This window comes from Mesorhizobium sp. Root102 (assembly GCF_001425625.1).
GTDB lineage: Bacteria > Pseudomonadota > Alphaproteobacteria > Rhizobiales > Rhizobiaceae > Mesorhizobium.
The window spans coordinates 112,409-165,697 of record NZ_LMCP01000034.1; the positions used below are offsets into that span (position 1 = coordinate 112,409).

At 63.6% G+C, this 53,289-nt stretch carries 61 protein-coding genes and 5 pseudogenes (2 of these 66 only partly in view); 25 read left to right on the forward strand and 41 right to left on the reverse strand.

All coding sequences use genetic code 11. The features are described 5' to 3' along the window. Positions 1-348: the 3' portion of an arsenite efflux MFS transporter ArsK gene (arsK, locus tag ASD12_RS22670; protein ID WP_056591386.1), read on the forward strand. Its footprint begins 894 nt before the window's first position; 348 of the gene's 1,242 nt are visible here — the last part of the coding sequence; its start codon lies beyond the left edge, outside the window; the stop codon is at positions 346-348. A gap of 9 nt (positions 349-357) precedes the next feature. Here arsK and ASD12_RS22675 read toward each other — a convergent pair whose 3' ends face one another. From ASD12_RS22675 to ASD12_RS22705, 7 genes are all read right to left on the reverse strand, one after another. Continuing rightward, on the reverse strand, positions 358-1,086 hold the full coding sequence (locus ASD12_RS22675) for an amino acid ABC transporter ATP-binding protein (RefSeq protein ID WP_056592165.1): 729 nt from the start codon (positions 1,084-1,086) through the stop codon (positions 358-360). Positions 1,087-1,142: 56 nt separating this feature from the next. Further along, positions 1,143-1,817: an amino acid ABC transporter permease gene (locus tag ASD12_RS22680; RefSeq protein ID WP_056591389.1), complete on the reverse strand. Its 675-nt coding sequence runs from the start codon at positions 1,815-1,817 to the stop codon at positions 1,143-1,145. Continuing rightward, positions 1,814-2,485: an amino acid ABC transporter permease gene (locus tag ASD12_RS22685; protein WP_056591392.1), complete on the reverse strand. Its 672-nt coding sequence runs from the start codon at positions 2,483-2,485 to the stop codon at positions 1,814-1,816. The genes ASD12_RS22680 and ASD12_RS22685 overlap by 4 nt, the downstream gene beginning before the upstream one ends. 106 nt (positions 2,486-2,591) lie before the next feature. Then, positions 2,592-3,380 carry an ABC transporter substrate-binding protein gene (locus ASD12_RS22690; protein WP_056591395.1) on the reverse strand — a complete coding sequence of 263 codons (789 nt, stop codon included), beginning with the start codon at positions 3,378-3,380 and terminating at the stop codon, positions 2,592-2,594. Positions 3,381-3,490: 110 nt separating this feature from the next. Further along, entirely contained in the window at positions 3,491-4,654 is a 1,164-nt protein-coding gene (locus ASD12_RS22695) for a saccharopine dehydrogenase family protein (protein ID WP_056591400.1), read from the reverse strand. Next, positions 4,651-5,151, reverse strand: coding sequence for an Lrp/AsnC family transcriptional regulator (locus ASD12_RS22700; RefSeq protein WP_027035297.1), 501 nt, complete (start codon positions 5,149-5,151; stop codon positions 4,651-4,653). The genes ASD12_RS22695 and ASD12_RS22700 overlap by 4 nt, the downstream gene beginning before the upstream one ends. 155 nt (positions 5,152-5,306) lie before the next feature. Continuing rightward, positions 5,307-6,179 (reverse strand): LysR substrate-binding domain-containing protein, encoded by an 873-nt coding sequence (locus ASD12_RS22705; protein WP_056591402.1) that lies wholly within the window; start codon positions 6,177-6,179, stop codon positions 5,307-5,309. Positions 6,180-6,315: 136 nt separating this feature from the next. Here ASD12_RS22705 and ASD12_RS22710 point away from each other — a divergent pair, with 136 nt between their 5' ends. Together ASD12_RS22710 and ASD12_RS22715 are read left to right on the forward strand one after the other, a co-directional pair. Further along, entirely contained in the window at positions 6,316-6,534 is a 219-nt protein-coding gene (locus ASD12_RS22710) for a hypothetical protein (protein ID WP_156389039.1), read from the forward strand. Between the two features lie 21 nt (positions 6,535-6,555). Beyond that, a pseudogene (locus ASD12_RS22715) lies at positions 6,556-7,299 on the forward strand (sulfite exporter TauE/SafE family protein); the annotation flags it as partial. A gap of 24 nt (positions 7,300-7,323) precedes the next feature. On the opposite strand, the gene ASD12_RS33445 reads toward ASD12_RS22715, so the two are convergent. Next, the gene (locus ASD12_RS33445) at positions 7,324-7,773 is read right to left on the reverse strand and encodes a universal stress protein (protein ID WP_082525641.1); all 450 of its coding nucleotides are present in this window, start codon (positions 7,771-7,773) and stop codon (positions 7,324-7,326) included. 205 nt (positions 7,774-7,978) lie between these two features. Between ASD12_RS33445 and ASD12_RS22720 the strand changes: the two genes are divergently transcribed. Then, entirely contained in the window at positions 7,979-8,560 is a 582-nt protein-coding gene (locus tag ASD12_RS22720; protein ID WP_056591408.1) for a histidine phosphatase family protein, read from the forward strand. Positions 8,561-8,591: 31 nt separating this feature from the next. Here ASD12_RS22720 and ASD12_RS22725 read toward each other — a convergent pair whose 3' ends face one another. The 3 genes from ASD12_RS22725 to ASD12_RS22735 all read right to left on the reverse strand — a co-directional run bounded on the left by ASD12_RS22725 (position 8,592) and on the right by ASD12_RS22735 (position 11,078). Next, on the reverse strand, positions 8,592-8,993 hold the full coding sequence (locus ASD12_RS22725) for a VOC family protein (RefSeq protein WP_056591412.1): 402 nt from the start codon (positions 8,991-8,993) through the stop codon (positions 8,592-8,594). A gap of 319 nt (positions 8,994-9,312) precedes the next feature. After that, positions 9,313-10,059 (reverse strand): pseudouridine synthase, encoded by a 747-nt coding sequence (locus ASD12_RS22730; protein WP_056591415.1) that lies wholly within the window; start codon positions 10,057-10,059, stop codon positions 9,313-9,315. 152 nt (positions 10,060-10,211) lie between these two features. Next, on the reverse strand, positions 10,212-11,078 hold the full coding sequence (locus tag ASD12_RS22735) for a methyltransferase domain-containing protein (protein ID WP_056591418.1): 867 nt from the start codon (positions 11,076-11,078) through the stop codon (positions 10,212-10,214). A 117-nt stretch (positions 11,079-11,195) separates the two neighbouring features. Between ASD12_RS22735 and ASD12_RS22740 the strand changes: the two genes are divergently transcribed. Both ASD12_RS22740 and ASD12_RS22745 read left to right on the forward strand, forming a co-directional pair. Then, the gene (locus tag ASD12_RS22740; protein WP_056591421.1) at positions 11,196-12,107 is read left to right on the forward strand and encodes a LysR family transcriptional regulator; all 912 of its coding nucleotides are present in this window, start codon (positions 11,196-11,198) and stop codon (positions 12,105-12,107) included. After that, entirely contained in the window at positions 12,100-12,546 is a 447-nt protein-coding gene (locus tag ASD12_RS22745; RefSeq protein WP_056591423.1) for an SRPBCC domain-containing protein, read from the forward strand. Before ASD12_RS22740 ends, ASD12_RS22745 begins: the two co-directional genes overlap by 8 nt. A 33-nt stretch (positions 12,547-12,579) precedes the next feature. Here ASD12_RS22745 and ASD12_RS22750 read toward each other — a convergent pair whose 3' ends face one another. Continuing rightward, on the reverse strand, positions 12,580-13,413 hold the full coding sequence (locus tag ASD12_RS22750; protein WP_056591425.1) for a helix-turn-helix transcriptional regulator: 834 nt from the start codon (positions 13,411-13,413) through the stop codon (positions 12,580-12,582). Between the two features lie 89 nt (positions 13,414-13,502). Here ASD12_RS22750 and ASD12_RS22755 point away from each other — a divergent pair. After that, positions 13,503-14,385 (forward strand): annotated as a pseudogene (locus tag ASD12_RS22755) (SDR family oxidoreductase). 82 nt (positions 14,386-14,467) lie between these two features. On the opposite strand, the gene ASD12_RS22760 reads toward ASD12_RS22755, so the two are convergent. Then, a complete protein-coding gene (locus ASD12_RS22760; protein WP_056591427.1) occupies positions 14,468-15,166 on the reverse strand; it encodes a RibD family protein in 699 nt (232 codons plus the stop codon). Positions 15,167-15,495: 329 nt separating this feature from the next. On the opposite strand from ASD12_RS22760, the gene ASD12_RS22765 reads away from it, so the two are divergent. From ASD12_RS22765 to ASD12_RS22780, 4 genes are all read left to right on the forward strand, one after another. Then, the gene (locus ASD12_RS22765) at positions 15,496-16,443 is read left to right on the forward strand and encodes a substrate-binding domain-containing protein (protein ID WP_056591429.1); all 948 of its coding nucleotides are present in this window, start codon (positions 15,496-15,498) and stop codon (positions 16,441-16,443) included. Between the two features lie 118 nt (positions 16,444-16,561). Then, complete coding sequence (locus tag ASD12_RS22770; RefSeq protein WP_056591431.1) at positions 16,562-18,136, forward strand: sugar ABC transporter ATP-binding protein; 1,575 nt, start codon at positions 16,562-16,564, stop codon at positions 18,134-18,136. Further along, positions 18,133-19,149 (forward strand): ABC transporter permease, encoded by a 1,017-nt coding sequence (locus ASD12_RS22775; RefSeq protein WP_056591433.1) that lies wholly within the window; start codon positions 18,133-18,135, stop codon positions 19,147-19,149. The genes ASD12_RS22770 and ASD12_RS22775 overlap by 4 nt, the downstream gene beginning before the upstream one ends. Before the next feature lie 67 nt (positions 19,150-19,216). Further along, complete coding sequence (locus ASD12_RS22780; protein WP_156398640.1) at positions 19,217-19,522, forward strand: hypothetical protein; 306 nt, start codon at positions 19,217-19,219, stop codon at positions 19,520-19,522. A gap of 42 nt (positions 19,523-19,564) precedes the next feature. On the opposite strand, the gene ASD12_RS22785 is transcribed toward ASD12_RS22780, so the two are convergent. Then, positions 19,565-19,927 carry a hypothetical protein gene (locus ASD12_RS22785; protein WP_082525620.1) on the reverse strand — a complete coding sequence of 121 codons (363 nt, stop codon included), beginning with the start codon at positions 19,925-19,927 and terminating at the stop codon, positions 19,565-19,567. Positions 19,928-20,113: 186 nt separating this feature from the next. Between ASD12_RS22785 and ASD12_RS22790 the strand changes: the two genes are divergently transcribed. Beyond that, positions 20,114-20,416 (forward strand): hypothetical protein, encoded by a 303-nt coding sequence (locus ASD12_RS22790; RefSeq protein WP_056591441.1) that lies wholly within the window; start codon positions 20,114-20,116, stop codon positions 20,414-20,416. 432 nt (positions 20,417-20,848) lie between these two features. Here the strand turns inward: ASD12_RS22790 and ASD12_RS22795 are convergent, their stop codons facing one another. Then, on the reverse strand, positions 20,849-21,553 hold the full coding sequence (locus ASD12_RS22795; RefSeq protein ID WP_056591443.1) for a helix-turn-helix transcriptional regulator: 705 nt from the start codon (positions 21,551-21,553) through the stop codon (positions 20,849-20,851). Between the two features lie 314 nt (positions 21,554-21,867). Here ASD12_RS22795 and ASD12_RS35490 point away from each other — a divergent pair, with 314 nt between their 5' ends. Together ASD12_RS35490 and ASD12_RS22805 are read left to right on the forward strand one after the other, a co-directional pair. Then, a complete protein-coding gene (locus ASD12_RS35490) occupies positions 21,868-22,023 on the forward strand; it encodes a hypothetical protein (RefSeq protein ID WP_244482946.1) in 156 nt (51 codons plus the stop codon). Positions 22,024-22,137: 114 nt separating this feature from the next. After that, positions 22,138-22,875 (forward strand): GcrA family cell cycle regulator, encoded by a 738-nt coding sequence (locus ASD12_RS22805; RefSeq protein ID WP_156389038.1) that lies wholly within the window; start codon positions 22,138-22,140, stop codon positions 22,873-22,875. A gap of 98 nt (positions 22,876-22,973) precedes the next feature. Here ASD12_RS22805 and ASD12_RS22810 read toward each other — a convergent pair whose 3' ends face one another. Continuing rightward, the gene (locus tag ASD12_RS22810; protein WP_164482310.1) at positions 22,974-23,282 is read right to left on the reverse strand and encodes a DUF982 domain-containing protein; all 309 of its coding nucleotides are present in this window, start codon (positions 23,280-23,282) and stop codon (positions 22,974-22,976) included. Positions 23,283-23,390: 108 nt separating this feature from the next. Beyond that, on the reverse strand, positions 23,391-23,672 hold the full coding sequence (locus ASD12_RS22815) for a DUF982 domain-containing protein (protein ID WP_056591451.1): 282 nt from the start codon (positions 23,670-23,672) through the stop codon (positions 23,391-23,393). A gap of 404 nt (positions 23,673-24,076) precedes the next feature. Here ASD12_RS22815 and ASD12_RS22820 point away from each other — a divergent pair, with 404 nt between their 5' ends. Then, positions 24,077-24,670: a DUF6456 domain-containing protein gene (locus ASD12_RS22820; RefSeq protein WP_056591454.1), complete on the forward strand. Its 594-nt coding sequence runs from the start codon at positions 24,077-24,079 to the stop codon at positions 24,668-24,670. 51 nt (positions 24,671-24,721) lie between these two features. Here the strand turns inward: ASD12_RS22820 and ASD12_RS22825 are convergent, their stop codons facing one another. From ASD12_RS22825 to ASD12_RS22885, 13 genes and pseudogenes are all read right to left on the reverse strand, one after another. Further along, positions 24,722-25,486 carry a GIY-YIG nuclease family protein gene (locus tag ASD12_RS22825; RefSeq protein WP_056591457.1) on the reverse strand — a complete coding sequence of 255 codons (765 nt, stop codon included), beginning with the start codon at positions 25,484-25,486 and terminating at the stop codon, positions 24,722-24,724. Beyond that, positions 25,483-26,664, reverse strand: coding sequence for a DNA cytosine methyltransferase (locus ASD12_RS22830; protein ID WP_056591460.1), 1,182 nt, complete (start codon positions 26,662-26,664; stop codon positions 25,483-25,485). The genes ASD12_RS22825 and ASD12_RS22830 overlap by 4 nt, the downstream gene beginning before the upstream one ends. A gap of 1 nt (position 26,665) precedes the next feature. Next, positions 26,666-27,079 carry a DNA mismatch endonuclease Vsr gene (gene vsr / locus ASD12_RS22835; RefSeq protein WP_056591463.1) on the reverse strand — a complete coding sequence of 138 codons (414 nt, stop codon included), beginning with the start codon at positions 27,077-27,079 and terminating at the stop codon, positions 26,666-26,668. 72 nt (positions 27,080-27,151) lie between these two features. Further along, complete coding sequence (locus ASD12_RS22840; protein ID WP_056591466.1) at positions 27,152-29,173, reverse strand: acyltransferase family protein; 2,022 nt, start codon at positions 29,171-29,173, stop codon at positions 27,152-27,154. 194 nt (positions 29,174-29,367) lie between these two features. Next, positions 29,368-29,673 (reverse strand): hypothetical protein, encoded by a 306-nt coding sequence (locus tag ASD12_RS22845; protein ID WP_056591470.1) that lies wholly within the window; start codon positions 29,671-29,673, stop codon positions 29,368-29,370. Positions 29,674-29,945: 272 nt separating this feature from the next. Further along, positions 29,946-31,022, reverse strand: a complete 1,077-nt coding sequence (locus tag ASD12_RS22850) for an ABC transporter ATP-binding protein (protein WP_056591474.1) — start codon at positions 31,020-31,022, stop codon at positions 29,946-29,948. Further along, positions 31,019-31,819, reverse strand: a complete 801-nt coding sequence (locus ASD12_RS22855) for an ABC transporter permease (protein ID WP_056591478.1) — start codon at positions 31,817-31,819, stop codon at positions 31,019-31,021. Before ASD12_RS22855 ends, ASD12_RS22850 begins: the two co-directional genes overlap by 4 nt. A 1-nt stretch (position 31,820) precedes the next feature. Beyond that, positions 31,821-32,681 (reverse strand): ABC transporter permease, encoded by an 861-nt coding sequence (locus tag ASD12_RS22860; RefSeq protein WP_056591480.1) that lies wholly within the window; start codon positions 32,679-32,681, stop codon positions 31,821-31,823. A gap of 67 nt (positions 32,682-32,748) precedes the next feature. After that, positions 32,749-33,686 (reverse strand): annotated as a pseudogene (locus ASD12_RS22865) (ABC transporter substrate-binding protein). 178 nt (positions 33,687-33,864) lie between these two features. Next, positions 33,865-35,343 (reverse strand): aldehyde dehydrogenase, encoded by a 1,479-nt coding sequence (locus ASD12_RS22870; RefSeq protein ID WP_056591483.1) that lies wholly within the window; start codon positions 35,341-35,343, stop codon positions 33,865-33,867. After that, positions 35,340-36,398: an LLM class flavin-dependent oxidoreductase gene (locus tag ASD12_RS22875; RefSeq protein WP_056591486.1), complete on the reverse strand. Its 1,059-nt coding sequence runs from the start codon at positions 36,396-36,398 to the stop codon at positions 35,340-35,342. Before ASD12_RS22875 ends, ASD12_RS22870 begins: the two co-directional genes overlap by 4 nt. Positions 36,399-36,403: 5 nt before the next feature. Then, entirely contained in the window at positions 36,404-38,194 is a 1,791-nt protein-coding gene (locus ASD12_RS22880; RefSeq protein WP_056591489.1) for an alpha/beta fold hydrolase, read from the reverse strand. Beyond that, entirely contained in the window at positions 38,187-38,774 is a 588-nt protein-coding gene (locus tag ASD12_RS22885; protein ID WP_056592168.1) for an amino acid synthesis family protein, read from the reverse strand. The genes ASD12_RS22880 and ASD12_RS22885 overlap by 8 nt, the downstream gene beginning before the upstream one ends. 139 nt (positions 38,775-38,913) lie before the next feature. Here ASD12_RS22885 and ASD12_RS22890 point away from each other — a divergent pair, with 139 nt between their 5' ends. Further along, entirely contained in the window at positions 38,914-39,585 is a 672-nt protein-coding gene (locus ASD12_RS22890; protein WP_056591492.1) for a GntR family transcriptional regulator, read from the forward strand. A 25-nt stretch (positions 39,586-39,610) separates the two neighbouring features. Here the strand turns inward: ASD12_RS22890 and ASD12_RS22895 are convergent. Beyond that, a pseudogene (locus tag ASD12_RS22895) lies at positions 39,611-40,352 on the reverse strand (helix-turn-helix transcriptional regulator). A gap of 234 nt (positions 40,353-40,586) precedes the next feature. On the opposite strand from ASD12_RS22895, the gene ASD12_RS22900 reads away from it, so the two are divergent. Further along, a complete protein-coding gene (locus ASD12_RS22900) occupies positions 40,587-40,871 on the forward strand; it encodes a hypothetical protein (protein WP_082525643.1) in 285 nt (94 codons plus the stop codon). On the opposite strand, the gene ASD12_RS22905 is transcribed toward ASD12_RS22900, so the two are convergent. Then, positions 40,858-41,583, reverse strand: a complete 726-nt coding sequence (locus tag ASD12_RS22905; RefSeq protein WP_056592172.1) for a Crp/Fnr family transcriptional regulator — start codon at positions 41,581-41,583, stop codon at positions 40,858-40,860. The genes ASD12_RS22900 and ASD12_RS22905 overlap by 14 nt on opposite strands. A 517-nt stretch (positions 41,584-42,100) precedes the next feature. Continuing rightward, positions 42,101-42,331: a hypothetical protein gene (locus tag ASD12_RS22910; RefSeq protein WP_056591497.1), complete on the reverse strand. Its 231-nt coding sequence runs from the start codon at positions 42,329-42,331 to the stop codon at positions 42,101-42,103. A gap of 169 nt (positions 42,332-42,500) precedes the next feature. On the opposite strand from ASD12_RS22910, the gene ASD12_RS34320 reads away from it, so the two are divergent. Together ASD12_RS34320 and ASD12_RS22915 are read left to right on the forward strand one after the other, a co-directional pair. Next, positions 42,501-42,671 (forward strand): hypothetical protein, encoded by a 171-nt coding sequence (locus ASD12_RS34320; protein ID WP_156389037.1) that lies wholly within the window; start codon positions 42,501-42,503, stop codon positions 42,669-42,671. A gap of 147 nt (positions 42,672-42,818) precedes the next feature. Continuing rightward, a complete protein-coding gene (locus ASD12_RS22915; protein WP_056591500.1) occupies positions 42,819-43,013 on the forward strand; it encodes a hypothetical protein in 195 nt (64 codons plus the stop codon). A 37-nt stretch (positions 43,014-43,050) separates the two neighbouring features. Here ASD12_RS22915 and ASD12_RS22920 read toward each other — a convergent pair whose 3' ends face one another. Further along, entirely contained in the window at positions 43,051-43,266 is a 216-nt protein-coding gene (locus ASD12_RS22920) for a hypothetical protein (RefSeq protein ID WP_056591501.1), read from the reverse strand. A gap of 217 nt (positions 43,267-43,483) precedes the next feature. Between ASD12_RS22920 and ASD12_RS22925 the strand changes: the two genes are divergently transcribed. The 4 genes from ASD12_RS22925 to ASD12_RS22945 all read left to right on the forward strand — a co-directional run bounded on the left by ASD12_RS22925 (position 43,484) and on the right by ASD12_RS22945 (position 45,850). Further along, positions 43,484-43,681 (forward strand): hypothetical protein, encoded by a 198-nt coding sequence (locus tag ASD12_RS22925; protein WP_056591503.1) that lies wholly within the window; start codon positions 43,484-43,486, stop codon positions 43,679-43,681. Beyond that, positions 43,678-43,857, forward strand: a complete 180-nt coding sequence (locus ASD12_RS22930; RefSeq protein WP_056591504.1) for a hypothetical protein — start codon at positions 43,678-43,680, stop codon at positions 43,855-43,857. The genes ASD12_RS22925 and ASD12_RS22930 overlap by 4 nt, the downstream gene beginning before the upstream one ends. 621 nt (positions 43,858-44,478) lie before the next feature. Then, positions 44,479-45,234 carry a DUF4142 domain-containing protein gene (locus ASD12_RS22940; RefSeq protein WP_056591509.1) on the forward strand — a complete coding sequence of 252 codons (756 nt, stop codon included), beginning with the start codon at positions 44,479-44,481 and terminating at the stop codon, positions 45,232-45,234. Positions 45,235-45,259: 25 nt separating this feature from the next. After that, entirely contained in the window at positions 45,260-45,850 is a 591-nt protein-coding gene (locus ASD12_RS22945; protein ID WP_056591510.1) for a general stress protein, read from the forward strand. Positions 45,851-45,940: 90 nt separating this feature from the next. On the opposite strand, the gene ASD12_RS34325 is transcribed toward ASD12_RS22945, so the two are convergent. From ASD12_RS34325 to ASD12_RS22975, 5 genes are all read right to left on the reverse strand, one after another. Continuing rightward, positions 45,941-46,366 (reverse strand): hypothetical protein, encoded by a 426-nt coding sequence (locus ASD12_RS34325; RefSeq protein ID WP_156398641.1) that lies wholly within the window; start codon positions 46,364-46,366, stop codon positions 45,941-45,943. Positions 46,367-46,938: 572 nt separating this feature from the next. After that, positions 46,939-47,616, reverse strand: a complete 678-nt coding sequence (locus tag ASD12_RS22955) for a Crp/Fnr family transcriptional regulator (protein ID WP_056592175.1) — start codon at positions 47,614-47,616, stop codon at positions 46,939-46,941. A 212-nt stretch (positions 47,617-47,828) separates the two neighbouring features. After that, positions 47,829-48,227, reverse strand: coding sequence for a hypothetical protein (locus ASD12_RS34925; protein WP_056591516.1), 399 nt, complete (start codon positions 48,225-48,227; stop codon positions 47,829-47,831). 598 nt (positions 48,228-48,825) lie between these two features. Continuing rightward, on the reverse strand, positions 48,826-50,934 hold the full coding sequence (locus ASD12_RS22970; RefSeq protein WP_056591522.1) for a catalase: 2,109 nt from the start codon (positions 50,932-50,934) through the stop codon (positions 48,826-48,828). A 149-nt stretch (positions 50,935-51,083) separates the two neighbouring features. Next, positions 51,084-51,299: a CsbD family protein gene (locus ASD12_RS22975; protein ID WP_019859538.1), complete on the reverse strand. Its 216-nt coding sequence runs from the start codon at positions 51,297-51,299 to the stop codon at positions 51,084-51,086. A 180-nt stretch (positions 51,300-51,479) separates the two neighbouring features. Between ASD12_RS22975 and ASD12_RS35495 the strand changes: the two are divergent. After that, positions 51,480-51,610: pseudogene (locus ASD12_RS35495) on the forward strand (IS1 family transposase); the annotation flags it as partial. Positions 51,611-51,686: 76 nt separating this feature from the next. Further along, complete coding sequence (locus ASD12_RS22980) at positions 51,687-52,088, forward strand: hypothetical protein (RefSeq protein ID WP_056591525.1); 402 nt, start codon at positions 51,687-51,689, stop codon at positions 52,086-52,088. 189 nt (positions 52,089-52,277) lie between these two features. Here ASD12_RS22980 and ASD12_RS33455 read toward each other — a convergent pair whose 3' ends face one another. Both ASD12_RS33455 and ASD12_RS22985 read right to left on the reverse strand, forming a co-directional pair. Beyond that, positions 52,278-52,382 (reverse strand): hypothetical protein, encoded by a 105-nt coding sequence (locus ASD12_RS33455; RefSeq protein WP_082525621.1) that lies wholly within the window; start codon positions 52,380-52,382, stop codon positions 52,278-52,280. Between the two features lie 107 nt (positions 52,383-52,489). Then, positions 52,490-53,289, reverse strand: the 3' portion of a protein-coding gene (locus ASD12_RS22985) for a hydroxyacid dehydrogenase (RefSeq protein WP_056591527.1). 232 nt of this gene lie beyond the right edge of the window; 800 of the gene's 1,032 nt are visible here — the last part of the coding sequence; its start codon lies beyond the right edge, outside the window; its stop codon occupies positions 52,490-52,492.

Sequence of the window (53,289 nt, forward strand, 5' to 3'; positions counted from 1 at the left end):
CCGCTGACCACGCCCTGGCTGCCCGGCGCCTTCCTGTCCGTGTTCCTGCTCGGCCTCGGTTCCGGCCTCACCAGCATCGTCGGCGGCACCTTGCCGCTCGAACTCTTCGGTCGCGAAGGCTATGGCGCGCGGCTGGGATGGGCGAGCGCTGCCCGCCAGTTCACCTCGGCCTTCGCGCCGTTCGCGCTCGCCTTCATGATGGCGCGGACATCCGTCGCCAATTCGCTGTGGGTGCTGGTGGTCGCCGCCGCGAGTGGTGTGATCGCCTTCCTCGCCATCGCGCTGCTGAGGCGACGCGGCGGCCGGGTGGCGTACGCGATTGGCGGCAATCCGGAAGAGGCGACCTGACCGCCGGGCTCAGTGCCGCAGAATCTTGCTCAGGAAAGCGCGGCTGCGGTCGGTCTTGGGGTGTGAGAAGAATTCGTCGGGTGTGCCGCTTTCGACGATGGCGCCGGCGTCCATGAACACCACGCGCTGGGCGACCTTGCGGGCAAACCCCATCTCATGCGTCACCACCATCATGGTCATGCCTTCCTCGGCGACCGCCACCATGACGTCGAGCACTTCGGAAATCATCTCGGGATCGAGTGCCGAGGTCGGCTCGTCGAACAGCATGATCTTGGGCCGCATGCCGAGGCAACGCGCGATCGCCACGCGCTGCTGCTGGCCGCCGGAGAGCTGCGCGGGATAGGCATTGACCTTGTCGGCAAGCCCGACCTTGGCCAGCAATTCGCGCCCGGCCTTTTCGGCTTCGGCGCGCGGGATCTTGCGGACATGGATAGGGGCCAGCGTGACGTTCTCGAGCGCGGTCTTGTGCGGGTAGAGGTTGAACGCCTGGAAGACGAAGCCGATCTCGGTGCGCAGCTGCGTCATGTTGGTGGCGGGGTCGCCGAGGCGCTGGCCGTCGACGACAAGATCGCCATCCTTGATCGTCTCCAGGCCGTTGACGCAGCGGATCAGCGTGCTCTTGCCCGAGCCGCTCGGGCCGCAGACGACAACCACTTCGCGCGGTTCGACGCTGAGCGTGATGTCCTTCAGCACGTTGAGCGAGCCGAACCATTTGTTGACGCCGCGAAAGTCGATCATGCCGGTTTTGGTGAGGCCCGTTTTGGTCATGTTTTCTGGACCTTTGGGGTTTGATGTCACAACTGCACCTCGCCATGCGCCGCGCCCATGCGGCGTTCGAGCCGGCGGGCCAGCATGATCAGGGGATAGCAGACGATGAAGTAACCGACGCCGACGAGGAAGAAGACCAGGAGGCCGTTGGGCACGCGCTGTACAACCAGCCAGCCGACGCGGGTGAGGTCGGTGAGGCCGATGGCCGAAACGACCGAGGAATCCTTGATCAGCAGCACATATTGCCCGACCAGCGGCGGCAGCACGATACGCATCGCCTGCGGCAGCACCACCTGGCGCATGCGCTGCCAGCGCGACAGGCCGGATGCGAGTGCCGCCTCGACCTGGCCTGTCGGCACCGAGCGGATGCCGGCGACGACGATCTCGCAGATGAAGCAGGCGGCCAGATTGGTCAGCGCGATGATGCCGGCGGTGAAGGCGTCGAGTTCTATGCCGAACTCCGGCAGGATGAAGAAGATCAGGAAGATCTGCACCAGGAACGGCGTACCGCGGATCAGATCGACCCAGGCCCCGATCAAGCCCGAGATCAGCCGGTTGCCGCCGGTGCGCAGGATGCCGAGGCCAAAGCCGAGCAGGGTGCCGAGCACCAGGCTGATCAGCGACAGCACCACAGTCATGCCGAGGCCGCGCAGGGCCAGCGGATAGGAGCCGGCGAGGCTTTGCAGCTGTTGCCAGATCATGTCCGCGCCCCCGCTGTGCCGAGCCAACGGCTGGAGAGGCCAGCCAAGCCTTTGAGGCAGTAATAAAGCAGCAGGTAGAAAGCGGCGATGGTGAGGAAACCTTCCGCCGGCATGAAGCGGTCGGAGGCGAGCAGTTGGCCGGCGCGCGTCAGTTCGGAAACCGAGATCAGTGACAGAAGGGCTGAATCCTTGACCAGCACGATCGCCTGGCCGAGCAGCGGAGGGATCGTCACCTTGAAGGCCTGCGGCAGGACGACCAGGCGCATGCGCTGGACATAGGTCATGCCCGAGGCGACGCTGGCTTCGACCTGGCCACGCGGGATCGACAGGATGCCGGCGCGAATGATTTCAGCGACATAGGCGCCGCTGTTGAGCGACAGCGCGAGGATGCCGACGACCAGCTCGGGCAGGACGAAGCCGAGCCGGGGCAGGCCGAAATAGAGGAAATAGAGCTGCGCCAGCAGGGGCGTGGCGCGCACGGCATCGATATAGGCCTTGGCCGGGGCGCGAAACAGCCAGCCGCGCTGCAGGTTCATGGCGCACAGCACGATGCCGACGATGAGCGCGCCGACAAAGGACAGCGCCGATAGCCAGACGGTCGTGATCAGGCCTTGCCCGAACAGCGGCAGGTATTCGACGATGGTGCGGAAGCTGAAATTTTCGAGCATCGTTGGGTGAAATCCCCAGAGTGCAGGAAACGACGGATGAAGCGAAATTCCGGGCGGTATCGCGGCGCTTGAGACGCGCGCGAAACCGCCCGGGTTCTATCGCTGCTTAGTGGTCCTTCTTCCAGGCGTCGGAATTGACCCAGTAGTCGAGGTTCTTCTGCAGGCGGCCGTCGATGCTGACCTGGTTGAGGAACAGGTTCATCCAGATCAACAGGTCCGGCTCGTCATAGCGGGTGGCGAAGGCAAGCGGCTCCTTCGACAAGAGGTCCGGCATGATAGTGAAGGTGCCGGCCGGATAGGCGGTCGACTGGCCCTTGACCGCCGAGACGTCGTTGACGCCGCAATCGGCCTGGCCGTTGTTGACGGCGTCGAGCAGCAGCGGACCGCCGCCCTTGTAGCTCTTGATGTCGGCATCCGGGAAGGCGGTCTTGGCTTCCTTTTCGCCGGTGGCGCCCAGCAGCACGGCAATCTTCGTGCCCTTGGCCTTGCAGTCCTCGGTGGTCTTGAACTTGCTGTCGGCCTTGGTGAAGACGGTGCTGCCCGTGTACATGTAAGGCGTGGTGAACGCGACCTTCATGCCGCGCGCCAGCGTCGGTGTCATGTCGGCAACCAAAAGGTCGGCCTTGCCTGACAGCAGCGCCGGGATCAGGCCATCCCAGTCGAAGTCGAGGAAGGTGACCTTGACGCCCATTTCCTTGGCCATCAGTTCGGCGAGTTCCACCGAACTGCCGGTGCGTTCGCCATTGGCGCCAACCAGCGAGAAGGGCGGTCCTTGAGTCTGCACGGCGACGCGCAGTTCTCCGCGCTTGGTGATGTCGTCGAGCGTTCCGGCGCTGGCAGCGGCGGTGAGGCCGGCAAGCGCAAGTCCGGCGATGAAAAGTCTGGCAATCTTCATTTCGGTATTCCTCCCTGTGGTCGTTGATATCTGCCCGCGGTTCTCCTTGGGCTCTTTTTGAGCGGCAGCGCCGTTGCCGGCGGCGTCCACCGTTCGAAAATCCTGTCTCCTTAGTCCCGTGCCACCGTCTCGGAAACCGTGATGCCACGTCTGGCCAGTTCGTCGAAGAACCTGATGTCGGGCACATGCAGCAGCGGGTTAAGCAGGCCGGGTTTGGTGATCTCGCCGCGTGCCAGCATCTGCGCCACGATGCTGGCGGGGTAGCCGACACCTAGGCTCATGCCGAACAGGCCGGAAGCCAGGTCGCGTTCGATGATCAGGTCCGACGTCACCGTCTTGGCGCGGCCGCCTTCAAGACCTGAAAAGACATTGCGCATCACGCACAGGTCCTTTTCGCCGGGGCCATATTGCAATTGGGGCCCGAGCAGCCGGCCGAGGAATTCGCGCGGGCTGTTGGAGGTGCCGGGCACCTTGTCTTCGGAGAGGAAGCCGAGCTCCTTCAACGGCGCCCAGAAGGCCGACCATCCCGGCCAGCGCAGTGTGTAGCGGCCGGAGCGGCGCAGCCCCTTGGCGACGTCCAGCATCTCGACATAGTGCAGCGCGTCGCCATTGGGGAAGGCTTCCAGTTTGCCGAGGCCCGCGACCTCTATCTCATGGATGAACCGATTGTCGTGCTGCTGGCCGGCCGGCACCGCGACGCGTTTTCCGTCCTCGATCATCACGCTGTCGCGGTTCTGGCTGACCAGGACCATGTCGAAATTCCAGCTCACCTTGTAGCAAAGCGGCTTGGCCATCGCCTTCGGCTCGGGGATGCCGCCGCAATAGGAATCGATCGAAGAAATCGAAGAGAACTGCCTGGCGGCGCGCGCGTAGAGCACGAGGTCTATGCCGGGGTCGAGCCCGCATTCGGTCATGATCGAAACGCCCGCCTGTTCGGCGGCCGGCGCCAGATCGGCGATCGACTTGGCGTAATTGGTGGTGACCAGCGGCGTGCGGGTGGCGATCGAGGCCTGCACCGCCTCGCGCATCAATGGCTGCGGCAGCAGGTCGATGACGGCGTCGACATCGTTAAGCACGGTGGCCAGCGCCGGGCCGATCGCGCCCTCGGGCACCACGAAGCGCACGCGGGCAAGGTCGGTTAGGCCGGCAAGCCGGGCAGGGCCGTCCGGCGCGGTATCGACGCAGACCACTTGCTCGACGCCGTCGCTGGCGACGAGATCGGCGATTGCTGCCCGGCCTTGCAGGCCGAGGCCGCCCAGTACCGCGATCTTCATGCCGGCTCCTTGCGGTCGTCCGACCAGCAGCCTTCCGGCAGGCTGACCCATTTGTTGCAGGACGCCATGACGACGAAGGTCTCGCTGCGCACGACTTCGCCCGGCTCGCCTGCGCCGGGGATCAGTTCGCTGGTGACGCGGTAGAGATCGGCGACGTCACCGGCCACCGTCACGTCGACGATGATGTCGAAGCGCCCGGTGACCACCGAAGCCGAGTTGACGAAGGGCAGTTCGGAAATGCGTTGCGCCAGTTCGCGAGCCCGGCCGCGCCCCTGGGCATTGATGCCGACAATGGCCGAGATCAGCTCGGGCCTCTCGGTCAGGTTCAGCAGGCCGACGATCTTGAGCAGGTTGCGGTCGAGCAGGTTGCGCAGGCGCGTGCGCACCGTCGGCACCGAAATCGCCAATATCTCGGCGATGCGATTGATGCCCGGCTGTGCATCCTGCGACAGCTGTTTGACCAGCCGCCGATCGGTCAGATCGAGATGTTCCCGCAAAGCCCCTGTCTTTCACAAAAGGAAAAAACGTCGGCAATTTTTTTGCCAATGTGCAAACAAGCTACGTCACGGATATTTGAAAAGCAAGGCCATGATTCTGCGCTGATGGGGATACCGGCGCTGGCCGGCTCGGCCTTGCGGTCGCTGGTCCGGCTTCAGACGAGTGCTGACGCCAGCAGTTTTGCCTGCGGCGTCAAATCGTCGAAGCGGCGGGCGCAGAGGTTGAGCTGGCGCGTCGCCCAGTCGTTGGTCAGCCGCAGTGTGCGCAGCGTCCGCGCCGAGCGGCGGGCGGCACTTTCCGGCACGATGGCGATGCCGGCGCCCTGCGCGACAAGCCGGCAGACATTGTCGAGGCCAGGCACGCGGATGCGAAAATGCAGATGGCCGCCAAGGCGGGCTGCCTGGCGGGTGACGTGCTCCTGCAGGGCATGGCCGGTGCTGAGGCCAACGAAGGGGTCACCGAGGATGTCGGTCAGGCTGGCGGTTCGACCTTCGAGGCCCGGCCAATTGCGCGGGGCGATCACCACCAGCCGGTCGATGAAGAACGGTTTCTGCTCGAGATGCGACAGGCCGGCCCAGGTCGCGGCGATGCCGAGATCGGCCGCACCGCTGGCCACGGCCTCGACGATCTCATGGCTGGGCCGCTCGTCGAGATCGATGTCGATCCGGGGATGCGCGACCAGGAAAGCCGGCAGGATCTTGGGCAGCATCTCGCTGGTGGCGGCGGTGTTGGCCATGAGCCGCACGCGGGCGCGCAGGCCCGTGGCATAGGCGGCGAGATCGCCGGCCATCGCCTCGATCTGGTTCTGCACGGCGCGCGCATGATGCAGCAGCGCCTGTCCGGCGGCCGTCGGCACCACGCCACGGCGGCGGCGCTCCAGCAGCGGCGCGCCGAGCCGCTCCTCCATGCCCTTGATGCGGGCACTGGCCGAGGCCAGGGCCAGCCCGGCAAGCTCGGCGCCATGGGTGATGCTGCCGCGCTCGGCCACCAGCAGGAACAGGCGGAGGTCGACCAGATCGAAGCGCATTCTTTGCTCCTGTGAACATGCGGCGCCTGGGGAGGCGGTCTGCTCTCCTGCCTTCGTCGTGGCCGAAGGCTGGCAGCGCAACTTCCACATTGTGACCGGGTTCCATCTGCGTCAAACAGTTTCGAAGGAGATTGTGATGAGCGAACGAGTATCAGGCCGGCTCGGCATCCTCGAAAGCACAGCGATCGTGTTGGCCATTGCCGTGGCTGGCCTTGCCATGACGCGAGCGGGGCCAGGCCCGCGGGGATGCGCGGCAACGGTCGCATCCGCCAGCCGCGACGCGGCGCCGGCAAAACCCACACCCGAGGCCGCCAGCCCGGATGCCGATGCAACCGACATGCTGCTGCATGACTGATCCCGCCCTGGAGATGCGATCATGCTGAGCGCAGGGGTCCTCGCCTGGATAGGCGCCGTCTTCCTCGCCGCCGGCTTCGTCAAGGGCGTCGTCGGCATGGGGCTGCCGACCGTGGCGATGGGCCTGCTGGCGGTGATGATGCCGCCGGCGCAAGCTGCCGCTTTGCTGTTGATTCCGTCGCTGGTCACCAATCTCTGGCAATTGCTGACCGGGCCATCCTTCGGCGGCCTATGCAAGCGACTGTGGACGATGATGGCCGCAATCGTGCTCGGCACCGTAACCGGTGCCGGCCTGCTGACCAGTGCACATACGGGCGCGGCGTCGGCGGGGCTGGGCCTGGCGCTGGTGCTTTATGCCATCCTCGGCCTCGCCAAGGCCGGCTTCACCACGCCGGCGCGCCACGAGGCCTTGATGTCACCGCTGGTCGGCGTGGCGACAGGGCTGGTCACCGGCGCCGCCGGCGTCTTCGTCATCCCGGCGGTGCCCTATCTGCAATCGTTGCGGCTCGACAAGGAAGACCTGATCCAGGCGCTCGGCCTGTCCTTCACCGTGTCGACGGCAGCGCTCGCCATCGGGCTGTTCAGGACCGGCGCCCTGGCATCGCCGACGGAGCAACTGGCGGGGTCGGTCGTCGCCCTTGCGCCGGCACTGGCCGGCATGTTCGCCGGCCAGGCGCTGCGCCAGAAGATGAGCGTCGAGACCTTCCGCACAGTGTTCTTCGCCGGGCTGCTGGCGCTGGGGGGCTATCTCGCGGTAGAAGTGGTTCTCCAGCCGTGCTTTGCGGCAGACTTAACGCACCACCAGAACCGGAATCTCGGTGTAGGACAGGACTTCCGCCGTCTGGCTTCCCAAAAGCAGCTTACCCAGTCCGCGACGACCATGCGAGGCCATGACGATCAGGTCGCAGCCTCCCGTCCGCGACAGCTCCAGGATCGCCTCGGCGGGCCTTTTGTCCTCGATATGCACGACCTGAGCGGAGACGCCGGCGACATCCGCCGATGCCTTGCACTTGTCGAGAACCTCCTTGGCGTATTTGCGCGCTTCTTCCTGATACGCGGCGAACTCATCGCCGGCGGCATAGCCAGCCATGGCGCCGCTCCAGGCGAAGATCGGGAATTGTTCGGAGACTGTGATGAAAGTAACGGAGGCGCAGAGGTCCTTGGCCAGCGTCAGGCCGTGGGCAACGCCCTTGTCGGCCAGTTCCGATCCGTCCGTGGCAATAAGCAAATGTTTGTACATGATGACATGACCTGTTGTGCAAGGGCCAATGCCCTTGAGGGCGGGGAGCCTTGTGGAGGCTGACCTTGATATAGTCGCGGCATCGGGCTGATCACAGGGCCAGCCTGATGCGGATCAGGGCCAGGCGGCCACGCAGTTTCGTACTAGGCGGATTCCCCTTTGCCGCATCGTCGCTTAAGGTGCCGGCGACATTGAAAGGCATTCCATGAGCAGCGCCTATCCCCAAATCCATCTGGTCCGGCATGGCGAGACGGCGTGGAGTCTTTCGGGGCAGCACACCGGCCGCACCGACATGCCGTTGACGCCGGCCGGCGAGGCCGCCGCGCAGGGTGTCGCGGATCGCCTGAAAGGCCTGTCTTTTTCGGCCGTATGGTCGAGCCCTTCGCAGCGCGCCTACAACACCGGCGTGCTGGCTGGCTTCGGCTCGCAAAGCGTCAAGAAGGACGATCTGCAGGAGTGGGATTACGGCGCCTATGAGGGGCTGACGACGAAGCAGATCCTGGCCGAACGACCCGGCTGGAACGTGTTTCGCGATGGTTGCCCGAAGGGCGAGATGGCGGCCGATGTCGGCGCGCGGGCGGATGCGATTATCGGACAGGTTCGTGACGCTGGCGGCTCGATCCTGGTGTTTTCCAGCGCACATTTTCTGCGCGTGCTGGCGGCTCGCTGGATCGGGCTACCGCCCGAAGGCGGCGCGCTGTTCGTGCTCGATACGGCCAGCATCAGCATGCTCGGCTACGAGCACGACCTGAGCGAGCCTGTCATTCGGAAATGGAACCAGAGATAGGGCGGCTGCGGCCAGCAGCGCCGCTTCCACTCTATTTATCGAACTTCCTGATCGCCTCGGCGGTCACCGGCGTGAAGAAATTCACCAGATTGCCGTCGGGGTCGCGAAACAGCAGCGAGCGATTGCCCCAGGGCATGGTGGTCGGCTTCTGCACCGTAACATCCCTGAGGAGGTCCGAGAGCCTGGCGAATTCCGCATCGACGTCGCCGACGCGGAATTCGATGATGGCCGTGTGGTTGTCGGCGGGGCGGGCGACGTCGCCGCCGAACAGCATCAAGGTGCGCGTGCTGCCGATCGCCAGCGTGCAGGCCGGCGTCGCCAGTTCAGCGAAGTCTTCCGTGTACACCGTCACGGGCATGCCGGTGATCTCGCCATAGAAGCGCACGAGGCGCTGGACGTCTGACGTGATGATGCGGACAGAGACGAAATTCATCGCGTTGGCTCCTTGGATTGCTGGAGCCGCTGCCGGCCCATGACCGACCTATAGGCCAGGCCTCCTGACAGCTTCCTGTCAGGAGATGATGCGATGATCATTTGTTCGGTTTGGGCCAGACAGGCGGCAGGCCGAAGTCGGCGAACAGCTCGGCCCCGAGCGGGCCGACATAGACGATCCCATGCATCACCTCACTTTTCCGACCTGGAGGGTTCCAGCGCCTGTAGGTGAAGACGGTGGGGCTGGGTGGCGGGACGGATTTTTCTGCGGCGTTCTCAAGAACCCACCGACGAGTTCCGTGGCGCCTTTGAGCTCTCACTCACCCCGCCAGCAGCGCCAGTTCCTCCGGCGTCAAATGCCGTGCCGTGCCCTTGGCGAGGTCGCCGAGCGCCAGGTGGCCGATGGCGATGCGGATGAGGCGTTTGACCTCGATGCCGTGCGCGGCGAGCAGGCGGCGGATGTGGCGGTTGCGGCCTTCGCCGAGCACGATCTCCAGCCAGGCGGTGCGGCCGCCGCTGCGCAACAGTTCGACCGAGCTGGCGGTCAGGGTCTCGCCGTCGACGGTCACGCCTGCGCGGAACTTGTCCAGCATCGTCTCATCCGGGACGGTGCCGATCTGCACGTGGTAGGTCTTGGGCAAATGCGAGGCCGGGTCCATCAGCCGGTTGGCAAAGCGGGTGTCGTTGGTCATCAGCAGCAGGCCCTCGCTCGCCTTGTCGAGGCGGCCGACAGGCGAGACGAAGGGCAGGTCGAGCCCTTCCAGGCAGGCATAGACGGTGTCGCGCTGTTGCGGGTCGTCGCGGGTGGTGACCAGCCCGCGCGACTTGTTGAGGATGAGATAGACCTTGCGCTCGGCAACCACCGGTCTGTCGTCGACGACGATGCGGTCGCGATCGAGGTCGACGCGCAGGGCGGTATTGCGCACCACCTTGCCGCCGACACGGACGCGCCCTTCCGCGATCAGCACCTCGGCCTGCGTGCGCGAGCACAGGCCAAGCTTCGACAGCGCCCGGTTCAGGCTGACGCCCAATGGCTTGCTGGTGGCTCGTGGCTGGCGTGGTGTCATGTCCTGTGCTTTGTCATTCCGGACGATGGTCCGGCTGGGGTACGCGCCGGCGGGCCTGCCGCCGACACGGTCGTTTGGTGCGTGGTCGAGCTTGCCGCCGCGCCTTGGCTATCACGCGCATCCGGTCTTGCTCAAGCCGCTGGCAGGGCCGACTATCTGGTCGCACCGGCGACGAGCATTTCGCACGGCCCCTCGAACTGTCCGTCATGCTCGAACTGGCCAAGCGCGGTCTCGATCTCCGCCCAGGCGTCGTCCTGCTCGCTGGGCGACAGGCCGGCCAGCATCTGGTGCAGGGCGCCGAAAGACTCCTGCTCGAACTGCAGGCATTCCAGCGCCGATTGCAGCCGCACCGGCGCGTTGACCTTTTCGATGCGCACGTCATGGAAACCGGCATCGGTTAGGCGCTTGGCAAGCACCGCCGGGTCCCCCAGGCTGAACGGTCCGGGCTGGCCGGGTAGAGGCGCGGGCAGGGCGGAGCGGCGGCGGATGATGCCGACCGGGATCGAGAAGAACGGGTTCTTGTCGGCGGTGGAATAGACGATGGCGCCAACCTTGCCGCCCGGCTTGAGATGATCGCGCCTGCCGCCCAGCGCCCGGTTCTGGTCGGGAAAATAGATCAGGCCAACGCGCGAGATCACAGCGTCGAACGGTTGGGCTGATATGGCATCCAGCATTTCGCCGTCGGCAACGACCGTGTCTACATTGGCATGGCCGGCCAGCTTGGCGTTGCTGGCGGCAAAGTCGAGAATGCCCGGCGAGATGTCGGTGGCCAGCACATAGCCTGTCGGCCCCACACGCCGCGCGGCGGTCAGCGTCTCTTCTCCGGCACCGGCGGCGACATCGAGGACCCGGCTGCCCTTGCCGATATCGGTCATATCAAGCATCAGTTCGGTGGCAGGCCCCAGCCAGCGGGTCAAAAGCGGACCCAAGCGGTTCCAGGCTTCGGCGGCGCTGTCCCATTGCTTGCGGGTGGTGTCCTTGAACTTGACCGGATCGAAAATCGGTTGCTGCACGGTCATGGCTTGCTCCTGAAAGGCACTATTGCCTCTCCGGAAACCGTATTGATCGCGTAGTTCTGGTACCATTCTCGAAATCTTGACGCCCATTTTGCAAAATTGCACGGATCGGGGTCCAGAATGCATTGGGACGACTTGCGGATCTTCCTGGCCGTCGCGCGCGACGGCTCGATCAGCGGCGCCGCAAAACGCATGAACATCCAGCACTCCACCGTGTCGCGCCGCATCCGGCTGCTGGAGACGCAGCTTGGCACGCGGCTGATCGAGCGCAAGAAATCAGGCTATGAGCTAACGCCCGCCGGCGACGAGTTGAGGATGGCGGCCGGCAAGATGGAGCTGGAAGTGCTCGAGGTCGAGGGCGCGCTCGGCGGTCAGGAAGACCGTGTCGCCGGGGAACTAACGGTATCGGCGATCAACAACGTGGCCTCATCCGTGCTGATGCCGATCTTCGCTGGCTTCAGCGAGGCATATCCGGATATCCGGCTGCATGTTCAGGTCTCCAACACATATGTCAGCCTGGCCGAACGTCATGCCGACATCGCCATCCGGCTGACCAATACGCCGCTGGACACATTGGTCGGCACGCGGCTCGCCAATGTGGCGTCGGCCGTTTACGGAGAAAAGCGCTACCTGGAGGGCCTGCGCGCCAGCGGTGCCACGCCGCTCTGGATCGGCGTGGAATGTTGCGCCTTCCATCGATCCTGGACCCATGCGGCATGCCCGGATCACCGGCACAGTTTCTTCGTCGATGACACGCTGCTGACGCTCGCCGCCCTGAAGCAGGGGCTCGGCCTGGCCTATCTGCCATGCTTCATGGGCGACAGCGCCGAGGAGCTGGGGCGCTTTCGCCAACCGGACCCGATCCACGATCTTGGGCTCTGGCTGCTCTTCCATCCAGACCTGCGGCGAACCAAGCGCGTCAGGGTGTTTCGCGAACACATGGTGGCGCGCATTCGCGACCAGAGTGCGTTGTTCGAGGGCCGCCTGCCGCGCCAGATCGGCGTTAGCCGCATGAATGCGCAGCATGAGTGAGTCTCCCGCGCCGATCACCAAGATTGTCGTCATCGGTGCCGAGCCGGCCAAGGTCTGGCGGATACTGACGACGCCAGAAATGATCCCGCAATGGATGTCCGACGAGGAGTTGACCGTCAACCTGCAGGGGCATGCCGGCGGCGCGATCATGATGCGCGGACTGCTGCACGGAATGCCGTTCGAGAACCATGGTACCATCCGCGCTCTTGAGCCGAAAAAGAGCTTCGCGTACAGCTACTGGAGCACGCTGTCGGCCTCGCGGCTGGCGGACGTGCCCGAAAACCACACCGTGGTCAGCTTCGATCTGGCGCCGGCGGATGGGGGAACGCTGCTGACGCTGACGCTCAGCGACTTCGCCGAACCGGCGATCCGTCCGTATGCCAATCTCTATTGGGGTCCGACCTTGCAGATACTCAAGGCGGTCTGCGAGCGCGCTTGAGGGCGTCATCGCAGCGGATGGGTCGTCCTGCCCTTACTCTTTGGGGTGTCGGGCGAGGGCCAGCGCGCGGATGCGGTCGGCGACAGCGCTGTCGACCGGGTTGTAGACGGTCAGGCTCAAATCCGGCCGGCCGTCGACCGCGAACCCCGAATATTCCAGATCGATATCGCCGAGTTCCGGGTGTTTCAGGCGCTTTGTCCCTTCGCCGTGGCTGAGCACATCGTTTTCCCGCCACAGGGCGGCAAATTCGGGGCTGACGCTGCAAAGTTCGTCGACAAGCTGGGCGACCTCGGAGACCGCGCCGGCGCGGGCCGCATCGGCGCGGAATGCGCCCACCACGAAACGGGCAAGGTTTTCCCAGTCGTGCTGCTTGGCGCGGATATGGGGACTGCGGAACATGAAGCGCAGGATGTTGCGCTGGCCGGCGGGCAGGGCGCTGTAGTCGGTCAGCACGACCTGCGCGGCGCGGTTCCAGGCAACGACGTCCCAGGTGGCGGTCTTGACCAAAGCCGGGCTGGCATCGAGCGTGTCGATGAGGCGTTGCAGCCGGGGGCTGACGCCCTCCACGCCCCTGTAGCGGACCTCGGGCGGGCGCCCCAGCCCGAGCATGAAAAGATGTTCGCGTTCCGCCTCGGTCAGCAGCAGCCCCTTGGCGATGCGGTTGAGGACATCGGCCGAAGGCGCGCCGCCCCGGCCCTGTTCCAGCCATGTGTACCAGGTCGGGCTTATGTTGGCGCGCTTGGCGACCTCTTCGCGGCGCAGTCCCGGCGTGCGTCGGCGCCCCGAGAAGCCGAAGGACGCCGGATCGAGCCGCGTGCGCCGGTCTTTCAGGAACGCTGCCAGTGAGCCGGCGGAATTGGAGGGCATCCTGTTAGCCATTATACCATGATAAGATCACTACTTTAATAGAATAATAGACCAGCAATATTACGCAGGCAACTGTGCAGGAGATTTGCATGCGTATCTTTCTCACCGGCGCGACCGGTTTCATCGGTTCGGCGCTGGTTCCCGAACTCATCAAGGCGGGCCACCAGGTGGTCGGCGTGACTCGCTCCGACGCCGGCGCCGAGGCGCTGGCCGCCGCGGGTGCCGAGGTGCACCGGGGGACCCTCGAAGATCCCGAGGGGCTGCGAGACGGCGCGGCGAAGGCGGAGGCCGTGATCCACACGGCATTCGACCACGACTTTTCGCGGTTTGCCGAGAATTGCGAAAAGGACAAGCGCGTCATCTCCGCCCTCGGCGCCGCACTGGCCGGCTCCGACCGGCCGCTGGTGATCACCTCCGGCGTCGGCATGGGCAGCCCCGGGCATGGCCAGTTGGCGATCGAGGACGTCTTCAACACCGGCCATCCCAATCCCCGCATTGCCTCCGAACTGGCCGGCAATGCCTTGCTGGAGGCCGGCGTCAACGTGTCGGTGGTGCGCCTGCCCCAGGTCCACAACCCGGTCAAGCAGGGCCTCATCTCGCCGCTCATCGAGATCGCACGTGAAAAAGGCGTCTCGGCCTATGTCGGCGAAGGCCGCAATCGCTTCTCCGCCGGCCGACGCGGCGCGGGTTTACCGGCTTGCGGTGGAAAAGCGGCAGCCGGGCGCTCGCTATCACGCGGTCGGCGAGGAAGGTGTCGACGTGCGTGCCATCGCCGAGGCGCTTGGCCGGGGTCTGAAATTGCCAGTCGTTTCCATCGCGCCGGAAAAGGCGGCGGAGCATTTCGGCTGGATGGCGATGTTCGCGCCGATGGACCTGCCGGCCTCCAGCGCGCTGACACAGGCACGGCTGGGCTGGCATCCGACCGGCCCGACGCTGATCGCCGATCTCGACGCCATGCAATATGCCGTTTGACGGGCTGAAGCCTCGGCGCTGACGCGGACGACATAGGGCCTGTAATCTCAGTCAGATTACCGGCCCTTTTTGTACGAGCGCATCATTCAGGGGTAACGGCGTAGCGCAAGTGGACGAGCCCATGCGCCAGCGCCTCGCAGCTCTTCAGGGACAACTGCATCTTGCCCGCCAGGCCGCTCTCGCCGAACTCGACGAAGGCCTGGTTCCCGGCGCGTCCATCGATCGCGGGTGCAACGAGAAGACTCAACTCATCGACAAGGCCGGCTGCGAAGAAGGAGCCGTTGATGCCGGCGCCGCCCTCAAGCAGCAGCCGGCGGATGCCGAGTTCACGTCCGAGAATCTCGACCATCGCGGCGAGATCGATCTCGGCGGCTTCCGCGACGATATAGGACACGCCGTCGGCGGCGAGCTCGGCCAGGTGGCTGTCGGCAACGTCAGGCCCAAGCAGCACCACGACATGATCGCCGCCGATGTCCGGTTTGGAAAAGTGAAGCTTGCCCGAGGCATCGAGCGCCACGGCATAACTGCCCGCACCCATTTGCGCGAAATGATAGGGCCGGTCGACCTTGCCGGCTTTGGCCGGCGGGTGCGCGCCGGCCTTGCTCATCTCGGCCATGGTGACGCGGCCGACGATCCAGGCATGGCCCGCGAGATCCCCGTGGATCTGCTCATAGAGACTTGACCACTCGGCCCGGGTGCCGTCGGGGCTCTTGGTATAGCGGCTCGGGTGGAGGCTGCCATCAAGGGATGCCAGCATATGGCAGATGATTTGCGGCTTCATGCGGTTTCTCCAGGGATGGGCTCAGGCGCGGTTCAAACTAGTGCCGCTGCCGGAGAATGGAAGCCGGACACCGCGGCTCCGCCACAAATCCGACAATTCAGATAATTTGCACGGCAACGCTGTTATATCGATGTTGCACAAATGGTTGACCCTGGGCTAGCATCGCCGCGCAGGCGTCGATGGGAGGCTCTTTTTACAGCGGCGGCCAGCTGGAGCGGCATGCGTTTTCGGGCGCAGGGAGGATGCTCCAACACTTTGAACCGACGCATGATCCTTCCTGAAACCGATCCCGGTTTTCGGGATCGTGCGTTCTTGTGGAGGAGGATCCCATGAACAGACGCGAATTCCTGCTGTCGTCCGCGGCCTTTGGCGCCATGATGCTTGCCGCACCTTCGGTGTTTGCGCAGGACAAGCTCACCATTCTCGGCTCGGTGCCCAATCTCGGCTTTCCGTTCTTCGTGCACATGCTGAACGAGATCAAGGCGGAAGCCGCCGCGCAAGGCGTCAATTTGACCGAGAGCGACGGCCAGAACTCGGCCACCAAGCAGACCGCCGACATCGAGGCGGCCCTGGTGCAGAAGGTCAACGCCATCGTCATCTCGCCGCTCGACGTCAACGCGCTGGCGCCGGCCATCGAGGAGGCGGTCAAGGCCGGCGTTCCCGTGGTGACGATCGACCGCCGCGTCGACGGTGTCGAGGGCATTTTGGCCCATGTCGGCGCCGACAACGTTAAGGGCGGCGAAGCGGAAGCCAAAGCCATGGTGGCGGCGTTCCCCAACGGCGCCAAGATCTTCCATCTGCAGGGCCAGCCCGGCGCCGGTCCGGCGATCGACCGCAACAAGGGCGTGCACAATGTGCTCGATCCCCTGAAGGACAAGTACCAGATCGTCTTCGAGCAGACCGCCAACTTCGCCCGCGCCGAGGCGCTGTCGGTGACCGAGGCCGGGCTTGCCGCCAACGGCAAGCCGGACGCCATCGTCTGCGCCAATGACGACATGGCGCTTGGCGCCATGGAGGCCTGCGCGGCGCGTAACTTCACCGACGTCAAGATCTACGGCTTCGACGCGCTGCCGGAAGCGCTGGTCGCGGTGCGCGACGGCAAGCTCGCCGGCACCGTCGAGCAGTTCCCCGGCGAGCAGTCGCGCACGGCGGTGCGCATCGCGGTGGCCTTTGCCAAGGACAAGACCGAGCCGAAGGAGAAGCTGGTGCTGCTGACGCCGATCGTCATCGGCAAGGACAATCTCGACAAGGCGGAGCGGATTGGCGAGACGAAGTAGGGGGTGGGGACCGGTCGATTGGAGAGGCCGGCCGGACAGCACCTCCCTCTGTCCGGCAGGACAGAGGGGGGTGCTCCAGCGGTAACGAGCGGCATGAACTGCAATCCGGGAGCCACCCTTGCCAGCTGAAGCCGCATCGCCCGAACCCATCCTGCTTGCCGTCGAAGGCATCACCAAGCATTTCTCCGGCGTGACGGCGCTCAGCGACGTTTCGCTCGACATCCGACCCGGCGAGATTCTCGGCCTGCTTGGCGAGAACGGCGCCGGCAAATCGACGCTGCTGAAAATCCTGTCGGGCGTCATGCCGCCGTCGAGCGGGCATATCATTTTCGACGGCGCCGACTATCAGCCGGCGAGCCCGCAAGATGCCAAGCGGCTCGGCATCGTCACCATCTACCAGGAGCTCAGCCTGATCCCGACGCTGACGGTGGCGGAGAACATCTTTATCGGCCGCGCGCCGACCGGTCCGCTCGGGCTGGTGAGCTGGAGACGCATGGAGCAAGAGTCCCGCGCGATCATCGCCCGCGTCGGCCTCTCCATCGATCCGATGACGCCGGTGTCGGCGCTATCGGTGGCCGAGCAGCAGCTGGTCGAGATCGCTCGTGCGCTGTCGCTGAAAAGCCGGCTGATCATCATGGATGAGCCGACCTCGGCGCTGACCGAGACCGAAGTGCAGCGGCTGCTGTCGATCATGGACCGACTGCGCAAGGACAAGGTCGCCATCATGTTCGTCACCCACCGGCTGGAGGAGGCGTCCGCCATCTGCGACCGCATGACGGTGCTGCGCGACGGACGGCTGGCCGGGCATCTTGACCGCGAGGGCGGACCGATCGCGCTGCCGAAAATCATCGAGAAGATGGTCGGCCGCGCGGCGTCGGAACTCTATGCACGGCCGGCGCAGCGCGCGGTGGCCGGCGATGTCGTTCTGTCGGTGCGCGGATTGCGCACCGTGCGCGACCCCGAGGCGCCGCACGCCATCGTGCTCGACGGCGTCGACATCGATCTCAAGGCCGGCGAGATCCTTGGCGTTGCCGGGCTCGTCGGCTCGGGCCGAACCGAACTGGCGCGCGCTATTTTCGGAGCCGACCGCATCGCGGCCGGCACCATCACGCTCGACGGCAAGCAAATCGCGCCGGCATCGCCGGCGGATGCCATCGCGCTCGGCATCGGCCTTGTGCCGGAGGACCGCAAGCACCAGGCGATCTTTGCTGCACTCGGCATCCTGGCGAATTTCTCCGTCGCCTCGCTGGGCAGCTTCAGCAACGGCTTCGGCTTCATGGCCGAGCGGCGCGAGCGCGATGCGCTCGCCGGTTTCAGGAAAATGCTGTCGATCCGCATGGCCTCGGCCGAGCAGGCGATCGAGGGCCTGTCGGGCGGCAACCAGCAGAAGGTGATCCTGGCGCGCTGGCTGGCGCGCGATCCCAAGGTGCTGATCGTGGATGAGCCGACGCGCGGCGTCGATGTCGGGGCCAAGACCGAGGTGCACCAGATACTGGTGCAGCTTGCGGCGCGCGGCATTGCGGTAATGATGATCTCGTCGGAACTGCCGGAGGTGCTGGCGGTGTCGGACCGCATCGTCACCATGCGCCGCGGACGCATTACCGGGCAGATGCCGGGCGTCGAGGCAAACGAGGAGAAGCTGATGGAACTGATGGCGCTCGACAGGCAGGACGCGAAGGGGCAGGCACGATGAGCGTGGCGGGCGAACAGAACCAGCGCGGCGGCATCAATTTCGCGCGGCTGTTGATGAGTTTCGGGCCGCTCCTGTTCCTGGCCGCGCTGATCGTCGTCTTCACCGTGCTGAAGCCGAGCTTCATGGATCCGATCAACCTGTTCAACATCACGCGGCAGATCTCGATCACCGGGCTGATCGCGCTCGGCATGACCTTCGTCATTCTCACCGCCGGCATCGACCTGTCGGTCGGCTCGCTGCTCGCTTTCTGCGGCATGGTCGCCGCCGTGGTGGCCAAGGGCGGGACCGCCAACACGCTGTCGCTGTCGACCTCAGGTACGCAGGGCTATGGCTGGTTCGCCGCACTGCTGGCCGCCGTCGTGGTCGGCGCTGCGGCAGGCGGCGTGCAGGGGCTTGTCATCACCCGGCTGAAAGTGCCTCCCTTCGTCGTCACGCTGGGCGGGCTGACGGTGTTTCGCGGGCTGACGCTAACCATCTCCAATGGCGGCCCGATCTCGGGCTTCGACGCCTCGATGCGCTGGTTCGGCACCGGGCTGATCGGTCCCGTGCCGGTGCCGGCGCTGATCTTCGCGGCGGCCGCCGTCGTGTGCCACATCGTGCTGCGCTACACGCGCTATGGCCGCGCCGTCTATGCCGTCGGCGGCAATGCCGAGGCGGCACGGCTGTCGGGTCTGCGCGTCGACCGCATCCTGGTCTCGGTCTATGTCATCGTCGGCTTCTTCGCCGGGCTCGCCGCCTTCGTGCTGTCGGCGCGGCTCAACTCTTCGGAAGCGGTGGCCGGCATCGGCTACGAGCTGACGGTCATTTCGGCCGTCGTCATCGGCGGCACCTCGCTGTTCGGCGGCATCGGCTCGGTCGGCGGCACAGTGGTCGGGGCAGCGCTCATCGGCGTGCTGCAGAACGGGCTGCAGTTCAACAACGTGTCCTCCTACACGCAAAGCATCGTCATCGGGCTCATCCTGATCCTGGCGGTGGCATTCGACCGGTGGCTGAAGTCGCGGGTGCGGCGGTGAGGGCTGGGAGGTGGGGCTTCGAAACGAGGCGGACTATTCGGATCCTCTCCAAGAGGGGCAGGAAATTATGAGGACCTTCACCGAGAGGCTGATTGGAAAGTCGATAAAGAGCATTCACAATGACGAGCCGGGATACGGCATCAGCATAAGCTTGTCAGACGGCGCAGGGTTCTCTGTAAATACAGAAGTGACGGCACTTCTGACCGAAAGGTATGCCAAACTGGTCGAACATGTAACGATTACGAAGGAGCAGGTTACCTTGCATCTTACCGGCAATGGTTTTGTAGCCATTTCCGTAGATCGCGAACGCTTCTTCGACGAAGTTGAGTTGTTCGTTTATCACGACAACGAGGGTATGGTCGTCGAAAACTGATCTGCGCTACTGCGATCAGCGTTCGCGCGCAATGCTGGGCCGTCAGGCCGCTTCCCTTGCCCAGAGCCGGTGGCCGTACCGGCGGAAGAAGCGCGCCACGAGGCGTTGCTGCCTGGCCCTGGCAAGGTCGGCCAGGCACCGCTCCTGGCGCCAGCGCGGCATGTTGCGCCAGCAGGCGATGAAGCGGTTGGTGTCCTCAACAGCTTCTTCCGCCGACAGCGCCGGGCCGATCGAGGCCAGGAACAGCGCTTCTGACTGTTTCAACTCGTCGATGACGGCCTTGCGGCTCATGTGATCGTGGCGGGCACGCTCGATGCCGTTGCGGCGGATGGCTTCGAAGGCGTCTAGGAGGGCAGGGCTGTCGCCGGTGTAACCGCAGGCGCGGGCGAAATCGGCGGCGTCCATGGTCACTCCCGGGCTTGATGTGGCGGTGGGCTCGGATGCCGACTCACATTTACGAGTTAATATAAGCACAACTCAAATATGAGCAGAAGAAAAACTTTTGGGACTGTTTGAAAACTGCGACTCGACTCCCGGTGCAAAACGCAGGAATATACGAACAAATCAGGAACAAAAGGCGAGGGAGGGGCGATGGCATTGCCGGGCAGGGAACCAGTGATCGCGCATGTCGCCTCGATCTCGGTTGAGTGCGCCGATTGCGGCCGCAACCGTTGGTGGCGGCCCGATCAGCTGAAGCGGTTCGGGTTGACGGGCAATACGCCGCTGGCCGCCCTGTCGGGCCGCGTCGTCTGCTCGGCCTGCCGCGCCGACGGGCTGCCGGGCGCGACCGTTACGATCCAGGCGGCGTTCATCGACGAACGCCAGCGCGTGCGCAGCGAAGCGCAGATGCTGAATGAGCGCGAGGTGCAGCTGGAGGGGTCGAGGCGGGCGTGAGGGGAGATAACTGAGCGAGGCAGCCCGTATCCGTGTCGGACGAACCAACATGGCTGGTTCTGCTTGGCCGTGCCCTTCACCTCGGTCGCGGTATGGATCCTAGGGTCTCCACGACGCCGCGGCGCGGCTGCTTCGCCCTAGGATGACGACGGGAGAGGGGCTTTTGGCTATGTTCCAAAGTCCGCGCTTGACGTCTGCTCCAGTTCAGCGCTGTGAGCTATCCTATGCGGTGGTCTCAGGTCTTTGCGATTGGCTTCCAAGTCTCCATGATTTCGTCTTCCTAGGGCGGAGCAGGAGCGAAGCGACGTCGCGGAGACCCTGGGATCCATGCCGTGACTTTGGGGAGATGCGAGGACGCAAAACGATCCGCCCTGCCGTGCAAAGCGCGCCGACGCTGGCGATTCCTTTCCGTAAGGAAGGTCTGCCGACCCGCTAATACCCCAGCAGTTCCTTCAACGGAATCACCCGCCAGACATGCTTTATCGCGTAGCGGTTGAAGGTCAGGGTCTTCGGCGGATTGTATTGCTCGACCACCAGCTCGGCCGCCGTTCGCTTGACCAGCTTCTTGATGAAGGCCTTGCCGTTGCGCTCGTTTTCTTCCGGGAAGGTCTCAATCACCACATGGTCGCCGGGCACCGCGTCGCGGCCGCCGCAATAGATCAGGTCGCCGGGCTCGTAGCGCGGCACCATGGAATCGCTCAGTACGTGCAGCGCGAAGACCTTTGACAGGTTGCGCACGCCCGGCGGGCGCTGGACGTAACCGGCCGGCTCGCCGTTGAAGGTGAAATCGCCATCGTCGCCGCCGACGGCCGCGCCCAGCACCTCGATATCCATCGACCCGGCGGGTAGCGGACCGGCATCGGTGACGATCTCGGCGTCGGCGACCGGGCCGGCATCGTCGAGGAAGACGACCTCGCCTTTGCCGAGCGCCACCGGATCGACGCGCAGGAAGGCAGCGGTCTTCAGCAGGTTCTCGGTCTTGGGCAGGTTGCGGCCGGTTTCCCAGTTGCCGACGGCGGCGACATCGGTGTCGTTGTGCTCGGCAATGTGGCGCATGACCAGGCCGCGCTGCTTGCGCGCCTTGCGGATCGCCGCCCCGACCTTGATCGACAGTTCCGTTTTTGCCATGGCGCCCATGTGAGCGATGAAAGCGGCTCTCGTCTATGAAAGAATGGCTTGCATATATTTTTGAGTTATGCTTATATCTGGTCATGCAAATCCTGTCCAGCTTTGATGGCGCAAGGGCGCCGGCCTCACGCGAGGCGCATCCGGCGGCAAAGGCCGCGACCCATTCCCCTCCGTTCCGGCCGTCCTCCTCCCCGGCCGGGGCGAAGCTCGAGGCTCAGTGCTTGGCTGCCTCGGGTCCGGTCCGCCCGTCACCGGCGACCGGAACGGCCGGAGCCGCCGCTCCCAGCGGCTCCGGCCCCCAATTCGATCGGCATGGCACTGGCTTGCCCGCCAGGTCGTGTATCCGCACCGAAGACGGCACCGTCATCCTGTTCGACAGGCAGACGGGCAGGGCGGTTTCCGCCCCCGACAGAAAGACGGCCGAGGCGCGGCTTTCGCGCCTCGCCCAAACCGCCGGGCTGCAAAGCCGGTCCGGCTGAGCCGGTGCCAGCCGGCCCTCGAACCACACAATCCTAACTGCGCCCCGGCCAGCTGGCCCCGACGCTTGCCTGACGGCGCGCGGCCGAAGGCAGAATCTTGGATGGAGCCTGGACATGGCAAGCTATACCGACGCGGAATTGCAGGAGATCGCCCGCTGGCTGAAGGAGGGGCTTTCCGCCTCCAGCATTGCCGCCGCTTTCAGTGCGATGCGCGGCAGCCCGGTGTCGCGCAATGCCATCATCGGCATCGTGCACCGCAACGCCATGCTGGACGCGATCGGCTTTGCCAAGGGGCCGCCGGTCGGGGCCAAGCGGGCTGCACGCAAGCGCACGGCGAGCAAGTGGGCACATGACGTGCCGGCGCGGGGCAAAGTGAGTGCCAGGCCGGTGGCCGGCACGACCGACGCCGAGTTCGCTGTCGCTGGCATGCGCAAGGCGGTCGCCAAGCGCGAGCCGCCGCCGGCCTGGCTGCCGCCGCGCCTGTTCGTGCGCGAGGTGGGCATGCTGATCGTCGACGGCGAAGCCTATCGTTTCAAAGTCCCGGTGCCGCCGCGCACGCCCGTCGGTCGTCAGCCTCATGGTGTGGCGATGCGCTTCATCGACTGTCTGTTTTCCCGCTGCCGCGCGCCGCTGGACCTGACGCTGGAAGAGGATCCGGAAAACGATGCGCCAGGCGGCCGGCCGGGCGCCGACATGCTGTGCTGCGGCATGCGCACCAAGGCACTGAGAAGCTATTGCACCTACCACCAGGCGCGCTTCCAGCGCCACGTTTTCGAGGGTGAGCCGAGGTCCGCGCAGGGGACGAAAAGCCAATTGCTTGGCTTTTCGAACGGCGAACGCCCGAAGCGATAGCGAAGGGCAGGGTGCCGACAGGCGGATGGGCAGCACTGGTAGGAAAACGGCCGCGAGGATCTGAATTGAACCAAGCCCGAAACAAAACCGCCACAACCCTATTTCGGCACCTGCCGGCCCTGTTTGGGCATGCGGCTTTGAACGGTCCTGGCCTCCACCGGCATCGCCGGCCCGCCTTCGGCCACCAGTATGTCGGCCACACGGGCAAAGCCGGTGAACACTTTCATGGCGTCGGCTTCGGAAATCTGCGCGGCGATTGCCGCGCTGCAGGCGTTGAGCGCGCTGCGGTAGACATGGCCGCGCCGCTCGAGCGGCCAGCGCTGCAGGAAGTCGGCGGCTTCGCTGACGCTGTCGATCTCTTCGATCTGCTCGTCCATCCGCACCTTGAGCGGCACTCCGGTCTTCATCGTACCCACGGCGTTCACCTTCGCTCTGCGCGCGGCTTTACCTACCGCCTTCATAAACGCGCCGCTCCGCCGCGCGGTTGCATCAATTTTTCGACCGGCGCGCGCCTCTCATGGGCTGGCCACGGCGTCCAGCCAGTCATGGGCGCGGCTTTTCGACTTGGCCACCACTATGTTCTGTTGCCTGGCGGCCTTCGTGAGAGCCTCGAAGGCAATGCGCTGGCAGCAGGTGCCGTCGACGGCGAGCGGCACCAACCGGGCCGCCTCTACATAGGCCGGCGAGGTCTTGTCGGGCCATTGCTGCCCCAGCGCCCTGGCGGCTTCGGCCACCGAGGCGACCAGCATGGTTGTGTTGTCGCAAAAGCGCAGGGTAACCGGCAAGAAGGCTGTCATCGGCATCTCTCCCGTGGACGCCGCATAACGTCGAAAATTCGCGCTGGTTCCATCGGCCTGGATGCAGGCATGGCGGGCGGGTGCGGCCATGTACGCGAGTTGCTGGCGAGGCGGGCGACGAGCATGCTGGCGCGGGCGGTGAAGCGGTGATGATCTTCGATCGCAAGGTCGGCGGGACAGCGCCCCCCCTCTGGCCTGCTGGCCATCTCCCCCACGCGCGGGGGGAGATGGCAGCTTCGCCGCAGCGCCTTTCCTGCAACGCCGGCGATTGGCGAAAACCGCGACGACATCGATCTCCCTCCGCGTGGGGGAGATGCCCGGTAGGGCAGAGGGGGGCGCGAAAGATCGCCACCTTGCCAGCCTCCCACCCCATCACCAACACCCCAACCGAGGACCCCACCCCCATGCCCAGGAAAACCAAACCCGCAAAACCGCAGGCGCCGAAACTGCCGAAGGGCGAGGCCGAGCAGGTGCGTATCCGGCGCGAGATCGGCCATGATTTCGCGCTCAGGGATGACGCCTTCGGCCGCAAGCGGCTGGCCGCCGGCACTTCTGAGGCAAGGCGCGTCTACGAGGTGTCGAATGATGGCTTCATATCCACCGGCGGCATCGTGCGCGTACGCACCATCGACCCGCTGCTGGGCATCACCTCACTGTCGCGCCAGCAGCGCGAGGCCGGCCTGCGCTACCGCGAGGATTTCCGCTGCAGCCAGCAGGCCAGCGTCAAGCCGATGCGCTGGACCGAGCGCGTCGACGGCGGCCGCCACGGCGGCGGCATCGCCGACAGCGTGCTGGACGCCGGTCGCGCGCACGCCGCCGCCACCAGGGCGCTAGGCCATTGGGAGGTCGCCGCCGTGGTGCGACAAGTCTGCTGCGCGGAAGGGTCGATCAAGAGCGTGGCGGAGCAGACGGGCGAGGGCCGCGATGTGGTGACGAAGCTGCTGAAGGTCGGGCTGGATCTGCTGGCGGTACATTATGGGATGATGATGGGGAGGTGAGGGGGCGTATGGTATCTGTAATTCGTACCGGCGAGTTCGACGTGCCGCTCTCTACCCCTTTGAAATAGCGATTACTTCCGCTTGGGGATAATCGCGCTCCTCTTTGTAGAGAATGATGTAACCGGGGAGCGCCGTCGCCTGCCATCCAAGGGGCAGGGCCGCGACGACATGGCGGATCGCCGAGCGTGGAGTGACAGGCCCGCTCAGGAGCGAAACTACGGCTCTGTCGAAATCGTCATGGGGTTTCCTATTGCGTCCGCCATTGCCCTGATAACGGAATGTGTAGGGCAAGGCGTCCTTGAGGCGCGCGAGAGCGCTTGCAACTGTCTCGCCGTTGTCGATGGCGAAAGCCAGCTCCCGATCAATGTCGATCGGAAACCGAGCATCATAGTTCTTGGGATCTACTTTGGTGGTGTCGCGCTCTCGGCCTGGATCATTGGAACCGAAGCCGCTTCCGTTCCAATCGATCGCCTTTACCCCGCCGTAGTGCCGGATCAGATCGGACTCCAAATCCACTGCGGTGAATACGAAGATGCGCACCGCCTTAAAGCTTACACGTGTTGGATCGAGCCCGACACGATGCATGATTTTGCGCGAATGGCGAGCTAGGCGCTTGTGAAGCCCGGCGTCGGCATCGGTCTTGCCGACATAGACGACACGATCGTCGAGCAGAAGTTGATAGACACCCTGCTCCTCGGGAACTTCAAGCAGGTTCGTATTGTTGAGTGGTGCGGTTTCGAGTTCATCAAGCACCTTGATCAGGCGTGCCAGCAAGGCGCCCGGAAGGTCAAACTCGAACTCGACATAAGCCTTCATTTCAGAAAGTCCGATCCCCCAAAAGCAAGATGGCGTTTCACGCTACGCGCTACGATGTTCGCCAACTCCACAGGTACAGCATTACCCAACTGGCGCATGGTTTCGGACCATGCGCCGTGAAAACGGAAATTGTCCGGGAACGTCTGCAAGCGGGCGCTTTCGCGAACGGTGAAGTAGCGCACACTGCCGTCTGGTCGTAGCAGCATGTTTTCTCCGCCAGGCACGCCATGGACGCCGGCCTTCAAGGTCTTGGCCGGTTCGTCGAGTGGGCTTCCTGTATGGCCCGGATATGATCTCGCGCCAGGCTGGAACCGATGGTTGTTGTGGTTCGCGGCTTTGCGCCATTCATGTTCGGGATCAGGCAGATCGCCAATCGCGTCTCGCGTAGTTCGCCATGGTGCCGTGGTTGGTTTGCCGTCGAGACGCGCCGCGCGTTCAAGATGGCGATCACCAATCCTGCGTTCGACCCTAGGTGCTTTGTGCCGATCCCAATAATCGCCCATGGCCTGTTCCCAGAGCAAGGCGTCCAAGGAATGCGTTTCCAACGGAAAAGCCCACTTAATGTCGAGGTCGGCGCGGAAACCTACAAAAACCACACGCTCTCGGCGCTGCGGGATTCCATAGTTGGCCGCGTTCAACACACGATGGACGATCCGATATTCCAAGCCAGCCGGACCGCGACGGCCGGTGTGATGCTTCTCCAGTCGACGAAGGTGGCTTTCCCAACCCTCGTCACGTTCGGCGGCGAGTTCCGGGTAGGTCATTTGCAGGACGATGTGCGAAAAATATGTGGCGAAGGTTTCGCGGGTTAGGCCTTTCACATTCTCGAAGATGAAGGCTCGTGGCTTTGTTTCCCGCAGTGCCCGGACCGCTTCTGGCCACATGTCACGGGAATCCGCATGGGCGCGGTGTTTGCCACCCAGCGAGAATGGCTGGCAAGGCGGACCGCCCGTCACCAGATCGATCTTGCCCTCATGCTCTCGAAAATCCACGTCGCGGACATCGCCCTCGGTCGGCTCGGGCCAATCCCCAACCAGACCGAGGCCATCCGTCCGGTTTTCGCGGATGGTGTCGCAGCACCACCGATCCCACTCGATAACAGCCTGTGGCGCGAAGCCGGCACGGCTAACACCCATGCCAAGCCCGCCAGCGCCCGCGAAGAGCTCGATCGATTTCATGCTATTCCCCCACGAATTGGCGCAGCTTGTTCTCTAATTGTTCACTCTGCCGCAATTCGCATTCCCAGACAACCAGTACGTTCCAGCCAAGTCGCTTCAATGCTTCTTGGTTCAGGGTATCGCGCTTCGCATTGGCGGATAGTTTCGGCTCCCAGAACTCAAGTCTGGACTTTGGAAGGCGAGCCAGGCGACACGTCGGATCGTCGTGACGATGCCAAAAGCACCCATGAATGAAAATCGCCTTCTTGCGTTTTCCAAAAGCAATGTCCGGTTTCCCGGGCAAATCGCCGCGATGAAGTCGATAGCGATAGCCCATCCCGTGGAGAAGCCGACGCACGACCATCTCAGGCTTCGTATCCCTGCCATGAATACGCGCCATCCGCTCGCTGCGTTCGATGGTCGAAAGGGTATCCACTTTTCCATCGTCTCATTGATTCGCAAAGATGGTGTTGCGTTTTGCTTCGAAAGGGAAGGCCTACCGCACCCTCTAAAACAGCGCCCTCTCCAACGGCCCCTCCAGCGTCTCCGCAAACGCCGTCGCCAAATGATGCCGATCACGAAACGCGAGCTTGCCGCCGATGACGACGTGGCAGGCGGCTGGGCCGCAGAAGTGGTCGGTGAGGTCGACATAGAGCGTGTCGGGCACGCTTTTCACGACTGCGCGTTCAGTGGCGGCGGTGCTGTCGTTGGCGGCGTCGGCCCTTGGCGTGTCGCAAAGGGATGGCGCGGCGCGCCACCAGAGCGCGCGCGCCACGCAGGAGTCGACGAAGCTGGTGTTGATCGGCGTGTCGCGAATGACAGCCGTCTCGATGCCGGCCTGGCTGAACGCCTGCAAGGTCGAGCGCAGGCCGGCCTGCCAGCGCGCGATCTCGGCCGCGCGGCTTGCGGCGGGCATATCGCGCGTCAAATTGCCGATCGAGAATTCCGAGATCACCACCAGGCGCGGCTTGCGGCGAATGATGTCGGCGATTGCCAACTCGCGCCAAGCGTCGCATTCGGTGTAGTCGCGCTTCAGCACCGCGTTGAAGGTGGAGAGCCGCGAGGCGCGGCACGATGATTTGAGATAGGTGACCACTTTTGTGTCGTTGCGTCTGGCCGCTTCGATCAGCGGCGTCGACCAGTGATCGGCATGCGAATCGCCGAACAGCACGATGGTGTGGGCGGCGTCGGTCGCGCCGAACACGCAGGGTTTTGGCGTCACCGTGCGGGAATCGAGCAGGCAGGTCTTGTCGACGGCGCGCGCGATGGAGGGTTGTTCGGCCGCCTGCTGGATGCCGCGCTGCTCTGGACCGATGTTGCGCGTGGCCAGATGCGCATTGGCATAGCCCACCGCCACGCCGGCGCCCGTCAGCACCAGTGCGGGAACCAGAACAAGGCCGGGAAAAGCGCGAACCGGTCTTGCGCCTGGAATTGAGTCGGGAAAGGCGCGGGCGCCCGCCGTCAGCCAGGCGCCACGCCGGGCCGGGTTCTCGATCAGATGATAGGTGAACGCCGACAGCGCCAGCGTCAGCACGACGCAGCCGAGACGCTGCGGCACGGTGAGATTCGGCGCGAGCATCTGCGCATAGACGATGATCGGCCAGTGCCAGAGATAGAGCGAATAGGAGAGCGTGCCGATCCATTGCAAAGGCCACAGCGACAAAGCGGCGGCCGGGCCAAGGGCCTGCCAGTTGGTCTGCTTGCCGGTGTACTCCGCACCGGCGCCGCTCAGTAGCACCAGCACCGTGCCGGCAACCGGCAGCAGCGCATACCAGCCGGGGAAGGGCAGGTCTTCGCTCAACAGCAGATAGGCCGCCGCGATCAGCGCCAGGCCGAGCCAGCCAAATGCGGGCCGCAGCCATGCGCGGTGCCGCGGCAAAGTCACGGGAGCCAGCGTCGCCAGGCCGCCGCCGGCGAATTCCCAGGCGCGCAGCGGCGAGAAATAGAAGGCCCAGGCCGGTGCCGCGCTGGTCAGCCACAGGCAGGCGGCGAAGGAGGCGAGGCCGGCCACGCCGATCACGGCCACGGCTGTGCGCCGGCCCGGCCGCAGCCAGGCGGCCAGCAGAAGCAGCGCCGGCCAGGCCAGGTAGAACTGCTCCTCCACCGACAGCGACCAGAAGTGGATGAAGGGATTGCTGGTGGCGTCAGCGGCGAAATAGTCGAACGACCAGCGCAGCAGCCACAGATTGATGGCATAGGCGGAGGCGAACATGGCACCGCGCGAATAGAGCGCCTGCTCCTGCGGCGCCAGGATGAAGTAGCCGGCGGCAAGCGTGACCAGGATGACGAACAAAGCTGCCGGCAAAAGGCGCTGGGCGCGCCTGGCGTAGAAGCGCCAGAGGTCGAGCCGGCCGGTCTCGCCGATCTCCTGCATGAGGTGGGTGGTGATCAGCCAGCCGGAGATGACGAAGAAGATGTCGACGCCGGCAAAGCCGCCGGGGAGCGCGGTGAGGCCGAAATGATAGGCGACGACGCCGCCGACGGCGAGCGCGCGCAATCCTTGTATGTCCGGCCGGAACGATGCTGCCACGGAGACTCCTTCGTGTAAGCCCGACCCGTCGCCACTGTCGGCGGGGCAGGCCGATATCGCAACGCAACGAATCTTTCGCAGTGCAACATGACAAAAATGGGACGAAAGCCGACAGGCTGCGGGCTTGCCCGTTTAGACGCCGAGCGCAAAACAGCCCCGCGAAGGGGCTGTTTTCTCGTCGGTCCGGTGGGCGCTTACTTGCTGCCGCCGTTCGCTTTCACGCTGCTGCAGAATTCCGGATGGGCGTTGGCCGCAGTGGCGTCCTTTGACTCGTCCTCGCAGGCTTTCATCATCGCGGTCTGGTCGTCCGGCGTCAGGGCCTTCCAGGCCTTCACGAAGTCGCCGTTGCTGACCATCGTCTTCATGCCGGTATCGGTGTAGAAGGGCTGCACCTTGGCCGGATCGTCGAGCGCCGATGTACCGGTGCTGCCTGCGGCAAGCGCCGAGCCGGCAACCATCGAAAGCGTCATCGCGCCGAAAAATATCGTCTTGACGTTCATGGTATAATTCTCCTGTTGCTTTGATATCGTCGAGCAACGATCAGCTTGAAGAACGACAGGTCTGGATGAAAGTTCCGGGAATCAGGTCAATCCCTGGTAAAATATAGTCGGAAAAAGCTTGAAAGTTTTTCCAATTTTGCTCGTTTCGTCCGAAGGCGGGATTCCATGACAGGAATCATTTGCCGCACGATCAAGGTTGCGCGGTGACTTGCTGCGGCGTGCCCATAGTGTATTTGCCGCTCTGGTCGGTCGCAGCCAACCGACCCGGCACGTCAGGCGGGAAACAGGAACGCCGCCGTCGGATCGAAAAAGACCTGCCGGCTGCAGGGCGCTAGATCCTGCGATTGCATGGCGGCGGAGGTCGGCCTGATGTCGACCCCCTCGCCGCCGGAGGTGCGCGCGACGATGCGCCGGCGCTCGCCGTAGAAGGCGACATCGACGATCTCGACGTTGAGCTCCGCGCTCGCCGGGCTCCGTTCCATGCCAAACGCTTCCGGGCGGATCATCAGCTTGGCCTTCTGGCCTTTGCCGAACGTGCCGTTGGCCCTGACGCCGGAGACGACCGAACCGTCGGCCAGCCGGATCGTTGCCGTGCCATCCTTGGTGTCGAGATGTTCGGCGGCGAGGAAGTTCGAATTGCCGATGAAGCCGGCGACGAAATCGGTGGCTGGCCGCAGATAGAGATCCTCGCCGCTGCCGGTCTGCTCGACGCGGCCGTCCCGGAACAGAGCGATCCGGTCCGACAGATGCAGCGCCTCCTCCTGGTCGTGGGTCACGTAGAGGATGGTGACGCCGGTCTCGCGATGGATGCGGCGGATCTCGCCCTGGATCTCCTCGCGCAATTTCTTGTCGAGCGCCGACAGCGGCTCGTCCATCAAAAGGATCGGCGGATCGTAGGCCAGCGCCCGGGCCAGTGCGACGCGCTGCTGCTGGCCGCCAGACAGGGCGCCGGGCAAGCGCGCGGCGAAGCTTTCCAGCCGCACCAGGGCCAGCATGTCGGCGACCTTCTTCTTCACCTCGGCCTCCGGCCGGCGGCGAACCCGCAGCGGAAAGGCGACGTTCTCGGCTACCGTCAGATGCGGAAACAGCGTGTAGCGCTGGAACACCATGCCGATGTTGCGCTGGTGCGAAGGCACGGCAAGCAGCGATTTTCCCTCCAGCTCGACATCGCCGGAACTCGGATCCTGGAAGCCGGCGATGGCGTAGAGCGTCGTCGACTTTCCCGAACCTGAAGGCCCGAGGAAGGTCAGGAACTCGCCCTTGGGTATTTCGAGGGTGACGTCGTGCACGGCGGTGATCGAGCCGAACGCCTTGCGCAGGTTGCGGATGGAGAGGAAGGGCTGGGTCATGTCCTGACCTTTCGCTGCAGCAGCGCCGTCACCACCATCAGGGCAAGCGTCAGCCCGACCAACAGGCTGGAGGCGGCGGCGATGACCGGGCTCAGATCCGAGCGCAAGCTGCCCCAGATCTTGACGGGCAAGGTTTGCAAGGAGGGGCTCGCCATGAAGATCGCCACCACGACTTCGTCCCAGGAGGCGAGGAAGGAAAAGATCGCGGCGGAGAAGATGCCGATGCGGATCGACGGCAAGGTGATCCTGAGCCTGGCCTCGAGCGGGCTTGCGCCGCAGACGATGGCCGCGTCCTCGATCGACTTATCGAAGCCTTCCAGTGCGGTGGCGATCGGGATGATCGCGAAGGGCAGGGCCAGCACGGTGTGGGCGATGACGAAGCCGATTGTGGTGCCGCCAAGGCCAAGGCGCAGGAAGAAGGCGTAGATGGCGATGGCGAAGACGACGACGGGCAGCACCATCGGCGTCAGCAGCACGCCGCGCAGGATCTCACGCCCGGCAAACCGTCCGCGAACCAAAGCGAAGGAAGCGAGCAGGCCGATCACCACGGACAGGATCGCCGTCATGGTGGCGATCCTGGCGCTGGTCAGCGCGGCGTCGAGCCAGGCCGGGTCGGCAAACAGCTCCTGGTACCATTTCAGCGTCCAGCCGGGCGGCGGAAAGGCCAGCCAGTGCGACGAGCCGAAGGAGAGCAGGACGATGAAGACGACAGGCAACAGGAGAAAGCCGGCGACCAGAGCGGTGAAGCCGAGAAGGGCAATTTTCAGCCAGCCCATGCGGTCATAGTCGAGCAGCATCTCAGGCGCCTCCGCTCATGCGCCTGGCGCCGACAAGGCGCAGCTGCAGCGCGTAGAGCGCCATGGTAACGACCAGCAGGATGAAGGCGGCCGCACTCCCAAGCCCCCAGTTGAGCAGCGACTGGATCATCTGCGCGATCATTTCGGCCAGCATCATGTTCGACGTGCCGCCGAGCAGTGCCGGCGTGACGAAGTAGCCGAGCGACATGACGAAGACCATCAGGCCGCCGGCGGCGATGCCGGGCAGCGACAGCGGCAGCAGGATGCGGCGGAAGGCCTGGAAGGGACTGGCGCCGCACAGTGCGGCCGCACGCAGCGTCATCGGGTCGATCGCCCGCAGCGTGCCGACCAGCGGCAGGATCATGAAGGGCAGCATGATGTAGACCATGCCGATGGTGATGCCGGTCAGGTTGTTGATGAGCGGCAGCGGCTGATCGCTGATCCCAGCGGCCATCAGCGTCCGGTTGATGACGCCGGTGCGCTGCAGCAGCACCATCCAGGCATAGGTGCGGGTCAGGAGATTGGTCCACATCGACAGGATGATGACGCCGAAGACGATCGAGGCCAGCGCCGAGGGCATGATCGCCAGCATCCAGGCGACCGGAAAGGCGACGAGGATCGTGACGATAGTGACCACCGAGGCGACCAGGAAGGTGTTGAAGAACACCCGGGCATAGGTGCCATCGCCAAGCAGGGCGGCGTAGTTCTGCAAGCCGGGTTCCGGCTCGGTGACGCTGCGCAAGAGCAGGGCCATGACCGGGACGACGAAGAACAGCACGATCAGGACCAGCGCCGGCAGCAGGCCGTTGAAGCCTGCCGGCATGCGGAATGTTGGTAGGCTCTGGCGTGTTTCGACCGACATGGCAGCGATCCGGCTATGGGACGAAACGGCGCTGGCCGTCTCGTCCCTTGCTGTTCAAGAGGCACGCTTATTTCGCCTGCCAGGCATACCAGCGCGTGGCGATCTCGTCGCGGTGCTCGGCCCAATAGTTCATGTCGAGGTTGATCTGTCCGTCGACATGGGCGTCCGGCAGCGCCTTCACCGCATCCGCCGGCATCTCGGCCTTGGCCTTGGTGTTGATGGGCGCATAGCCGCTGGCTTCGGCAAACTTCGCCTGGCCGGCAGGGCTGCTCGCGGCGGCGAGGAACTTCATCGCGGCGTCCTTGTTCTTGGCGCCCTTCGGCACGACCAGGACGTCGGCTGCCGTCAGGTTCTGGTTCCAGGAGACGCCGACATCGGCGCCGTCCTTCTCCAGCGCGAAGACGCGGCCGTTCCACAGCTGGCCGAAGGTTGCTTCACCGGACGCGATCAACTGCTGCGACTCCGCGCCGCCGCCCCACCAGACGATGTCGGACTTGATGGTGTCGAGCTTCTTGAAGGCGCGCTCGAGATCGAGCGGATAGAGCTTGTCGGCGGGAACGCCATCGGCAAGCAGCGCGATCTCGATGACGCCGGGCGCCGACCATTTGTAGAAGGTCCGCTTGCCCGGGAATTTCTTGGTGTCGAACATGTCGGCCCAGCCGGCCGGTTCGCCCGAAACGGCGCCCTTGTCCAGGCGAGCACGAAGGAATAGTAGAAGCTGCCGACGGCATGATCGGTGGTGAAGCGCGTATCGAGGTCGGCCTTCGGCACGGCGGTGAAGTCGATCGGCTCGAGCAGGCCATCCTTGGCTGCTTTGATGGCGAAATCCATCTCGACGTCGACGACATCCCAGTTGACTCTGCCGGCGTCGACCATCGCCTTCAGCTTGCCGTAGTCGGTCGGGCCGTCCTGCATGACCTTGATGCCGGATGCGGCCGTGAACGGTTCGGCCCAGGATTTGGTCTGCGCTTCCTGGGTCGTCCCGCCCCAGGAGGTGAACACCATGTCCTCGGCCTTTGCGGCCGTCGTTGCCAGAAGTGTGGTTGCGAGAAGTGTTGTTGCAAGAAGGCGGGCAAGGACGCCGGTGGTGATCAGTTTCATGTCGTTCTCCTCTGTTTGTTTTCGTTGTTTCTGTTTGCGACCGGCGTTTTCGCCTTGATCGCGTTTCCCCGGCCGGCGGCGGCTACCGCATGACAAAAGGATCGGGAATCGGGTCGTCCGAGGTGCGTATCCAGACCGACTTCGAACGCGTGTAGTCGCGGATCGCGTCCATGCCGCCCTCGCGGCCGAGGCCCGACTGGCCGTAACCGCCAAACGGAACCAGCGGCGAGACGGCGCGGTAGGTGTTGACCCAGACCACGCCGGCGTGGATTTCGCGCGCCATGCGGTGGGCTTTGGCGAGATTGGTGGTGAATACGCCGGACGCCAGGCCGAACGGCGTGTCGTTGGCAAGCGCGAGCGCCTCGGCTTCCGTATCGAAGGCGATCACGCTGAGCACCGGGCCGAAGAGTTCCTCGCGCACGCAGGGCAGGCCGGTGTTGTCATCGGCATCGATGATCGTCGGTGCGTAATAGAGGCCGCTTTCGTGGCCGGCGGGCCGTTCGCCGCCGGTGACCAGGCGTCCGCCCGCGGCAAGGCTTGCCGCAACGATCTTCTCGATCCAGTCGCGCTGCCGCGCGGTGGCAAGCGGCCCCATTTCGGTTGCGGGATCCTGCGGGTCGCCGATCCGGATCGCTTCTGCCTTGCGCTTGAGCCGGGCGAGGAATTCGTCCTTCACCGAACGTTCGACCAGCAGGCGGGAGCCGGCGACGCAGCTCTGGCCGGTGGCGGCAAAAATGCCGGCGACGACGGCGTTGGCGGCACTGTCGAGATCGGCATCGGCGAACACCACGACCGGGCTTTTGCCGCCCAGTTCGAGCGTCGTGTAGGCAAGATTTTCCGCCGTGTTTTTGACGATCTGGCGGGCGGTTGCCGGACCGCCGGTGAAGGCGACGCGGGCGACGAGCGGATGGCTGGTCAGGCGGTGGCCGCAATCATGGCCGAACCCGGTCAGGATGTTGACGCTGCCCGCGGGAAAGCCGGCCTCATGGACGAGTTTGGCGAAGGCGAGCAGCGGAGCGGGGCCATCTTCCGATGCCTTGAGGACGACGGTGCAGCCGGCGGCAAGCGCCGGCCCGAGCTTGACGGCGGACAGGAAGAGTTGCGAATTCCACGGCACGACGGCGGCGACGACGCCGATCGGCTCGGACCGGATCGTCACTTCCATATCCGCCTTGTCGATGGGGACGAACGCGCCTTCGTGCTTGTCGGCCAGTCCGCCATAGTAGCGATAGTAGTCGCCGACATAGGCGATCTGGGCGCGGGTCTCGCGGATGATCTTGCCGGTGTCGCGCGTCTCGAGTTCCGCCAGCCAGTCGGAATTGGCGACCACCAGGTCGCCTAGCCGGACCAGCAGCTTGCCGCGCGCTGTCGCCGTCATCGCCGCCCATGGGCCGGAGCGCAGCGCAAGGTGGGCGGCTTCGACGGCGCGATCGACGTCATCAGCCGATGCAGCGGGCATTTTTGCCCATGCCGTGCCAGAAGACGGGTCGATGCTGTCGAAGCTCGCGGCCGCATCCTCGAAGCTGCCGTCGATATAGTTTTTGAACTGAGCGGCGCTCATCGCGAACCCGCTTTCGGTTCGGCAAAAGCCGGCATCACCCTGTCGATGAACAGCTGCAGCGATTTCTTCTTGCGCTGGTGGGACAGGCCGCTGTCGATCCAGATCGAATACTGGTCGTAGCCGAGCGCCTCATAGGCCTTCAGCCTGGTGATGACCTCGTCGGCTTCGCCGATGACCAGATTCTCTCGGATTTTGTCCGGCGCATATTGCGGCATGGCCGCGATCTCGTCGTCGCTCAGCGGCTCCAATATGCCCTGGCGCACCGGCTTCTTGTTCTGGAACCAGGCGCCGAACTGGCAGTAGAACTGCGAAAGGTCCTGCGCGAGGCGGTCGGCATCGGCCGCGTCCTCGGCAACGAATGTATGCATGAGCAGCATGATTTCCGGCCGCGCTATGTCGGGGTGAGCAGCACAGGCCGTGTTGAAGCGCTCCATCAGGCTGGTCACCTCGCCATCGCCGGAGGCCAGCGGCGTCACCTGCACATTGCATTTGCTGGCGACCGCGAAGTCGTGCGAGTTCGGATCACGCGCGGCCACCCAGATCGGCGGATAAGGCTTTTGCAGCGGCTTGGGCGACGAGGTGGTCGACGGGAACGACCAGAACTCGCCGGAGAGTTCGAAATCGCCATCCCACAGGCCGCGGATCGCCGGCACCATCTCGCGCATGCGCTGGCCGGCGCCCCATGCTTCCAGACCGGGGAACAGCCGCTGGTATTCGTAAGCGTAGGCGCCGCGCGCAATGCCGATGTCGAGGCGGCCGCCAGTGATGACGTCGGCCATCGCCGCTTCGCCGGCAAGCTTGATCGGGTGCCAGAACGGCGCCACGATCGTCCCGGTGCCCAGCCGGATGCGCCTGGTCTTGGCGGCGAGCCAGGCGATGTTGATGAACGGGTTCGGCGAGATGGTGAATTCCATGCCGTGATGCTCGCCGATCCAGGCGATCTCGAAGCCTGCCTCTTCGGCCTGTACAACCAGATCTTCCAACTCACCGACAAGCTCGGAATGCGGCTTTGCCAGATCCGAGCGCTCCATGTGGACGAAAAGCGAAAATTTCATCGGCGTCACCTGCGACCAGTAAGAGCTTGGGAAGATGCAGCCCTGGCGAGCGGCCGCACTTCGCCTTCGACCGCGTTGCCGACATAGACGCCGAAGGCATCTTCCGTGCGTTCGCGGACATAGCGGGCAAGCATGGAACGCACCGCCGGATCGGCGATCCTGAGATCGACGATATGGTCTATGTCGACAAGCCGGGTCTGGCGATCGCCGGGACTGGGGGCAGTGACCGATCCCCGGTAGTAGACGTGTGAACGCGACGGATCGGCGGCGTCGTCCCACACCGCAAACAGGAATCCGAGCTGCGCGTCGACAGCCTTGGCGGCAAGGCATCCTTTGAGGCTGCCGGCATCCTTTGGCGAGCCCAGCCCGCGACCTGCCGGCAATTCATGGAAACCGTCCGGTGTTTCGAAAAACAGCACGCGGCCTTCATTTTCGAGAATGGCACCGACTTCGGTCCCATGAGGTGCAGCCGCCAGCGCTTCCTGGCTGAGGCCGGGCGTGACGTAGGTGCCCCGGCAATAGCCGAGAGGCTGCGCGCCGTTGTGGCTGAAATCGCGGACGCGGCCGATCAGGATCGAATGATCGCCGGCGTCGACCAACTTGTGCATGGCGCAATCGAACACCGCGACGGAACCGTCGATCAGGGGATTGCCGGACTGGCCGGGTTGCCAGGTCACGGTCGCGAACTTGTCGGCGGCCTTGGAGGCAAAGATGCCGGACTGCGCCTTTTGGCTCTCCGACAGGATGTTGATGGCGAAGCCTTTCGATGTCGAGAAGGCGCTGTGTCCCAGCGCCTTCTTGGCGATGCAGACAAGCACCAGCGGTGGTTCGAGCGAGACCGAGGCGAAGGAGTTGGCGGTGAAGCCGCGCGGTTCGCCTTCCGCACTGACCGTGGTGACGATGGTGACGCCAGTCAGGAAGGAGCCGAGCGCGCGCCGGAATTCGCCGCTGTCGAAGGCGGGATCGTCTTGCGGTGTCGCGGCTTCGCCAGCGTCGAGAAAGGCGCTGATGTGATGAGTCACTTTTTCGGGTGAAGCCATTGCCATCATGTGCCTTTCTCCGCTGAGCACCAGGCATTGGCCGTGCGGCGCGAGCCTCGCCATCGCCGCCGACATGGCCGGGGTCGAGTTGCTGTCGTCAGACCCGGTCATGAACAGGGCTGGCCCGGCCAGCCCGGCCAGGGTTTCAGCATGCTCGGCATCGGCATGGGCAAAAAGGCGATAGGTGCGGGCGTAGCCTTCCGGGTCTACGCCTTCAAGAGCGGTACGCGCCGTTGCCGCCGCACCCGCCAGGCTCTCCGGCAGCGGGTCGCCGAACCAGCGGGCAAGCGTTGCCGCGATGGCGGAAGGATCGCCATGCGTGCCGAGGGCCGCCGCTCGCTCGCGCACGGCCCGCGCCAGGGTCTCGGGGCGGCGGAACACAGCATTGAGGCAGACGATGGAACGGATGCGCGACGGCGCGCGAAGGGCGATTTCCAGGGCGACCAGTGCGCCCATAGAATGGCCGACGATCGACACCGAGGCGAGACCGAGATGGTCGAGCAGACGCAGCGCCTGCTCGGCGAAATCCGACAGGGCGGCATTTTCCGGCGGCAAAGGTGAGGTGCCGTGGCCGAGCATGTCGATGGCGATCAGGTCGTGGCGATCCTCCATCGACGCGATCTGATCCTGCCAGATCGCCGCGTTCATGCCGACGCCGTGAATGAGCAGAACCGGCGCGCCGGAGCCGGCGCGGATGAAGCCGGTGCCGTCCGGCGCCGTGTTGCGAACCCATGCAGGGGCGGCGACATCAGCCATGCAGGTCTCCCACCTCCTTGAGGTCCTGATAGCGGTCGCCGATACGGTGATGCGGGCGGCCGCCGATCGAAGCGCCAAGCGCCACCACCAGTTCGTCGGGGGCGGGGGCGTCACCAATCTGGAAATGCACGGTCAGATAGTGTGAGCGGCGGCCCTCGTCGTTCTTGTCCATCAGCGGGATCATGATCGGCGTGTTCGGCCCGCCGCGCAGATTGGTGAAGGCGAGATAGGTCTTGGCGCCGACCGCGCGACGGTAGTGATTGCCGAAATGCAGCGTATGGATCAGCGCCGATGCATGCTCGATCTCGCCCGCCGTGCCGCAGATGGCGGCCTTGCCGTAGCCTTCGATCGCTTCGCCCGAACCGGCGACGGAGATGATCTCGCGCGTCAGCAGTTCGCCGAGGACGGGAGCGATGGTGCGGATCTCAGGCGACAGGTCTTCGGTGAAACCGCGGCCCGCCCATGGGTTCGTCAGCACTGCGGCGACGCCGATCAGGCGCAACGGCTTCGGCGCTTCCTTGCCGCCCTCGATCAGGGTGTTCTCGATGTAGGTAACGGTCTTTCGAATGGCCGGTTTCATGAAATCCTCGGTCGCGATGGCGCTATCCGGCGCCGTCATCTCTATATCGTCTTATGGTATACCATGCTATGGAGCGCCAAGAACCTTGTCAATCGGCTATGGAATCTGTTTTGTGGCGGCGCGAGGAGGCAGAGAGAAAATGTCAGACGATACGCTGCGGATCGACCGCTCCGCCAAGACGTTGCGGACGCTGGCGCTGGAACGCATGCGCGATGCGATCATGGGCTTCCACTTCCAGCCTGGTGAAAGGCTGGTCGAGCGGCCGCTTTGCGATCAGCTCGGGGTGAGCCGTTCCGTGGTGCGCGAGGTCCTGCGGCAGTTGGAAGCGGAAGGCCTGGTGCAGATGATACCCGGCCATGGACCGGCCGTCGCCAAGCCGGACCTCGGCCGCACCGATGAGATCTATGAATTGCGGGCGCTGCTGGAAGGGATCGCGGCGCGGACTTGCGCCCTGTCGGCCACCGACGCCCAGATTGCCTTGCTCGATGCGGCCTTGACGAACCTGCTCGACGCCTGGGCGTCAGGCGCGCCGGTCGAGGTGATGCGGGCGACGACCAAGTTCTACGAAACGCTGTTCGGGGCGGCCGACAAGCAGATTGCCTGGGAAATCGTGACGGGGCTGAATGTCCGCATCAACCAGCTTCGCTCGATGACCATCGCGTCGGAAAACCGCCGCGAGCCAGCGATCGCCGAAATGACCGAAATCATGGATGCCATCCGCTCGCGCAAGCCGGACGAGGCGGAGGCGGCGGCGCGGCGGCATGTCGAATCCGCCTGGCAGATCGCACGCAACACGCTTCGCCTTGGCTGACTGCTAACGCGCCGCCGCTGGTGTATCAGGCCTCACGCGCGAAACTGGCCACCAGCTGATCCACGTTGGGCTCGTCGAGCCTGACGATATGCGCCATCTGCAGCGCCCGCCTCATGCTGATCCTGGTGACGTCCTGCCGCATGATGACAGACACGCACGCTGGCCCCGATCCGGTCAGGACGAAGGCGCTGCCGACCAGAACCGGCTCCGAGATGGGGGCCCATTGCACGGCCATGATCGACGCCTCGCCGGTCTGGCGGCGGTTGACGCCGTTGAAATGGATCCAGTTCAGGCGCGAGATCGCCACGCCGTAATGGTTGCCGGGTATTTTAGCTCCGCCTTGTCTATCGCCTGGCGCCCACCGCGTCACCCGCCTGAACGTGACGAGTTCGGCCTCGCGCCGCACGAAGGTAACCGAGCGCATCAGATAGTCGGGGCGGCCAGGGACCGAAAAATAGGTGAAATAGGTGCCGCCTGCGATGGCGGGCGCCGGGGGCCGCACCATGTTCTCATACAGTGTCTGGCGCAGCGATGCGTGGCCGTCATCCCTGGCTGCCGCGCGCGCGCTCGCGATACAACACATTCTCGTCGATCTTGAAGTAATCGCAGATCAGCCTGGCGGTGGCCTTGTTGGGCATGGCCTGGCCTTGCAGGTAGCGCTCGAACTGGGTGCGGTTGATGCCAAGCTCACGACACACCGCGCTCACGGAAGCGTGGCGCTGGATCAGTCGCCTGAGATTGCTGGCGAGATTCTCGCGAATTGGCACGACATCGCCCTCGCGACGGACGTACAGATCATTTATTCAAGCTATAACTTATATAATCGCAATCTCGCATATGGCGATGGTTTCGCGAATGGGACCTTTGGCCAACACCGCAGCCGACGACGCGAAGACTGTACGTTTTTTACAGTTTGGCTACGCAAGCCATGAAAATGGGCTTATTTTGGTGGCAAGAGCGACCTCAGATCGGCCACTTGACCTCATGTGATGGAGGGCGGTTTGGATCATACCGACCTGGTCGAGCTTCTGGACTATACGCAGGCGCAATTGAGCAAGATACGTCAGGCGGTCGCGGAGAGCGACCACGGCGGCGCCATGTTCGCCATCGATTGCCTTGTCGGAGCGGCGGCCGAACAGACGAAATGCAAGCTCGCAAGCCTGGAGCATGCTGGGTTGCCGATTGGCCGGGATGCAATTGAAGGCGGTGCGGCACCGCCCGGTAAAGTGACGCCATCGGACCAGCCGGCCGCGGGGAGGCGACCGCCCCCGATCAGGCCGCGCTGATCTCGCCGATCAGCCTGACATATTCGGCCTCGGCTTCGCCGTAGCCGCCATTGGCGAGTTCCAGCAGGCCGGCGCGGTCGCGAATGACGATCTCGCCCCGGCGCGCCCGGATCAGCGCGCGGCCTTCGAGCAGTTGGAGGGCAACGGTGACGCCTGGACGCCGCACACCAAGCATCACGGCCAGGAATTCGTGGGTGATGGCCAGGCGTTCGCCGGACACCCGGTCGTCGCACATGAGCAGCCAGCGCGCCAGCCGCTCCTCGAGCTTCAGCCGTGCATTGACGAGGGCGGTGCAGCCGGTCTGAGTCTGCAGCGCATTGACGAAGCGCAGCAGGAACATGCGCAAGGTAGCACTTGCCGCGAGTGCGGCATTGAAAGCGCCCGCTTCGATGCGGATGGCTTCGCCTTCGAGTTGCACGAAGCACTCATGCACTGCACGGTCGTCGCCCATGACCAGCGACGATCCGGTCATTCCTTCGAAGCCGATGAAGCCGACTTCAGCCTCGTGGCCGCTCGTCGTCCTGGCGACCACCGAACCAATGCCCAGTTCGATGAAATAGACGGCCTCGATCGGGACGCCGGGGGTCACCAGCATCATGCGCAACGGCAATTCGCACCGCTGCATATGCGGCTCGAGCAATGCCAGATCATCCGCGGACATGCGCCGCAGCAATTGATTTCGATATTGAAGGTTTTTGTCGGGACTAGTCATGGCGATGCCCAATACAGGGCAAGAGCCATACGATCTCCCAGCCGTCCGCGCCCGTATCAACGTGCCGACGATCACCTGTATATAGGGTCTTTGAATGAATAGACCTAGGAATACGGTATGAAATGCGATGCACGGCGTCCCCCAATACCGTTCGCATACGAAAAGATCGATCTGAGCGTTAGTGTCGGAAACGTACCAAGCGGCGCTTGGTACGAAACCGACATATCTGTTGAGGCACCGCGTTCCCGTGACCCCCGACCATCTCAGCCGGCTGACGAAGGTACTTGCGCGCGGGCTTGGCCTGCGGACGGTCTGAAGCGTGTTCGGCCAGCCGCGTCATTGCTGCTCGAAAATGACTCGCGGCATCTCCTCGACAGGCAAGCGCCCCGTTCAGGGATGGCGAGCCTGTGCATGATCCCGGCGATACTGGCGAGCCTTGGGAGATCGCGGACATCGTTGCGCTTAGCGAATGCAGCCGGGAAGCCAACGGTTAGCGAGCTTCCAAAAAGCTCGTCGACTAACCGTTTCTCGCCATATGATTGGGGTTCCAGTCCTTCGCAACGCCGTCCAGAGCCATCTTGATATGGTCTGGGCTGTCAATACCGCCGCCGAATAGGGCGATCAGGCGGCGCGCCAAATGCTCCCGCGCCGGGTGGGCGCCTTCAATCCCGGCTTGCTCGCAATAGTCATCCAAAATCCTGGTGAGTGTAGCCAGCTGTATCTCGTCTGCTGTGCCGCGTAAGGTCATCGCGCGTATTCCCTATTGGGCGAAAGCGTGATCGACTCTTTCAAGCGCCCGTTGCCGTTAAAGACCGAGCGACAAAGGAATTGTACGCTTCCGACAATCGGTTAGCGAGTCATTCCTACGGAACCCCGCAACAGTAAGTCGCGTTACGGTGGCCAAGAGGATTGTTCTGATGACTGACGAACAAATAAGGCCACCGACTGCGACGGACGGTCTTGTTCGACGTTTGGTCAATGAAACCGGCATCACCGATGCGCAAGCCCGCGAGCTTATAGGCTTTCTTGGGCCGCAAAGTTGGTCATCGCTCGTGCGGGAGGCGCGCATTCTGGCCGGGAAACACTGACATATTAATTTCAAAACCACCCACTATCCACCGAGTTGACTCGCTATTTCGGTACGAAAGCGTACAGTTCTCAAGTCGTCCGCCATCCCGGCATACGGACGCTTGGAAGCCGACTCAGGTGCTCCCGCCCCTGCGCGGGAGACCGACATGGCAGACGACCATTCAGCAGGCGAAATATCGGCTTTCGAGTGCCACATTCTTCGCAGCGCCTTCCGCAAATCGGTGGTCGAAAGACGCATCGCTCAACGGGAATGGCGCATGCACGCAACGCTTCTGGCGCGCGAGTTGACCGAGCTTGATGAGATCGACCCGGATATTGTCGACTGGATCGTGCGCACATAGCCCTTTGCCGGCTTCGCATACGGCCAGTTGTTCAGCCTCAGTTGACGCCGATGGTTTTTTGCGACGCTTTTCGGGCAAGGGATTTACGCTTTGACGCGGTGGTCTCGGTTGGAGCCGATGCTTTGGCCGAAAGCCGCAGTTCTCGCAGCCGGGCCGTCTTTGCCTCACGCGCCTGACGTTCGATGGCGATGATGGATTGAGCCTCGCGGGTGGCACGTTCAATCCGCTCTTTGTCCTGAGGCAGTCTGGTCAAGGAAGGCTCTCCTGTCTTTCAATGGCACTCAAAATGCTGGCCGGGAGAAAACGTTCCGACCCGCAGCGCCTCGGTACGGAAAAAACATCATCCCGCTCCGATCTCATTTGCCATTGAGCGCGTGCACAAAGCCGCTATGTGCGAGCGGTCACCGGTCACGAAATGGGCGCTGGTGCTTGAGAGTGTGATGTACTCCCGCCCCGCCGGGAGACTTCATATGGAAGACGACCAAGGCCCAGGCGGCATGATATCCGCTCTCGATACCCACATGTTGAGGAATGCCTTCAAGGCGTCGATCGCCGAGTTGCAGCTGCCCGAGGCGAAATGGGCGGAGCACGCGACGGCGATGATGCGCGAACTCACGGGCGATGTTCAGGTCGATGCCGGCGTCATCGGGTGGATCATTCGCAAATGAAGCCGCCGGTCGCTACTGAACAAACGAACGACAACAGCACGCCGGAAGATCACCTGGCAGCGGTGACGTTGAGCTTGCACGCGACCCTCATGGGCCTTGCGGCTCCCGTCGAATTGCTGGTCGAGGTTTTAGCCTTCGACGTTCCTGTGGATGAATCAAGCCATAGGCAAGGGTAGCTCGCGCCGTACACCACTAGGTCAACTCTTCGCCTTGCGGGCAAGCTTGTCGTCCTCGCCCTTCAGAAGGCCGAAGTCGGCGGACCGTGCCCGCTGCTGGCATGCAGGAAGCCGTCAGAGGCCCGTCCGCGACGAAGCAGTTCACGCACGGCAGCCGCACGGCTGGTCGGCCGACACAGCGATCTCTCACTGGCTCACGCCGAACGACTGGTGCTCGGTTTCGCCGAATTCTATTCCGCACCCATCGAGTTCGACCGGTCGGGGTGGGATTGGTCAATGAGGGAGCCTGTCGATCGAGACAATGAGAGCCTGCTTCTCGACATCGTTGAAAACGAGTTTGGCCGCCCCGCGTGAGCAGGTCGTTCACCTGGCGGCGCGCCATTGGGCATATCGCAAACGCCATGGCTGGAAGCGCTATCCCGTTTTTTCTGGAGGTGTGTGGCGACGAATTAGCGGAGTAATCGGCTGGCCGCCGGCCTGCGCCTTAATGGTTGCGTGGGAACGCCAGGCCTTGTTGAGCACAAAAGACTACCCCCCAGTTTATCGCTGTTCGTCTGGAACAAAGCCGCCGGGCGCAGATTAGGTCCACAGCACATGTGTGCATAAACAAGGACCGCCTCCATGAAAACTCGCCTACTCTTGGCCTCGCTGGCCACAGCCACAGCTATCGCTTTCGTCCTGCCCGCCCTTGCCGCAGACAGCGCACAAGACTTTGTCGACAAGGCCGCGGCAGGCGGGATGTTCGAAGTGAATTCAAGCAAGATCGCCGAAACCAAAGCCCAGGATCGGAGCGTGAAGGATTTCGCGCACAAGATGATCGACGATCATGGCGCGGCCAATGCCAAGCTCGAGACAATTGCCGGCGAGCAAAAGCTGACGGTCCCGAAGGAACTGGACGCCAAGTACAAGGATGATGTCGACGCGCTGCAGAATGCCAAGGATCCCGTCGACGGGCCCTATGTCCAGATGCAGCGCGATGCCCATTCCGATGCGGTCGAGCTGTTCGAAAGCTATGCGAAGGACGGCGACAACGCGCAGCTGAAGACGTTCGCGCAGGAGACCGTGCCGACGCTCAAGATGCACCAGGAGATGATCGAAAAGATCGCTTCCCGGATGGATGACAAGTCGGCGACAACGACCTCGACTACACCCGCGGTGACCACGACCGACACCGCGAATCCATCCGCGCCCGTACCCGGTGCCAACAGCTTCACCGAGGACCAAGCTAAAGGCCGCATCCAGGACGCTGGCTTCTCGGATGTCTCCAAGCTGACCAAGGACGACCAGGGCATCTGGCGTGGTCAGGCGATCAAGGACGGCAAGGCCACCACCGTGGCGCTGGACTATCAGGGCAACATTGTTGCCGGCACGAACTAATCCCACGATCAAGGAGAACCAAGAGATGAAAACCGTAACCGGGCTATTCGACAATTATGACGATGCTTCCGATGCCGTTGGCGAATTGGAAGCAAAGGGCATTCCGCATTCCGACATCAGCATCGTCGCCAACAACGCGGACAATTGGCATGACGCTGACACCTCCAAGGCAGCGGACGATGCCGCTGGCGGCGCTGGCCTCGGTGCCGTGGTCGGCGGGGCTGGTGGATTGCTGACCGGACTTGGCCTCATGGCTATTCCCGGCGTCGGTCCGGTGGTTGCCGCGGGCTGGCTGGCCGCTACCGCGGTCGGTGCGGTGGGTGGAGCCGTGGTCGGCGGCGCAGCAGGCGGTATCGTCGGCGCGCTGACGGATTCCGGCGTTTCCGAAGACGATGCCCATGTCTACGCCGAGGGGGTGCGTCGCGGCGGGACATTGGTCACGGCCAAGGTCGACGATCGGCTCGCTCCCGATGCCGAAAGGCTTCTGGGCCAAACCAACTCGGTCAATCTGGAAGAACGCCGCGGTGAATATCAGGCCGGCGGCTGGACCGGCTTTGATGCAGACGCCGAGAACTACAGCTCGAATGAAATCGGGCGCGACGGCAATCGCATGTGATTCGTCAGCCTCGCCGCCAAAGGGCGGCGAGGCTGTTTCCAGCAAGGCGCGGCACGGGGCATTGGAGGGCTCGTTCCGGCGACCCGGTATTCAATACCGGGGCCGTCTGTCGGACACCACAACCAGCCTCCCTCCAACATTTTGGCACCGTTTGCATACGAGCTTCGATGCTAGCCGCCTTTCGGTGATGAAATCGTAGTGGGTGCCGTAAATCTCGATCAGGCCATCTAGATCCAGTGAACGCAAATGACCGCAGCGTCCATTGCCGCAATATACGCTGAGGCCCATGCCTTGTTCACGAAGCTCAGCGAGCTTGGTGGGCAGCACGGCTGGAACCAGGATGTCTTCGGGCATCGCAAGGCTTGCCTCCACGAGAATGGGTTTTCGAAACTCGGCCCGGTCGATGTCGCCGATCGCGTGGACTGCCTTTTCTTCCGCGACGCCTATGAGGGAATCGATCTCTTCCATCGCTTCGATATGGCCGCGAACAAACAAAGCCCTTCGCAGCACATGCAACGCATCTCTCGTTTCGCAAAGTGTCGTCCGTAAGGTGGGAGGCATTTCACGCTCACTTCTTCTTCATGTAGCTGTCGGGGAGGCAATCGGCTTCAACCGCCGCCGCAATGAAGGCTCGATGGACGTCCCTTGCTGCAACATCCCACCCTTTCCCCCACCAGGGCAGCCAGCGCAGCCAGAAACATTAGCCCATCGGATGGCCAGCCGTCGCCAAAGCGTCGGCCATTTGAGGAAATGTGCAAAGGACGGAGATGGTCCCGTCACTTCTTACGATGGGAATGCCGGAAAACATATTTGGCTGGTTGACTGTCATCGCATAGCTCCCACTGGGGCGGGAGAACGGTAATCTCTCTCAAGCACCAGCGCCCATGCCATAGCTGATGACAGATTTACTTAACGACCTAAACAAGGCGCGTCTATTAACTATGACGCATTGGGTGAGTAATATCAAATTATTATCATTTGAAATTTACTTATCGATAACAGTACGATTCCGACATTTCTTGATCGAGTATTGGTACAAAGTCGACAATGTCGAGTCCGCCGGAGGCAGCAGGCTCTGTGCCCGGTCATCAATCCCCCGAATCGGTCTCTCCCAAAAGCCTGCCATATTCAGCTTCTGGCTCCCCATACCCGCCATTGGCCAGCGCAATCAGTCCGGGGCGGTCCAGTATGATGACCTCACCCCGGCGCGACCTGATCAGAGCAAGGCCTTCCAATTCTTGAAGGGCGATGGTGACGCCAGGCCGTCTCACGCCCAGCATAGTGGCGAGGAATTCGTGGGTAATAGAAAACCGCGCGCCCACCACGCGGTCGTCGCACATCAGCAACCACCGAGCCAGACGGTTCGCCACCCGCAGTCGCGCGTTGACAAGCGCGGTACATCCGGTCTGGATCTGCAGAGAATTGACGAAGCGCAACAGGAACAACCGCAAAGTGGAACTGGTCGTCAAAGCTACATTAAAGCTGCCTGCGTCCATGCGCATCGCTTCGCCTTCGAGTTGCACGAAGCAGGCTTGCGGTGCGCGGTCGTCGCCCATCACCAGCGAATATCCAGCCATCCCCTCATAGCCAATGAAGCCGATCTCCGCCTCGTGTCCACTGGACGTGCGCGCGACGACCGACGCAATTCCGCGCTCGATGAAATAGAGGTATTCGATCGGCACGCCGGGCGTCACGAGGGGCATTCTCAGCGGCAGGGCTACTCTGTGCAAACCCGGTTCGAGCAGCGCAAGGTCGTCGGCGGTCATCTTCCGCAACAGTACATTTCGGAACTGGTTGTCGACAGCCAGTGCCTGGCCGGTGGCAGTCGATTTTGGGATTTCGTAGTTCAATGTGCAGCTCCCGCAGGGGCGGGAGCACGATCGACACTCTCAAGCGCCAGCGCCCGTTGAAGTGGCCAGCGACAGACGAACTGTACGCTTTCGACAATCCGATAGCGAGTCATTCCGGGCCGGGTTGCTTATTCTGAATCTTTTCCCTGGAGGGGGCGTGGCGACGAATTGGCGGAGTGCTCCACCGCATTCGCTTGAGGGAAGCGCGATGCTCCGCCGCCACCTGAACCAACTGTCTCGGCAGGGCTTGGTTCCGCTTGGGCGGCCTCGACCGCCCACAGGGCGGGCTTTTGTGAAGACGAGGACGGCAGATCGACCTCACCAAGCCAATCGTCGTAGCTGGAGTTCAGGGCCGCAAGCAAGTCCTCGACCTTGTCCATGCCGCCCTGGAACAGTTCCATGAGACGGCGTCCAAGACGTTGCCTGGCCGGGTGGCCCGCATCTATGCCGGCCTGACGGCAATAGTCATCGAGCACCTTCGCCAAGCTCGAAAGCTGATCCGAATCCGCTGAGCCGTTGAAGATCATCGCGCCTCTCCCATCGTCGGGGCGAAAGCGCGATCGGCTCTTTCAAGCGCCAGCGCCCATTCAACGGCCAGCGACGAACGGACTGTACGCTTCCGACAATTGGTTAGCGAGTCCCATGAACTGTCCGAAAGCGTACCAAGTAACTCGCGTAATTGTTCGGCCGACGGCAACTCGCTAGCTTCGCAACGCGGCGGACCTAGGGTACCGCCTTGGCCGACGCGGGACCCGGCCCCCGCCCAACCTAACCCCAGCGTCGGCCATCGATAGAGGTGCCTTGATTGGCGGGCCATGCGAACGGCACGCTTGATGCCGAGAGACAAATCGCATGATGCCAAAAGACAGATTCGAGTGCATGCAGGAAGCGCCTGGCAGCTGGATTGTGTGGGACCATACGGGTGGAGCGCCGGCAGGGCTCGGCGGCGTCGAGTTGCGAGGCCAGGACAAGCACCGGGCCGAAATCGCGCGCGACATCCTCAGGCGGATCTTTCGGACCGGCCGGGATGTCGACGCAGCGGAGAGCGATTCTTCGGACGCATGAGGCGCAACCAACTGCGTGGCCCGGCGGGACCTCCGTCACCCCGCGCCGGGTTAGCCGAATTCAACCCAACTTCACTTTCGGCTCGCGTGCCCACCAACGCAGTTCGCCGAGCCTGGTGACAAAGCCAGCAATGTCCTTGACTGACTCAAGCGGGATAACCGCCTCGTCCTCTGCAATTCCGGCCTTGGACAACAAAGCTGCGGCAGCCTCGACGAAGCCGATGAACTTGCAATGGGCGAAGGCATCCGCAACGAAGTCGCGGGCGGTCGATTCCTTCAGGAGCTCCGCCATTGCAGGCTTTGCCGGCAGGAGTGCCACGGCGTCGTAGAGAACCGAAGGTGCGCCTGATATCATCTGCTGGGCGTCGATCCAGCTGCCGTCGCTGGCCTTGGCGCCGCCGACCTTCGGCGCGATGATCTCGAAGCTTGCGCCGGCCTTTGTCAGCGACTGCTTCAGCGCATTCAGCAAGGCCGCATCGGTTCCGTCGGTCACCAGAATCCCGAGCTTGCGGCCCTCGAACCGGCCGGGGCCGTTCTTGAGGATGCTGAGCGCGTCCGACACGGGGAGATCCCGGCGTGTCGGCACCGCTGCGCCAGCAGGCTTCGGCATTGCCTTCAGACCGAGTGCATCCGCCACCTTGCCGGCCAATCCGTCATCGATGTTCAAAAGATGCGAGACGATGCGCTCGCGAATGACCGGGGTCTGCACCTTGCTCAGCTCAAAGGTCAGCGCAGAAGCGATGTGCGCCTGCTCCACCGGCTGCTGGCTGATGTAGAACTGGCGTGCCTGGCTATAGTGATCGGCAAAGGTTTCCGAGCGCAACCGGGCCTTCGGTCCGGCTTCGACTTCGGCGAAGGACCGGAACCCCTTGGCCGGAGATTCACGCGGACCTTCGTCCCATGAATTCGGCTGGTAGTTGGCGCGGCCGACCGGGTTGCGCATCGCCATGTGTCCGTCCTGCTGGAAATTGTGGAAGGGACATTTGGGCGCGTTGATCGGAAGGTGGGTGAAGTTGGTGCTGCCCAGCCGTTTGATCTGCGTGTCGAGGTAGGAGAAGTTCCGACCCTGCAGCAGCGGATCGTTGGAGAAGTCGACGCCGGGCGGCACGTTCTGCGTCATGAATGCGACCTGCTCGGTTTCGGCGAAGAAATTGTCGGGCATGCGATCGAGTACCAGGCGGCCGACCGCTATCGGCGGCAGAACCTCTTCGGGGATGATCTTGGTGGGATCGAGGATGTCGAAGTCGAAGCTGTCGGCGAAGGCCTGATCGAAGAGCTGAAGCTGCAGTTCCCATTCGGGGAAATTGCCGGCATGGACCGCGTCCCAGAGGTCGCGGCGATGGAAGTCGGGGTCGGCGCCGTTGATCTTGACCGCTTCGTTCCAGGCCACGGACTGCAGACCGAGCTTCGGCTTCCAGAGGAATTTCACGAAGGTCGATTCATCGTTGGCGTTGAGCAGCCGGAACGTATGAACGCCGAACCCTTCCATGAAGCGCAGGGAGCGCGGGATGGCCCGGTCGGACATCGCCCACATGACCATGTGCATGCTTTCAGGCGTTAGCGAAATGAAGTCCCAGAAATTGTCATGCGCGGTCTGCGCCTGGGGGAAATCGCTGTCAGGCTCGGCCTTGGCGGCGTGGATCAGGTCGGGAAACTTGATCGCATCCTGGATGAAGAACACCGGCATGTTGTTGCCGACAATGTCCCAGTTGCCTTCCTGCGTGTAGAGCTTGACGGCGAAGCCGCGTACATCGCGCGCAAGGTCTGCGGAGCCCTTGTTGCCGGCAACGGTCGAGAAGCGCACGAAAGCAGGTGTCTTTTCGCCGGCGCGCTGGAAGATGTCGGCACGCGTGTATTTGGCCAGCGATTCATAGGTTTCGAAATAGCCGTGGGCGCCATAGCCGCGGGCATGGACGACACGCTCGGGAATGCGCTCGTGATCGAAATGGAAAATCTTTTCGCGGAAGTGAAAGTCTTCGAGGACCGTCGGCCCACGGGCGCCGATCTTGAGCGAGTTCTGGTCGTCGGAGACCGGTCCGCCCTGTGCGGTGGTCAGCACCGGCGTCGAGCCGAATGATGTCTGGTGCAGTTCGCCACCTGCGCCGCGCTCGAGTTTCTGATCGTGGATGGTGGCGTCCGTTGCCGTCGATTTTGATGCTTGCTTCGCCATGACAGGAAATCCCCAGGGTCAACGCGCGGGCTGCGCTGGTCCTCAATCTCCCGGATGACGATATGTTCCCTGCCGATTGCAAGCCGGAAATGAAGAAGGCCGCCGGTTCGCGCGGCGGCCTTTATTTGCTTCAAAGAGCGAGGAAACCTTCAGAGGTTCTTGTTGATCGCCGCAGCCGTCTTGTTGGTGGCGTCCTTGACGGCGGACTTGGCGTCGCCAACAGCCTTCTGGACCTTGCCCTTGGCTTCCTGCGCAGCGCCCTCGGCCCGCAGACGATCATTGCCGACGGCCTTGCCGACGCCTTCCTTGGCTTTGCCGACCGCCTGATTGGCGAGGCCCGAAGCCTTGTCGCTGGTGCTTCCCATGGAATTTACCTTTCGCGGGTTGTTGCCTGACCGGCGACAACCAACGTCGCTTTGTTTGGAAAGTTCCGCCTGTCGCGTGAGGACACAAAACGAAAAGGCCCGCCACCGACGCTAATCGTGACGGGCCTTCTGGCGTAGGCCGGGCGTCCCGTGCGCCAGTTCGAGCGAGCCTTCAATGCTGCAAATGCGGTTGCTCCGCACTCATGTATTACAATTATGTTCGCATCCATGCCACGTTGCACATGACCCCTGCGACGGCCGCTGGCGTTACCGGCAAGCTTTGGAGATCGACGATCGTCGCGCTGATCGAAGTTGTTCGCGGCTCTTATCAGCGTTTTGATTATCATTCGCTAATATGATATAATTGAAGTCCGAGAGGCTAGCTCCATGAGGCAGTTGCTAGGACACATTGCATTGGCGTGCCTTGTGCTGCCCGGCGATGCAGACGCCCATGATTGGTATACGGGCAGGACTGATCCCGTTCTTCGCTACGACTGCTGCGGAAACAAGGATTGCCACCCGATCGATTCCAACAACGTCAGGATGACTAAAGACGGCTATTTTGTCCGGATGCCGCGCCCGGCTTACTTGAATGAGCCCCAGGAAGCGGAGTGGTTTATCCCTAGAGAGCGTGTCCAGACGTCGCCTGATGATCGATACCATATCTGCGAGCGCTTGATGACGTTTTACCGGACGATCATTCCTCACTTGAAGTTCCAGGCCTATTACAGGTTCAGGTGGACGTGCTTCTTCGCGCCGATGGGCACTGGTTCAATCCAGTCGGAATGAACGTTCCGCTGCAAATTTTCAAACTGACCCACCACCACCCTGAAATGAAAGAACCCCGCCGGCCGGAGCCTGACGGGGCATTTGATTGGAGCGGATCGAATGGGAGACGATCCGGGAGAAGAACGCAAAGGCCACACAAAGGTTCCACACGGTGCCGACGCGCGTCGCGGGGAATGCCCTGTGGCGGCGTCAGCCTGACGGACCTATCGGGCCCGAGGACGGGATTCCCTGCGCCGTCACCACCGACAGCTTCTGCCGTTTGACCAGCACCGGCTTTTCATAGGTCTTCTTCATGGCTTGCCTCTCCGTAGAGTTCGATTACAGCAGCGTCGTCGCCGGCCGCGCTCTTGTCAAGCCGAGGCGGTCAAGGCTGGCCAACCGGACAGGGACGAAAACCTGGCTCAGTTCCTGTCGGCGGGCTTGGAGCGCATGCGCGAAACCGTCTCGCGCTCGGCGCGCTTGGAGCGCAGCGGGGGCAGGCCGCGGTCGATCAGGTCCATGTCCTCCAGCACCATGTCACCCATGCGCTTGAAGGCGATGTCGAGGGCGCCGGCGCGGTGGGCCGAGCGCAGGAAGCCGGGCAGGGCGCGCACGGGATGGTCCGCCGCCAGCGGCTCCTCCGGGAAGACGTCGCTGGCAGCGACAATGTGGCCGCTCTTCACTGCCGCCATCAGGGCCGGGAAGTCCACCACGCCGGCGCGGCTGAGCAGGATGAAGGCGGCGCCCTTGCGCATGCTGGCGAAGGCATCCGCGCCGAGAAAACCCTGGTTCTCAGAGGTTACCGAGGCGACGACGAAGATGAAGTCGCTGGTCGACAGCACTTCTTCCAGCGAGGACGGCTCTACGCCAAAGTCGATGAGGATCGACGGCGGCAGCCAGGGATCGAAGACTTTTGTGCTGACACGGAACCCCGACAGCAGCCGGTTCAGCGCGCGGCCGAGATCGCCGAAGCCGATGATGCCGACATCGGCGCCTGAAAGCAGCCGCGCCGTCTGGTTGCCGTCGCCGCCCCACAGCTCCTTGCCGTTCCGGAAGGCGAGGTCGGCGTCGACGATGTTGCGGGCGAGGTTGAGCGCCATCGCAAGGCCAAGCTCGGCCACCGGCTCGGCGAACACGAGGCCGGTGGTGACGACATGTATGCCGCGCGAGAACAGCGTCTCGTAGGGCATGTTGTTGATGAGGTTGGTCTCGACATTGAAGA

What these genes read in the sequence shown, in the direction of transcription:
- ASD12_RS22675 (WP_056592165.1), bottom strand. Translation starts at nt 1,086, where the DNA reads ATGATCGACTTTCGCGGCGTCAACAAATGGTTCGGCTCGCTCAACGTG.
- ASD12_RS22680 (WP_056591389.1), bottom strand. Translation starts at nt 1,817, where the DNA reads ATGATCTGGCAACAGCTGCAAAGCCTCGCCGGCTCCTATCCGCTGGCC.
- ASD12_RS22685 (WP_056591392.1), bottom strand. Translation starts at nt 2,485, where the DNA reads ATGCTCGAAAATTTCAGCTTCCGCACCATCGTCGAATACCTGCCGCTG.
- ASD12_RS22690 (WP_056591395.1), bottom strand. Translation starts at nt 3,380, where the DNA reads ATGAAGATTGCCAGACTTTTCATCGCCGGACTTGCGCTTGCCGGCCTC.
- ASD12_RS22695 (WP_056591400.1), bottom strand. Translation starts at nt 4,654, where the DNA reads ATGAAGATCGCGGTACTGGGCGGCCTCGGCCTGCAAGGCCGGGCAGCA.
- ASD12_RS22705 (WP_056591402.1), bottom strand. Translation starts at nt 6,179, where the DNA reads ATGCGCTTCGATCTGGTCGACCTCCGCCTGTTCCTGCTGGTGGCCGAG.
- ASD12_RS22710 (WP_156389039.1), top strand. Translation starts at nt 6,316, where the DNA reads ATGAGCGAACGAGTATCAGGCCGGCTCGGCATCCTCGAAAGCACAGCG.
- ASD12_RS33445 (WP_082525641.1), bottom strand. Translation starts at nt 7,773, where the DNA reads ATGTACAAACATTTGCTTATTGCCACGGACGGATCGGAACTGGCCGAC.
- ASD12_RS22720 (WP_056591408.1), top strand. Translation starts at nt 7,979, where the DNA reads ATGAGCAGCGCCTATCCCCAAATCCATCTGGTCCGGCATGGCGAGACG.
- ASD12_RS22725 (WP_056591412.1), bottom strand. Translation starts at nt 8,993, where the DNA reads ATGAATTTCGTCTCTGTCCGCATCATCACGTCAGACGTCCAGCGCCTC.
- ASD12_RS22730 (WP_056591415.1), bottom strand. Translation starts at nt 10,059, where the DNA reads ATGACACCACGCCAGCCACGAGCCACCAGCAAGCCATTGGGCGTCAGC.
- ASD12_RS22735 (WP_056591418.1), bottom strand. Translation starts at nt 11,078, where the DNA reads ATGACCGTGCAGCAACCGATTTTCGATCCGGTCAAGTTCAAGGACACC.
- ASD12_RS22740 (WP_056591421.1), top strand. Translation starts at nt 11,196, where the DNA reads ATGCATTGGGACGACTTGCGGATCTTCCTGGCCGTCGCGCGCGACGGC.
- ASD12_RS22745 (WP_056591423.1), top strand. Translation starts at nt 12,100, where the DNA reads ATGAGTGAGTCTCCCGCGCCGATCACCAAGATTGTCGTCATCGGTGCC.
- ASD12_RS22750 (WP_056591425.1), bottom strand. Translation starts at nt 13,413, where the DNA reads ATGCCCTCCAATTCCGCCGGCTCACTGGCAGCGTTCCTGAAAGACCGG.
- ASD12_RS22760 (WP_056591427.1), bottom strand. Translation starts at nt 15,166, where the DNA reads ATGAAGCCGCAAATCATCTGCCATATGCTGGCATCCCTTGATGGCAGC.
- ASD12_RS22765 (WP_056591429.1), top strand. Translation starts at nt 15,496, where the DNA reads ATGAACAGACGCGAATTCCTGCTGTCGTCCGCGGCCTTTGGCGCCATG.
- ASD12_RS22775 (WP_056591433.1), top strand. Translation starts at nt 18,133, where the DNA reads ATGAGCGTGGCGGGCGAACAGAACCAGCGCGGCGGCATCAATTTCGCG.
- ASD12_RS22780 (WP_156398640.1), top strand. Translation starts at nt 19,217, where the DNA reads ATGAGGACCTTCACCGAGAGGCTGATTGGAAAGTCGATAAAGAGCATT.
- ASD12_RS22785 (WP_082525620.1), bottom strand. Translation starts at nt 19,927, where the DNA reads ATGGACGCCGCCGATTTCGCCCGCGCCTGCGGTTACACCGGCGACAGC.
- ASD12_RS22790 (WP_056591441.1), top strand. Translation starts at nt 20,114, where the DNA reads ATGGCATTGCCGGGCAGGGAACCAGTGATCGCGCATGTCGCCTCGATC.
- ASD12_RS22795 (WP_056591443.1), bottom strand. Translation starts at nt 21,553, where the DNA reads ATGGGCGCCATGGCAAAAACGGAACTGTCGATCAAGGTCGGGGCGGCG.
- ASD12_RS22805 (WP_156389038.1), top strand. Translation starts at nt 22,138, where the DNA reads ATGGCAAGCTATACCGACGCGGAATTGCAGGAGATCGCCCGCTGGCTG.
- ASD12_RS22810 (WP_164482310.1), bottom strand. Translation starts at nt 23,282, where the DNA reads ATGAAGACCGGAGTGCCGCTCAAGGTGCGGATGGACGAGCAGATCGAA.
- ASD12_RS22815 (WP_056591451.1), bottom strand. Translation starts at nt 23,672, where the DNA reads ATGACAGCCTTCTTGCCGGTTACCCTGCGCTTTTGCGACAACACAACC.
- ASD12_RS22820 (WP_056591454.1), top strand. Translation starts at nt 24,077, where the DNA reads ATGCCCAGGAAAACCAAACCCGCAAAACCGCAGGCGCCGAAACTGCCG.
- ASD12_RS22825 (WP_056591457.1), bottom strand. Translation starts at nt 25,486, where the DNA reads ATGAAGGCTTATGTCGAGTTCGAGTTTGACCTTCCGGGCGCCTTGCTG.
- ASD12_RS22830 (WP_056591460.1), bottom strand. Translation starts at nt 26,664, where the DNA reads ATGAAATCGATCGAGCTCTTCGCGGGCGCTGGCGGGCTTGGCATGGGT.
- ASD12_RS22845 (WP_056591470.1), bottom strand. Translation starts at nt 29,673, where the DNA reads ATGAACGTCAAGACGATATTTTTCGGCGCGATGACGCTTTCGATGGTT.
- ASD12_RS22850 (WP_056591474.1), bottom strand. Translation starts at nt 31,022, where the DNA reads ATGACCCAGCCCTTCCTCTCCATCCGCAACCTGCGCAAGGCGTTCGGC.
- ASD12_RS22855 (WP_056591478.1), bottom strand. Translation starts at nt 31,819, where the DNA reads ATGCTGCTCGACTATGACCGCATGGGCTGGCTGAAAATTGCCCTTCTC.
- ASD12_RS22860 (WP_056591480.1), bottom strand. Translation starts at nt 32,681, where the DNA reads ATGTCGGTCGAAACACGCCAGAGCCTACCAACATTCCGCATGCCGGCA.
- ASD12_RS22870 (WP_056591483.1), bottom strand. Translation starts at nt 35,343, where the DNA reads ATGAGCGCCGCTCAGTTCAAAAACTATATCGACGGCAGCTTCGAGGAT.
- ASD12_RS22875 (WP_056591486.1), bottom strand. Translation starts at nt 36,398, where the DNA reads ATGAAATTTTCGCTTTTCGTCCACATGGAGCGCTCGGATCTGGCAAAG.
- ASD12_RS22880 (WP_056591489.1), bottom strand. Translation starts at nt 38,194, where the DNA reads ATGGCTGATGTCGCCGCCCCTGCATGGGTTCGCAACACGGCGCCGGAC.
- ASD12_RS22885 (WP_056592168.1), bottom strand. Translation starts at nt 38,774, where the DNA reads ATGAAACCGGCCATTCGAAAGACCGTTACCTACATCGAGAACACCCTG.
- ASD12_RS22890 (WP_056591492.1), top strand. Translation starts at nt 38,914, where the DNA reads ATGTCAGACGATACGCTGCGGATCGACCGCTCCGCCAAGACGTTGCGG.
- ASD12_RS22905 (WP_056592172.1), bottom strand. Translation starts at nt 41,583, where the DNA reads ATGACTAGTCCCGACAAAAACCTTCAATATCGAAATCAATTGCTGCGG.
- ASD12_RS22910 (WP_056591497.1), bottom strand. Translation starts at nt 42,331, where the DNA reads ATGACCTTACGCGGCACAGCAGACGAGATACAGCTGGCTACACTCACC.
- ASD12_RS34320 (WP_156389037.1), top strand. Translation starts at nt 42,501, where the DNA reads ATGACTGACGAACAAATAAGGCCACCGACTGCGACGGACGGTCTTGTT.
- ASD12_RS22915 (WP_056591500.1), top strand. Translation starts at nt 42,819, where the DNA reads ATGGCAGACGACCATTCAGCAGGCGAAATATCGGCTTTCGAGTGCCAC.
- ASD12_RS22925 (WP_056591503.1), top strand. Translation starts at nt 43,484, where the DNA reads ATGGAAGACGACCAAGGCCCAGGCGGCATGATATCCGCTCTCGATACC.
- ASD12_RS22930 (WP_056591504.1), top strand. Translation starts at nt 43,678, where the DNA reads ATGAAGCCGCCGGTCGCTACTGAACAAACGAACGACAACAGCACGCCG.
- ASD12_RS22940 (WP_056591509.1), top strand. Translation starts at nt 44,479, where the DNA reads ATGAAAACTCGCCTACTCTTGGCCTCGCTGGCCACAGCCACAGCTATC.
- ASD12_RS22945 (WP_056591510.1), top strand. Translation starts at nt 45,260, where the DNA reads ATGAAAACCGTAACCGGGCTATTCGACAATTATGACGATGCTTCCGAT.
- ASD12_RS22955 (WP_056592175.1), bottom strand. Translation starts at nt 47,616, where the DNA reads ATGACCGCCGACGACCTTGCGCTGCTCGAACCGGGTTTGCACAGAGTA.
- ASD12_RS34925 (WP_056591516.1), bottom strand. Translation starts at nt 48,227, where the DNA reads ATGATCTTCAACGGCTCAGCGGATTCGGATCAGCTTTCGAGCTTGGCG.
- ASD12_RS22970 (WP_056591522.1), bottom strand. Translation starts at nt 50,934, where the DNA reads ATGGCGAAGCAAGCATCAAAATCGACGGCAACGGACGCCACCATCCAC.
- ASD12_RS22975 (WP_019859538.1), bottom strand. Translation starts at nt 51,299, where the DNA reads ATGGGAAGCACCAGCGACAAGGCTTCGGGCCTCGCCAATCAGGCGGTC.
- ASD12_RS22980 (WP_056591525.1), top strand. Translation starts at nt 51,687, where the DNA reads ATGAGGCAGTTGCTAGGACACATTGCATTGGCGTGCCTTGTGCTGCCC.
- ASD12_RS33455 (WP_082525621.1), bottom strand. Translation starts at nt 52,382, where the DNA reads ATGAAGAAGACCTATGAAAAGCCGGTGCTGGTCAAACGGCAGAAGCTG.